Raw genomic sequence first — 57671 nt, forward strand, 5'->3', positions numbered from 1 at the left:
ATGAGCGAATGGGATTATAAAATTTTTTGGGATGAAGCTGTTAATCAGTTTAAGGAAGAGTTACCCCTTTCTATATTTTCTATGTGGTTTCTGCCGTCTAAGTATGAAAAATCTACGGAAAATTCCGTATATCTGAGTGTTCCGTCGAAATTTTTTAGAGATCAGATGGTTCATAATTATAAGAACAGTATCGAAAAAAAATTATTTGAGCTTTCAGGTAAAAATTTATTTATAGATTTTATCATTAAAGCAAAGACTTCTGAAGATATTTCTAAAGAAGAAGATGAGGAAGCGGCCGATAAAAAAGCAGATGCCGAAAAGCCGTCATCAACGGAGCCTAAGAAAAAATCTTTAAAAGCTGAGGGCGGAAGGGGGCAGCATCCCGATTTGAGGCCTGAGTATAATTTTGAGGACTTTGTTGTAGGGCCGAATAATAACTTTGGAGTAAATGCCGCTATAGCAGTTTCTACCAATCCCGGAAGCGCTTATAATCCGTTTTTGATTTACGGAGGGGTTGGTTTGGGCAAAACCCACCTTATGCAGGCTATAGGAAATAAAATATGGAACACGACAAAGCTTAAGGTTATTTATGTTACGGCAGAGAACTTTACAAACGAATTTGTAGAATGTGTTCAAAAAAAGATGATGCCTGCATTTAAGAGTAAGTACCGAAAGGCTGATGTCCTTCTCATAGACGATATCCACTTCTTTCAAGGAAAGGTGGAAACTCAAGAAGAGCTTTTTCACACCTTTAATGAGCTCTATGAAAAAAATAAGCAAATTGTCTTTACCTGCGACCGTCCGCCTGCAGAGCTTAAAAACCTTTCACAGCGTTTAAAATCGAGGTTTGAAAGGGGATTAAATGTAGACTTGCAAACACCGGCTTACGAGATACGCTATGCGATTCTTTTAAAGAAAATGGAAAAACACAGCACAAAGATTCCGAATGAAGTTATCGACATGGTTGCAAAAAATATTTCTTCAAATGTCCGTGATTTGGAAGCAGCCTTAACAAAACTCATCGCCTATACCGAGCTTACAAAGAAAACTATGGACGAGGCTACGGCAAAGAATCTTTTAAGGGATATTTTCGGTTCTACTCGTCAAAGGAATGTTACTATCGACCTAATTCAAAAAACGGTAGCCGATTATTTTAGCATTTCGATTTCGGATATTAAAAGCAAAAAACGCACGAAGAGCTTTTCATTCCCGCGTCAAATTGCGATGTTCCTTTGTAGGGAAATGACCGAGTGTTCTACAACCGAACTGGGCAACGAATTCGGAGGCCGGGATCATACGACCATCTTGCACGGCTGTAACAAGATTGAAGAACAAATTGCAGCCGATCCGAGCTTAGAAAAAATCATCCATGATCTTAGAAACACGATAAAAGAAAATACGAATAAATAGCCGGAAACCCAAAATAATTATATTTTTTTGTATTTATACCATGTTTTTATATACTTTTGCAGTATTATGCTTTATAATTATAGTAGAGTATCATATTTAATTGGGATCCGGCGATAGGGCATAAAAATTTGACATTCGGTTTCTGAAAATGGAGAGGTAACAAAATGCGGAAAAAGTTATTTTTACTTGTAGGAATTTTATTTGTTATATTGGCCGGCTGTGATCAGTTTTTGAGAGATATTGAAAAAGATTTTGAATATTGGGCATCTACAATTATCGTTACGGATACGGCAATCCCCTATGCGGGAATAGATAGCGAAGGCTATCCCTGCCTTTCGAGCGAAAACGATAAACTCATAACAATAAAAATAGTAAATGCGTTAAAATATGAATTTAAAATGCCTACGGATCCGGGAGCTCCTGCCGACATAATAACTTTTGGAAGCGGAGTAATCGGCTCAGGTGCCGGTACCCCCCCCCCCCGAGTACAACACGGATTATACCCTTATTCAAAATGGTGCCGGCCAACTTAATCTGACATTAAAAAAAGCTTTTTTACAAAAAAACGAATGGGGTAAGGCAGACCTAAACCCTTCAATTACCATTTACAGCAAAGAAGGCAGAAAATTTTTAACTCACAGCTTTAAGCTGAGGGTAAACACTCCTCCTCCCAATCTCGAGAAAATAGACTTAGTAAAAACAACCGGAAGTCCGTCATACTATGTTTTATGCTTTAAGGCTGAAGGCATTGGTACAAAAGTAAACGGCTTATTTTTACACGGTGACGGTTATGAAGGTTCCAACAATAAATTAAAACTATTAATACGCAAAGGGAATGAGCCCGAGCAACCGCATGAGCTCGCCTTAACTTCTTCGGGCGTTGGTACTAATAGTACTTTTATAGGGAACGGTGGTTTATCAACATTGGACGGTACTTCTATACCTCCTGGTTCTGACGTATCCAACCTTTGGACAATCCGGTATAAAACCGATGTTGTAGTAGATACAGGTGCCGCAGTAAACTATACAATCCGATTAAAGGATAAAAAAGGTCTTGAATCCAATACAGTAACATCAGGGACACAGCTGCCCCATCCTACAATTAAGTTTACCTATGTACATGAGCCTGACAATTATATAACCTCAGGTATTTACTCGACCGGAAGCGATATAATTGCAAAGATAAATGAGACAAATTCCACCGCGTTAAACCCGATAAAAATTTATACGGCATACAACGATATGGTAACATTGGAGGCTTTCGGCACTTATGGCCCCGGAGTTGTAATAAGGGCCGAGCTGAACGGCATTCCGGTGCAATATGCTTCGGATATAGAGCTTACTGCAAATGAGTCCGGAGCGGATTATAAACTTGAACTTTGGGCAGAAGGCGGCGGCTTTACTCCAAGTAAAAAAATAACCTACTATTACAAGGTTTTTAACACAATAAAAGCAACAAATCCCAATATACCTGTATGGGGAATTCTTAAAAAAGCTGTAAACAAACGGGATTCAATAACCATCGATGGTACAATAAAGGCTTCAGATAGTCCCGATAATAACAAGGGAGAAATTATCATACAGTCTGGATCTGCATCTAGAACGGTAAGCATAAAAGGCATAAATAATGCAGCTATTGATGCAGACCGTAAAAACCGCATTTTTTATATGTCAAGCTGGCGGCTGACTCTTAACCTAAAAGATATAACACTTACAAACGGAAAAGCTGACAGAGGAGGAGCTATAAACTGCGGCCAAGGTCCTATAAATTTTAAAGGAGGATGTATAATCAGCAATAATACGGCCACCGTAGAAGGCGGTGCTATACATGGCCGCTCTAGTACCATAAATTTTGAAGGAGGATGTAAGATAAGCAATAATACATCACCTAAAGGCAAAGACATATATTTATACGACAACAGTAAATTGTACATAAAAGACAGAATGACGGTTGATTCCGGTAATCAAATATATATAAAGCCGAGTTCTACCGATTCCTATTCAAAGTTTTATATAACCGGAGAACAGGATATCACTAATCCTATAAACATAAAAATAGATGCTGCTGGTATAGACGAGCTTAAAAATAAGCCGATTATTGAAGGCAGTGGTTATACTCTCAAAGAGGAAGATATAGAAAAATTCGAACTTTACAACAACGGATATATCATCAACCTTGACCATGAGGTTGATGTTGCCGTATTGAGTAAGATATATAATTCCTCATCAATTACTAATTGGGCTCAGCTTCAAAACGCTATCACGAATGCTCCGTCAGGTGCTGTAATTAAATTAGGCCCCGGTACTATAACAGCCGGATCAGATAGTAGTGAACTGACTGTTTCTGGTCCTAATAAAACCCTAACAATAATCGGCAGCAGCAGCGGTACTACCATAGGCGCAGATAATAAGCATCGTGTTTTCGTTATGGAAAAGTCCAACATTAAGCTCAAATTGAAAAACTTAACCATCACAAAAGGTAAACATAATGATGTAGACGGAAAAGGTGGAGCTGGTATATATGTTAAAGCTTACACTACAGGCAGCTTGACATTGGTAAATACGAAAGTAGACTATAACACGGTTAATGCTGCTGCCGGGCCTGTACAACACATGGGAGCCGGTATTATGATAGAAAATGCATCTGTAAAGGTTTTTATAATCGGAGGCTCAATAAGCAATAATAAAATAGATTGCAGCACAACAACATCCACAGCCACGACTGAGCTTCAGGGCTGCGGTTTATATCTTGGGAATAGCTCGACTACGGTTATAAAAGGAAATACTCAGATTAAAAATAACTCTTATACAAAAAGAAATGATAATAAAACTGTAACTTGTTACGGTGCAGGTATATATCTTACCGGCAGTTCAAAACTTACCATAGGGGAAAACGGTGCAGACGATGGCGTTAGTCCTACAATATCAGGTCATAGTCAAGTTTCCGGTACTACCTGTCATGGAACGGCCATAGCTATTGCCGGTGGACGAGTAGACTGGCTAAGCGGCCGAATAATAAATAACGGCGGAAGTACTCAAGCAGTGTACAACAGTGGAGGTACATTTAATGCTAACGGTCACACAGCAAATTAGTTTGGGAATTCGATCCGCGGATTTGATAGCTGAAGACTAAGGCAGAGCCTTCAGCAAAGAGTCAAAGAGCCTTAATTTTTATTTTGATTGACAGCTTGGCCTGTTTTTCTTTTCTCCAAGCCTTGCAAAAAAGGGGCTTTTGTGGTAGTCTTAAAGCCTTATGGCTGTCGATTTTGTTCATCTTCATGTTCATTCGGATTTTTCTCTTTTGGACGGAGCCGCTTCGGTTAAAGGGCTTGCGGCAAAGGCCGAGCAGCTGGGGCAGACTGCCCTTGCTTTGACCGATCACGGCAATATGTTCGGCGTTATAAATTTTTATAATGCCTGTAAAGAAAAAAATATAAAGCCCATAATCGGCTGCGAGTTCTATGTTGCTCCCGAAAGCCGATTTGAAAAAAAAGAAACTCCGGGCGGAAAAAAATACTATCACCTGATTTTATTGGCAAAGAACGAAACCGGTTACCGCAACTTAATGTTTCTTTGTTCCAGAGGATATACCGAGGGCATGTATTATAAGCCCCGCATAGACGATGAAATTTTGGCACAGCACTCCGAAGGGCTTATATGCTTGTCGGCCTGTCTTGCAGGAGAGCTTCCTGTTCTTTTACTAAACGGAGAAAAGGAAAAGGCCGAGTCCCATGTACGCAAATACCGTGAAATTTTCGGTGCCGAAAACTATTTTATAGAGCTTCAAGACCATGGGCTAAAGGAAGAAAAAAAGGCTTCCAAGCTTTTAATTGAAATGGCCCGCAAGGTCGGCGTTCCCTTGGTTCTAACCAACGACATTCACTATATAGAACAAAAAGATTATATAGCTCAAGATATCTTGATGTGTATCGGAATGAAAAAACTCAGAACCGATACCAACCGCATGCAGTTTGAGGGAAGCGAATTTTATTTTAAGTCGGGAGAAGAAATGGCTAAGCTCTTCCCCGAATATCCCGAAGCAATTTTGAACACTGTCCGCATTGCCGAAATGTGCAATCTGGAAATTCCCCAGCCCGGTCCCATTCTTCCGATATACAAAATCCCTGAAGACTTCAGCTCAAAAGAAGACTATATCCGGCACTTGGCTGAAGAAGGCTTAAAAAAGCGTTATCCGGTTATTACCGATGAAATCAAGGAAAGGCTTAACTACGAGCTCGATATAGTTATAAAGATGGACTTTGTCGGCTATTTTTTAATTGTTTGGGATTTTATAAATTGGGCAAAAAATAACGGCGTCCCTGTAGGTCCGGGGCGCGGCTCCGGAGCGGGCTCAATCCTTGCATACTCTTTGAGGATTACCGATATAGATCCCCTAAAGTACAACCTCCTTTTTGAGCGCTTTTTAAATCCCGAAAGGGTTTCAATGCCCGACTTCGATGTAGACTTTTGCTTCGAAAGACGGCAGGAGGTAATAGAGTATGTTCGTCAAAAATACGGAGATGAAAACGTTGGTCAAATCATTACCTTCGGAACCTTAAAGCCCAAGGCCGTAGTAAAAGATGTCGGCCGCGTTTTAAACATTCCGCTTGCCGATGTAAACGCCATTACAAAGCTCATACCGCCCAAACCCTTAACTGACGGTGTAAAAGAGGTTACCTTAAAATATGCTGTTGATGTAGTTCCCGAATTAAAAGAAATGGCAGAAGACCCGCAATACAAGGAGCTTTTTGAAATAAGCATTGCTCTTGAAGGGCGTAACAGAAACTCCAGCCTTCATGCGGCAGGCATAGTTATAGGTAAAACGGTCTTAACCGATTATGTTCCGCTTTATAAGGACTCAAAGACGGGAAAGGTTGCGACACAGTTTACAATGGACTTAATTGAAAACTGCGGTCTTGTAAAGATGGACTTCTTAGGCTTAAAAACCTTAACCCTTATAAAACATACCGAAGACCTTATCCATAAAAGAGGAAAAGAGTGGGAAAAATTCTCTGTCGCCGATATAGACTATTCCGATAAGGAAACTTTTAAAATGCTTAGTGATGGATTGGCTGCTGCAGTATTTCAGTTTGAAAGTCAGGGTATGCAAAATATTTTAAAGCGGGCAAAGCCTTCAAAAATGGAAGACTTAATCGCTTTAAACGCCTTGTACCGTCCCGGGCCTATGGATTATATCAATCAGTTTATCGAATCAAAATTCGATAATTCAAAAATAAAATATCCTGACCCATGCCTTGAAGACATCCTAGCCGAAACCTACGGCGTTATCGTTTATCAGGAACAGGTTATGCAGGTTGCCCAAAGAATAGCTGGCTACTCCCTCGGCCAAGCCGATATTCTCCGCCGTGCTATGGGAAAGAAAAAAATCGAGGTTATGAAAACCGAAAAAGAGAAATTTATTAAGGGTGCAGAAGCGAAAGGTTTTAGTAAGGAAGATGCAGATAGAATCTTTGAAATCCTTATTCCCTTTGCAGGCTATGGTTTTAATAAGAGTCATGCAGCAGCCTATTCGGTTTTAGCCTTTCAGACGGCTTATTTAAAGGCTCATTTTCCTGCAGAATTTATGGCTGCTAACTTAACCAACGAAATTACCTCGACCGATAAACTTCCCGAATATATTGCCGAAGCCGAAAAGATGGGGCTTAAAATTCTTCCGCCCCATGTCAATTCTTCCGATCCTTATTTTAGCGTTTCACCCGACGGGAATATTATTTTCGGTCTTTTGGGTATAAAGGGTGTCGGAATGCAGGCTGCCCATGAGCTTGCAGAAGAGCGCGAAAAAAACGGAAGGTATAAGTCCCTTATCGATTTTTTGGAGAGGAACGATCTTCATACTCAAAACAAGCGTAACCTTGAAGTTATGATTAAAACCGGCTGCTTTGACGGTTTGGGGCAGGAGCGCTCTACCTTGATGGTAAACTTAGACGGTGCAGTTGCCTATGTTTCTCAAAAGAAGGAAAACATGAGCACGGGACAGGGCAGCCTTTTTGAAGGCTCCGGCATAAAAGAGTTTTCGGACTTTGTTTTTGAAAAAATCGAAGAGTTCCCCAAAAAGGAAAAACTCCGGCTCGAAAAAGAATTGATGGGCTTTTATATTTCAGGGCACCCCTTGGATGAGTACCGCAAGGTGATAGATAATTCGGCCACTTTGGATATTTCGCATCTTGCCCGCGCTACCTCAAAAAAGAGATATGTTCTTGTGGGTATGCTTACAGGTGTCAGGCAGCATCAAACAAAAAAAGGCGCAATGATGGGCTTCGGCGCTTTTGAAGACTTAAACGGAACAATCGATTTAGTCTTCTTTCCGAAAACTTGGGAAAAGTACAGAGCTGTCCTTTTGCCTGAAACCGTATGCGGTTTTGCAGGGTCTATCGACAACAGTGACGGAGAATCCCATTCCTTCTTGGTGGACGATGTTTTGGAAATTGATAAATTACAGCAAAAGGCTTTAAGCGAGGTTCATATTGAGCTTGATGAAAATATAACGTCGGCAAAGGAATTGACCGGCTTAAAGGATTTTTTGTATGAGCGCTCAGGGAATTGCGATGTTTATATTCACGCAAAAGATGAGGATAAGGCTTATATAATTAAGGCATCGCCTCAAATTAGAATTCCTTCAACTCCTGAATTTATTGAAGAGTTAAGCATGCAGTTTGGGGTTGAGCAAATTTGGCTTGAATAAAAAAAGGATTAAATTTAAAATATATAGGTAGAGAGGTTTATATGATAGCATCACTTTTTAACACATTGGGTTTTGTAGTAAAGATTTATTCTTATCTTTGTATTATTTATATTTTTCTTTCATGGTTCGGTTCCCATTCAAGAGGCGGCTTTCTTTATGAAATTTGTAATCCTTATTTAAGCCGGTTTAGAAGATTTAAATTTACTCAAATCGGAATGGTGGATTTTTCTCCTATTTTGGCTATCGGTATTTTGTCTCTTTTTGCTAATATACTTTTTCAGATTGCAGATACAAGAACTTTTTCTGTATTAAGGATTGTACTAAACCTTGTGGGTATAGTTTGGTCGTTTTTTTCTTTCTTGCTCAATTTCTTTATTATCATATTGATAATCAGGCTGGTTCTTGATTTTTCCGAAAACTACCGCCAAGGTAATTTTGCTGATATGCTCGATAGGTTTTTGTCCCCTGTTTTTGTTAGAGTTCATAAATTATCCGGCGGAAAATTTATGAGTCTGAGAAAACAGATTATCGTATGTTTAATAGTTTTAATTCTTGTGCGCTTTTTACTGGGAGCCTTCATAGGATCCTTGGGTGTAATGTTTACCTACTTTAGGTTTGTATAACTTATCTGGCTTCGGCCTCAAGCTTTTCCGCTAAGGAGAGGAGGTTTATGCTTGTATGTATTTGTTCCTTTACGGCAGCAACTTCCTCGCGGAAACGGCTATTGTTAACTCCGGCTATCACTGCCCAGTTAGTAATAGTTGCGTATAAGCTTGTTTTTCCGCCCCCAAGGATTCCCGTTAAAATCAGTTCAATCGATTTTAGAGCGTCAATACTGGAGGTTATAAGCTGCTTTGCTTCAGACTCTACCGTATGCATCAAGCCCTCAATTTGATTTTTATTTTTTAAAGTTGCAGTTTTTTCTGCACGTATTTTTGCAAATGTTGAACCTATGTCTCCTGTAGGCGATAGGCGGTTTTCAAACTTTTCAAATTCTCCCTTGCGGTGTTCAAGTACATTGTATGAGGTTGTGTACTCGTTTAAATTTTCATGCCGGTAAAAGTTGCCTTCTACCAGGATTGTTTTTAGGGTTTCAGATAGTCTTTCGTTATAAAAGGCATAAAAAAATGTTTTTAAGAATAAAAAAGGAAGTTCTTTTTTGAACTTACATTCTACCCATAAGTTCCGCCATGGACAAAACTTCATGGATTCTAAGTCTCCTACTTTTAAGAGGTTAATCATCTGCACTTTAATGTTAAACTTTTTTTGTTCATATGACCAAGTTGACCATTTTTGATTGAAGCGCTCATACCAAGCCTGCTTAAAGTAAATAAACCAATCTTCTCCGCCTGTCAGTTTATACGGCATCCAATTGATATCCTTTTTGATGTAGCGGGTAATGTCGAGAAGAGGGACTTGTTTTAAAAATATTCTTATTGCACCGAGGGCTTCAATTGCATCTTTTATAAATTCGTCAGCTTCTCTTACCATCCTGCTGTCATCATCTATTATTGTTTCCTGAGCATGCATTAAAAATAAGGCTTGCAGAAGATTATGAGGTATATTTTTTTTGGAATAAAGAATCGATGAAAGGACCTCCATTTCGGGCTGTATTGTAAGGGCCTGGCAGGTAGCGTTTGAATCCGAGATTACATTAAACCTTAACAGGGTCTTATCCAAGGCCAGAGAACAAAAGGACTTCATCCATTCTATGGCCTGCGCACATTGGTACATTTCACTTTTTTCTTCATCGGTTAAATTTGAAAAAACCGAATCTATTTTTCTTAAAAAGCCTGTTCTTATGTTTGAGGAAACTTCCGAGCCTATCTTAATTGAAAAAGGATTTGTTTCTTTCATAAGTCTCTCATATGTTGCGGGAGCAACAAAGGAGCTTACCAGCATATAGAAAGAGCCCTTCCCAGAGTCATATGCGGAAAGAAGAGAGGTAAAAAACAATTGTGTTTTTCGTAAATTTTTTAATTCCGTGTAAAATACGCCTGTATAGATATTTTGATGTATATTAATATATGCGCCGGCCGATCTTTTAAGGTTTTTTGCCATTCTCTTTAAAAGTTCTTCACTATATATTACTTTTAAAGGGATGGAGCGTAAGAAGGATCTTATGGAAAGCCATAAACGTATCAAAAAGGGCTCGCTTGATATGCCTGCACTTTGGTGTTCTCTTATTCTCTCCGAAAGGCTGTCCCTTTCTTCCGGTTGTGCTTCACCGCTGAATTCTTCCATACTGCGCTGAATGCTTTCGAGTAAACTTTGCGTTTCTTCTGTGGATAATGATTTTACTAATTGATCAAATGTTGACAGACTTCTTTCCATATCTTTATATATTATCGTAAATTTTTAAAAATTCTATAGGGTATTGGCAAGACTTATAAGATATTTTTATACGGTTAAATCGGTCCCTACGGGAATCGAACCCGTCTTTTAAGATTGAGAATCTCATGTCCTAACCGATAGACGAAGGGACCAAATATGATATAGAAAAATTCCCCAGGGAGGATTCGAACCCCCACAAGCAGAACCAGAATCTGCGGTGCTACCATTACACAACCGGGGAATGACAGGACAAGAATATATCACCAAATCAAAAAAATGTCAATAAGGCTTTTTGGACTAAATTGTCTAAACCTTAAATTTTAGAAGCTCTCCGACAGCCGTTTCATTCATGCTGTCCGTTATAATGCGGGTAAGCCCGTCAAGTTTTTCAACTTTTGTATAGCATAAATTTTTTTTTTGTGTTAAAATGAGCGGTTAGGAATTAGAGTATGCAAAATTTAAAAAGACTTCTATCATATGCAAAAGGACAAAGCCGGCTTTATGTGCTTGCCCTTATTTTTACGCTTTTTTCACAAGTAATTGTTGCTATGCAGCCACAGTTAATCCGAATTACAATAGACTCGGTAATAGGCGGCGCTCCCCTGCCTTCAGGCTTAATATCCCGATTGGTTGCCTTGTTTAAAGATCACTTAAACGGAACAAGCGGGCTAGTTGCAATGGCCTCACTGGTAGTTACCTTTTCTCTGGTTAGAGGGCTTTTTACGTTCGGCCGAATAAATATAGCCAGTATCGCAACCGAACGTTCAATAAAGACTCTTAGAAACAGGCTGTACAATCATATCCAGCTTCTTCCTTATTCTTATCATTCAAAGGCGGAAACGGGAGACTTGATTCAGCGCTGTACCTCCGATGTCGAAACCATCCGTTTGGCCCTGTATTCCCAGATAATGGACACTATAAGTGCCGTGTTTTTGATAATTTATACTATTTACCTGATGGCCCAATTAAACACAAAGCTGATGCTTATCTCTTTTTGCATTATGCCTTTAACATTTTTTTCGTCGGTTATATTCTTTAAAAGAATTCAAAGACAGTTTAAAAAGGCGACAGAGTATGAAGCCTCGATGACTACAGCCGTGCAAGAAAATTTAACGGGCATCCGTGTCGTAAAGGCTTTTACCCGCCATCAATACGAAATAGAAAAATTCATTAAGCGTAGTGAAAGATACCGAAATCAAAATTTAAAGATAAACAACAGCTTTGCCGCCTTTTGGGCTTTTTCCGATTTTCTTTCGATAGCCCAAGTTTTCGGAATAATCATTTATGGAAGTATGCTTGCCTACCGTAATGAGATAACGGCCGGCGATCTAGTCGCATTCATCTCTTATACGGGAATGTTAATCTGGCCTGTCCGCCGCTTAGGCCGAATCATAAGCAATATAGGAAAATCCTTTGTTTCGGCAAACCGTATTGAAACTATTTTAAATGAAAAGGCTGAAGATATTTTTCCGACAAACGAAAAACCCGAAATTAAGGGAAACATAGTTTTTGATTCCGTTTCGTTTTCATATCCTGAAACACAAAACCAAAAGATACTCGACAATGTTTCTTTTAGTGTCAAAAGCGGGCAGACCCTTGCTATTCTGGGACCGACAGGCTCGGGAAAAAGCTCCCTTGTGCATTTGCTTGCCCGGCTTTATGAGTATGATTCGGGTTCCATCAAAATGGACGGAAGAGAATTAAACACTATCGACAAGGGCTGGATAAGGTCGCAGGTAGGGCTGATATTACAGGAGCCTTTTTTGTACGGCAGAACTATTATGGAAAACCTTAAATTGGCAGTACCCGATGTTTCCGATTCTTCTGCCCGTCACTACTCAAAGGTAGCTTCATTGGACGATGAAATAAATAAGTTTGAAAAAGGCTATGAAACCTTGGTCGGCGAGCGGGGCGTTTCCTTATCGGGAGGCCAAAAACAAAGGCTTGCAATAGCCAGAACCCTCATCAAAGATTCTCCCGTGCTCATCTTTGATGATTCTCTTTCGGCTGTAGATACCCAAACGGACATAAGCATCCGTTCCGCATTAAAAGAAGAAAAGGGAAATAAAACTATGATTATAATTTCGCATAGAATTTCAACTATTTGCGATGCAGACAATATAATAGTTTTAGAAGACGGAAAGATAAGCCAAGAAGGAACCCATGAACAGCTGATAGCCCAAGAAGGTTTATACAAGAGAATTTACGATATTCAAAGTGCGGTAGTACGATAAGGAAGTAAAATTTATGGAAGATTTTGATATAGATAAAAATAACGAAAAATTTAAAAGCGGAGTTTGGAAGAAGGTCGTAAAAGAATTTGGTTATTTTAAGGAACTGCTGGTGCCGGGTGTTCTTTTGGGCGGTTTTATAGGGGCCTTGGATGTTGTACAGCCCAAGATGACTAAATATGTAATAGACACCTTTGTAAAGGGGCGGGATTTAAGTAATTTTAATGCCGTAATTATTTTTACGGGAGTATTCTTGTTGATTTCGGCGGCTGCTACCTTTTTATTTATAAAATTTGTAGGCCATTTGGAAATAAAAATGTGTCACCGCCTTAGAACAAAGTGTTTTACAAAATTGCAGTCCCTTTCCCTTTCATTTTACGATAAAAATGCCGTCGGCTGGCTTATGTCGAGAATGTCTTCCGATATAAACAAATTGTCAGGCATTGTTGCATGGGGAGTAACCGATCTCTTTTGGGGCTTTTGTATGATGATGACTGTGATAGTTGTGATGTTTGGCGACAGCCCGAGTCTCGCCCTCATAGGCTTAATGACCCTCCCCATAATCGTCATTTTCAGTATCTATCTGCGGGGAAAAATTTTAAAAGCCCAAAGACGGGTGCGTAAGATAAATTCTCAGTTGACGGCCTCCTACAATGAAGATATCCAAGGTGCTAAAACAACCAAGACCCTTGTGAGAGAAGAATTAAATGCAAAGGAGTTTGTGTCTAAAACCGAAGAGATGAAAACCGCCTCTATCAGGGGTATCTTAATTTCTTCTGTTCTTATGCCGACCGTTCAACTAATCGGTGCTGTAGGCACAGCCCTCATGGTCATTTATGGAGGAATGTCTGTTGTTTCGGGTGCCATCACAATAGGCTTACTCGTTGCATTTTTTTCTTATGTTACGCAGTTTAACGCTCCCTTGGCGGAAGCAGCCGACCTCTTTGCAGAATTTATTTCGGCTCAGGCAGCCGCCGAACGCATCTTCGGGCTTCTTGAAGAGGAGTCCGAGATTAAGGACAAGGAAGAAGTGATCAAAAAATACGGCACCGCCCTTTGTCCCACAGACGAAAAAAGGCCTTCTATTAACGGAAGTGTAAAATTTGAGGATGTTTCTTTTTGGTATAAGGAGGGAGAACCGGTGTTAAGCGGTTTTGACCTAAAGGTTGAAGAGGGGCAGACCATAGCCTTGGTCGGAGCTACGGGAGCCGGAAAATCCACCATCGTCAATCTTTTTTGCCGGTTTTATGAGCCTAAGAGCGGCCGTATCCTTGTGGACGGCATAGACTATACCGATATGCCGGAAAGCTGGATTCACGAAAACCTAGGCTATGTGCTTCAGTCTCCCCATCTTTTTTCGGGAACGATTGCAGAAAATATCAGGTACGGAAAATTGGATGCAAGCGATGAAGAAATTATCGAAGCCGCAAAACTTGTCGATGCCCATGATTTTATAGTAAAAATGGAAAAGGGTTATGACACGGAGGTCGGCGAGGGCGGAAGCCTTCTTTCCACGGGCCAAAAGCAGCTTATTTCTTTTGCCCGCACCTTGGTAAGAAATCCTCGCCTCTTCGTTTTGGATGAAGCTACTTCTTCTATCGATACCGAAACCGAGCAAAAAATTCAAAAGGCCATCACAACCGTTTTATCGGGGCGTACCTCCTTTGTTGTTGCCCATAGATTATCGACAATAAGAAATGCAGATAAGATAATAGTTGTTGAGGACGGAAAGATGATTGAATGCGGCAGCCACGATGAGCTGATGGAGAAAAAAGGCCATTATTACGAGCTTTATACCCATCAGTTTATCAATGAAGAGCAAAGGTCGCTCAATATAAAGAGCTAAAATTATCGGATCTTGTAGTTGTCTTTTTACAATTATCAGTGTATAATAGACAAAGGAGGAATTGAAAATGCAAAAACTCTACTCGAAAATATTTATCGCAATTTTATGCACGGCTCTTGTGTTAGGCTGTAAATCGACTCCGAAACAGGCTTCTGATGCTCCGTCAGGGCCCGGACAGATATCCGTTAATTCGGTTACATGGATGATAGAAAGATTGGATACTTCAATATGGAACGGAACGCTTAAAGATAACGGTGAGATGTTTATAAGCTTTTTTATCAATTATGAAGGATCTTTTAATACAAGTGATGTGCAAAAACTATTGGTTGAATCCCCTGTAGATATGTGGGTATTAAACTCTTCTCAACTTGAAAAGATAACCGAAATTGATGACAAGGCTAAGATAGCTTCTGTAAAACGCCTTCAATGCGGGGAAGGAGCCGGTTCCGTTGCTCTAGGAAAGTGGAAATTCACTCTTACGGATAGAAACGGCAATAAGTATGAGCAGGTTCTGGATATCACCGGTTTTGAAAAAAAAGCTCAAGATAAGATTATCGAAGCTAAAGATGAAGAAGGCAGCGTAGCTGACGTTGAAGCAACGAAAGAAGAGATAAAAATGATAGTTCCTCAATCTTCATCAAAAAATGAGATAGCCGCTCTTTCGGTCCCTGTAATCAAATCGGTTTCAAAGGATGAAGAGTCAATAGAAATTTTCTTTTCGGTAAATGATGAACGTATAAAAAACGGCTATTTTTGGTTCGATGTGCCTGGCGAAAAATACTATAAGGATTCAGGTTCTATGATAGATGCATCGGGAAATCCTGTAAACGGATGCAGGGCTTTTTCAAAAGACGGAAAAGAATGCCGCTATATCTTACGCAAGGATGATTCCAACTCGGAATGGTTTGATAAGATAATTGCCTGTTTCTTTGTTGTGTCCGATACAAACAGGGTGTCTTCACCTTGGGAAGAGAGGAATAGAACCGTAAGTGCCAAGGCTGAAGTCAAATAAATTTATGATGGTTAAGAGGAAAAGATGAAAAAGAGATTATACAAATCATCACGGGATAAAAAAATTTTGGGAGTTTGTGCAGGGCTTGCCGAGTATCTGGGTGTTGATCCTGTTTTAATAAGACTCCTATGGATTCTATTTGCCTTATTTGTGGGCTCCGGAGTTATTGTTTATATAATAGCAGCTGTCATCATGCCCTATGATACGGAAGTTAAGGATGATGATGAAACATATGAATATGCTCCGCGTGATTGATTGGTCCGATAACGATTAAAGTAAAAAGCTGCCTTTATAGGCAGCTTTTTTTATTCTAAATTACGTGAATCATAACTTGGATAGTCTTCGTGCTCTCTATCTTTTTCGGTATAAAGCTGTTCCTTGATATCTTGAAAAAGAGCGTCATTTATTTGAAAATTTTTTAAACTTTCTTTTTTACCTTTTAAAAATGCATCGAACCATAACACCGAAAGGCGGGCATAAAGTTGAAATGCTTCTTCATCATATCCTCCTGACAGCGGGGTCTTATAAATGTCCAGGGCTGCGTTATGCTTTATATTTTTAAATGAAAGAAAACATGCAGGGACTTTTTTATTTAAGTTTTTAAAAAACTTGTAGGTTTTTTCGGGATAAGCCGTCCTATCAACTTCCGAGGTTAAGAATAAAACGGCGCTTTTAATTTTTGGGAATTCGTCGCCCAATTCTTCATTGGAGCTTCCCAAAATTTCGACAAACGGAGATGCTCCATTGTAAGGATGAATTGCGCTTATAGCTTTGACATCGGGCATAAGGCTCGCATAATAAAAAGATGCAGGGCCGCTCATTGAATGGGCTACGATACCTATGTTTTTTATATCGATTGAATTGAATAAACCGTGGGCCGGGTCTTCATTTTTTTCCTTCATCAAGTTTTGTACAGCAGTATAGGTTGGAAGCCAATCCTTTGGGTGTGTTTTTTTCTTTGAAGTAAAAAGGGCTGCAGCATATCCATATGATGCAATGTAGTGCCCGATAGGCAAAAAGCCGTATTTATAATTAGCCCAGCCATGACTGACCAAAATAAGAGGATATTTTCCTTTCTTTTTAGGTATATAGACTGTAACTTCGCCTCTTATATTTTCCGCATTTGAAAGGCTCTTGTCCTCTTTGTTGTCATCCAAGGTTTTTTTATAAACTCGGTTAAAACCTATCATATTTTTGTCATTATAGGCTTTTATGTCGTAGGGACCTTCAAAGGTTTTATGTTCGTTTTTTAAGTAAGAATTCATAATAAATTAAAAGAATTTTTTATGATCTTCTGCTGCCATTACAAGGCCGTCTACCAGCCCCGGCTCCACACTGGAGTGCCCTCCGAATAGGACTATGTTCAAATTCGATTTAGGTAATTTTTTATGTAGTTTATAAGCGGAAAATGGAGGACAGTCCATATCGTACCTTCCTTGCACGATAGTAGAGGGGATGTCTTTAATCTTATCGCAGTTGTTTAGGATGTAGTTGTCGTCTTTAAAAAAGCACTTGTGTAAAAAGTAATGACATTCTGCCTTGGCCATAGCCAGGGCTTCTTCATCGCTCATATCATAGACACCGGGGAAGAGGCGAACTAGGGCCGACTCCCAGCGGCTCCACCTATGGGCGGCTTCAAGTGCAAGTTTTTTATCTTCGCCGAATAGGCGTTTTGAATAAGCCCTTACCAATGAGCTTCTTTCTTCCTGCGGTATAAAATGTTGGTAGGCTTCAAAATCTTCAGGGAAGAATTTGGATGCTCCGCCTTCTTCATATATCCAGTCTATTTCTTGTTGTGTTCCTAAAAAGATGCCTCGTAAAATTAAGGAGACTACCTTATCGGGATGGGCAATTGCGTAGATTAGGGCAAGGGTGCTTCCCCAGCTTCCTCCGAAGACCATCCATTTGTCAATAGCTAAGTGTCCGCGAAGTTTTTCTATATCCTCAACCAGATTTTCGGATTTATTTTCTTTCATCTCGCAAGGCGGTAAACTTTTTCCTGCTCCCCTCTGGTCAAATAAGACTATTCGGTAAAATTCGGGATCAAAGTATTGGCTTGCAACAGGAATGCAGCCGCCTCCAGGCCCTCCGTGTAAAAAAACTACGGGTCTTCCCTTGGGGTTGCCGTATTGTGCATAATAAATACTGTGTATATCCGAGACTTTTAAAAAGCCTTCATCAAAAAGCGGTGTTTTTTCGTATAATATTTTCATAGATTACCTCATTGCATTTATAATAGACCTTTTGCTGCGGAATTTCGAGATGATGAGTTTTATGCTAACATCCTTATCTCCCTATCATTTTATTTTACCAAATAGTCTTTACTTCATACAAAGGAATTTTTAAATCTCTTGTTATTATAGTTAGGTTATTTTCCATAGCTTGTGCAATAAGCAGTCTATCAAACGGATCTTTATGAATATCAGGTAACTTTTTTATTCGTTCCACATCATATTCCGTAGGATTAAGATAAATAAATTCCTCATTCTCCAGAACAGTTTTTAATTGAGAAATATTAATTTCAAAATCAAGAGTTCCTTTTGCTTGTTTTATCGCGATTTCCCATAACGATACGAAACTGAAAAAACATCTTTTTGCTTCCATCAAATTTCTTACAGTAATAGAAAGCTCATTGCTTCCTATTACATACCAAATTATTGCATGAGTATCCAATAAATACATCACATATACTCCGCGAATTCTTCAATAGGCTCATCAAAATCTGGAGACATTTTGCAAGGAATATCTTTTAAGCAGCCAAAACCTTTTTTTTGACTTTTTGATCCGGAATTTTTTTCTAATGTAGTAAATTTAAATAAAATATAATCCACATAAGAAGAAATTTCTTCAAGAGCTGTTTGCGGAAGCAACTTTAATTTTTTTTCAAGACTACTGTATAACACAATATTTCCCCTATTTTTTATTAGTATATCATAAATTTCAATTTTTTTCTATGTGTATGAAATAGTTATATTATTAAAAAATGTAATTTCAGATAAATTTGATTAATTTTTTTCTCTGCCTTGAATAATTTTTACTTTTATATTACACTGGTTGGCAATGCCGAAAAAAACTTTTTTAAATTTACCTCAAGAAAAACAGCAAAGAATCCTCGAAACTTGCAAAAGAGAGTTTGAAGAAAAACCTCTTTTTCAGGCAAGCGTTTCTGATATTGTAAATACTCTGGGCATAGCAAGGGGCAGTTTTTATCAGTATTTTGAAAATTTGGAAGAATGTTTTTTTACGATTTTAAGCTCCGAAAATATGGATGTTCATGCTCTTTTTCAAGGTGCCTTGAGAGAAAACGATAACGATTTTTTTAATGCCCTTTTAAGATACGGCGAGATTCTTTCAAAGGAGCTTTATAAGCCGTCAAAGCGGAATTTATACAGGAACCGCTTTCTTTATTGGACTCCCGACTTGGATAAGGCTTGGCTTGAATACAGGAAGGAAAACCTCCAAACCGAAAAAGTTGCCGAGATGGAAAAGATATATTTTTCAAATCTTAAAAAGACATCTCTTTCCCTTTCGACCCATGAAGATATAAAGGAACTTATAGAATTCACCAAGGCCATTGTTCATAACCTTATATCCCGCTCCTTTATCGAAAACTGGGAAGCGGAAGAATTTATGAAGCTCTTTCAAAAACAAATAATGTGGATGAAAAACGGGCTTAAAGGCGGGGAGTGATTAGATTGATAATATTTGCTAAAGATATAAATTAAATTTTAGGAGAAATATTTATGAAACAAAAATTTAAATTTGCTGCTATTTTAATGCTTGCAGTTTTCGGCTTTCAGTTATGGGCCGGAGGAAACCGTGAAAACTCAGGCACAGAGGTCTTTGCAAAAGTTACCGATCATCGAGTCCGTAAGGTTCTGATACAAAAAAAGCCCTCTCGTCTTGTTACTCCTTTTTATATTTTAAGTAACACAGCTCTTGCAATAGGCTGTAGGGATATCATCGTTTCAGGCGACGGCGGTAAGGGCGGGGTAAGACCCTTTATAAAAGAATTTGCCCCCGAATTAGCGGAAAAACCTGTTTGCGGTTCTGCAAAGGCTTTGAACCTTGAAGCTCTTGCTTCGGTAAATCCCGATCTCATCCTTGTGCCGTTTAAGGCGGCTGATCAATTGCCTCAAATAGAAGTATTGGGCGTGCCTGCCTTGGTTGTCGAACCTGAAACTATGGAAAACTTTTTCAGCTATGTAGAAATGCTGGGCAAAGCAACAGGTAAAAATATCGAAGCCGATAAACTTCTTAAATTTTATAATGAAATTTTAAATGATGTAGCAGGTTTTATAAAAGGTGAAGCCCCTGTTTCCGTTTATATGAACAGCCGCTCCGATGCTTTAAATGCGTTAAGCCCTAAAATGTTTCAAGCTGAGCTTATCAAAGCAGCAGGCGGTAAATTGGTTACGGAAGATATAAGGGACACCTACTGGACAAAGGTTTCTCTTGAGCAAGTACATAAATATGCACCTCAAGTTGTTGTTATGGCCGCCGGTGCAAAAAAAGCAGTGGCGCTGACTTCTAAAACTGAATGGAAGGGAATCCCTGCTGTGGACGCAGGAAAAATCTACACTTTTCCTTCATCAGTTGATGAGTGGGATTCTCCTATTCCGAGTTCGTGCTTAGGTATCATTTGGCTTGCAGATAAATTGCATCCCGGTAAGATACCTGAAAATTATCTTGAAACAAAGGTAAAAGCATTTTATAAGGAATTTTTCGGTAAAGAAAAAGATTTAAAATCCTTGAATGTAGAGTGAAACAAAAATATAAGATATTTTTAATTATTATTCCGATTGCTGCGGTATTCTTTTCGCTTAGTTGGGGGAGGTATTTTATTTCGTTTTCAGAAATATTTAAAATACTTATCCCGTTAGGCGGAAAGTATTCTAATTCTGCCTATAATGTTTTTATAAATATACGGCTTCCCAGAACTATATTTGTATTTATTGCAGGAGGAGCTTTGGCTTTAAGCGGTACAAGTTTGCAAAGCCTTTTTAGAAATCCTCTTGCCTCTCCCGATATTATAGGTGTTTCTTCCGGTGCGTCGCTTGGTGCTGCCCTTGCAATAGTTGTTTTTCATGCAAGTCCTTTTATTGTTCAAACATTTGCCTTTGCAGGAGGCATAATTGCAGTTATTTTGGTTTTACAAATTTCCCATATAGGAGGAGAACATTCTCTTATAAGGCTTATTCTTGCAGGTATTATTATAAATGCAATAGCAGGTTCTTGTGTTTCGATTATTAAATATACGGCTGACCCGATGAATGAATTGCCCGCTCTTGAGTTTTGGCTGATGGGCTGTTTTAATATTATTACATGGCGGAATTTTATTGTGTTTTTGCCGATTGTATTTTTAGGATGCGGCTTTATTTTTTTATACCGAAGACAGTTAAATATTCTATCCTTGGGAGATGAAGAAGCTGCAAGCCTCGGCGTATCGGTAAAAAAAATGCGGCTGCTTTTTATAGGGGCTGCTACCTTATTGGTTGCCGTTGTTGTTTCTGCTGCCGGAATAATAAGTTGGATAGGCTTAATCGCTCCTCATATCGTAAGACTTCTTTTTGGGAATAATAACGATAAGCTTGTTCCTTTTTCGTTTATATGCGGAGCATCTCTTTTGCTTGCTGCAGATACCTTTGCCCGTTCCATTACAGGAGGCGAAATTCCTATAAGCATTATAACGGCATTTATTGGAGCTGTTGGGCTTGCAAGTTTTATGTCGGCTAAAAAAAGGGTAGGCTATGAATACGGCTTTTGAGCTTAATAATGTTTTTGCCTCAAGAGGAAAAACTCAAGTCCTTAAAAACATATCTCAAAAAATTCCGCAGCATAAGATTATAAGTTTGATAGGAGCAAACGGTGCGGGAAAAACCACCCTTTTACGATTATTAGCCGGTTTGGAAAAACCTGTAAGCGGAACACTGTCGGTATTGCAAAAAGATTCAAAATCATTAACACGGAAAGAATTTGCACGCTATGTTTCGTATATTCCGCAAGAGCACCGTCCTGTCTTTGCTTACACTGTAAGAGATTTTGCGGTGATGGGAAGAAACCCTTATCAATCGGAAATAAAAGCTCCTTCAAAAGAAGATTGGGAATTTACGGACTATGTGCTTGAAAAATTACGATTAAAAGATTTTGCAGATCGGCCTTATACCCATTTAAGTTCGGGTGAAGCCCGTCTGATCTTGCTTGCTCGCGGTATAATTCAAAATGCTCCTATCATGCTCTTAGATGAGCCTACGTCAAATCTTGATTTTTATAATGAGCATAAACTCATGGAAATTATATGTAAACTATGCAAGGAAGAAAAAAAGACCATAATCATTTCTATTCATAATCCGGCTCTTGCAATTCAATATTCCGATATTGTTTACTGTATTCATCAAAATACAATTTTTGAGGTAATAGAACGGGCCGATAGTTCTTTTGACGAGAAAATAACAAGAGTGCTCAATCTCATTTATAAAAAAAATGAGGCTTCACAAATCCATTTAAAATATGTAGATGATAAACCCTTTGTCTATATAAAGCCTCATTTTTTAAGATAGTTTTGTAATCTCTTCAATAATTCTTTCGGGTGTTGCTGGGTAGTCGGTAATGTTTGTTCCCAATGCATGATTTATTGCATTCATTGCTGCCGGCCCCGGTGCAACGGCCGAAATTTCGCCTACGCTTTTTAGACCATAGGGAGCTTTTTCGTCTTCGCTCTCAATGAGAAGCGTTTTTACGTTCGGCATATCCTGAACATTTAAAACATGGTATTTTGAAAGAGTGCTGTTTTTTATATAGCCTTCCTTGTTTCTTATAATTTCTTCCGAAAGGGCCATGCCTAAAATAAATTGACAGCCGCCGTGAATCTGCCCTTCTGCCAATAAGGGGTTTATGGCTTTTCCTATGTCGTGAATTGCGAGCAAATCTGTTATTTCTACGAGACCCGTTTTTTTGTCGACCTTAACTTCGGCAAAGCAGGCAGCAAAGGCTGCAGGGTTTGTTTTTTGTTCGTGGTGCACATAAACAGAAGTTTGATCGGATAATTTTTTTTCGCGCATCGTTGCAATTTCGCCGTAAGTGTAGCTTTTCTCTGAGTTTTTAATTTTTACGATACCGGAATCAGTGTACATATCTTCAAGGGGAATGTTTTCTACCTTATTTAAAGTATCGAAAAGTTTTGCCTTTAATAATTCTCCGGCTTCAATTAGGGCTCCGCCTGCAACAAAGGTTACGCGGCTTGCCTGTGTTCCTGCTGCATCATAAGGAGTTATTGAGGTGTCCGCTTCAGGCATTGTAATTGCAGACGGATCGATATCAAGGGCTTCTGCCGCTATAAGCTTCAAGGAGTCGATTGTTCCGCAGCCCTGCTCGTGTACCGCAATTTTTACAAAAACGGAACCGTCGGGGTTTAATATCATTTCGGTATTTATAAAATCGGGGAATGCACCCAGATAGCCGTTTCCGTGTGTGGCACAGGCAACTCCTACTCCGTAAGCATAACGCTCGGTATTTTGTTTGTGTATGTTGTTGTATTTATTTTTCCAATCAAAGGCTTCCATTCCTTTAATGATACATTCTTTGACGGCTGCCTTTCCTAAATTCGGTCCTCCTACAGGGTCATCATCATATGGATCAACCAAATTTTTAAGGCGAAATTCGCAAGGATCCATTCCCAATTTTTTTGCGGTATTTGTTATATTGATTTCTGAAACGGCATGGGATTGCGGCCCCCCGTAAGCGCGGCAAGCTCCTCCGGGGATTCCGTTTGTATAATATGCTCTGCCGTGGAATTCCTGATTATAAATTTTATAAAGCCTAAAAAGTTTTTTTGCATAGGCATTTGTTATGCTTGTATTATTTGTGTCATAGGCTCCGCCGTCGATTAGGGTTTCAACCTTTCTACCCAATATAGTGCCGTCTTTTTTTACGGCTGTTCTGATTTTTACCTGAGTAGGATTCCGCGAAAATGTTCCTATTATGCTTTGTTCTCTGTCCATGTAGACAAGCACGGGGCGTTTACAAATCCATGCTGCTGCTCCCGCCGTAAATTCCAATAGGGGCTGTTGTTTTCCGCCGAAAGAGCCTCCCATGTTTGTCTTAATTACCCTTATCTTAGAATAAGGAATTTGTAAGATACGGGCCATGTGCATTTGTACTGCAAAAACGATTTGACCCGGACTGTGTATTATCAAATTTCCGAAGTCGTCAAATTCTGCCAAGGCGATGTGAGGTTCTATTGCAAGGTGGTGAGTGCGGGGTGTAGAACCGATGTCTTCTACTATGTAATCAGCTTCAGCTGCTGCCTTTTCAAAATCACCGCAGGATATTTTCTTTTCGTAGGCCAGGTTGGATTCTCTTTTAAGGATTATTTTGTCTTGAGCGGCTTCTTCAATGCTTGTTATAACCGGCAGTTCCTTATAGTGTACGGCTACTTTTTTTACGGCTTCTTCAACAGATCTTTTGGTTTCGCCTAAAACTAAGGCTATTCTGTCGCCTACAAAGCGGGCCTTGTCATTTAAAATATATTCGTCACGGTGTGCAGCTATTCCTGTAAACCATTCCATACAGTTATAAGGAACTTTCGGAATATCTTTGTAAGTAAGAATTCGATAAATTCCTTTTACCTTTAATGCTTCATCAAAATCAAAACTTATTTCTGCATGAGGTTTTTCGCTTAGGATTAATTTACCGTAAAGCATATTATAGCGTTTTATATCCGCTAAAAATTTTGTTGTGCCTGTTACCCTTTCAAGGCTGTCTTCCCGCTGAAATCTTTTACCGATGTATTTATATTTATTCATAACAAACCTCATCTTCTTTTAAACTTTTAATCAGGTCTTCAATCAATCCTTCGACCGCCGTCTTTTTGTAAAATCTTGAAGAGCGGGTAGGGATTGCATTTTCTATTTCGTTATGTGCAATATTTTGTAATTCTTGAAGATTAATATTTGAAATATTTTTTCCTTCAAGGTATGTTTCAATGTTAACGGCTTCTACGGGTTTTATTCCTACAGCTCCTAAGTAGGCTCTTACATTTGTCAGTAAATCAATATCGGGTGTGTATTCTACTGCACAGCTCACCTTAGAAATCGTGACGGCTTTCCGTGCCCCGACTTTTTTAAACGCACTCACTCTGTTTTTTTGAGGAATTAGAATTTCGGTAACAACCTCATTTTTTGTTAGAATTGTTTTTTCTCTTCCTATTATAAATTTATCGATGGGAATTATTCTTTCTTCTCCGCTGCAATGAAGAATTTTTACGGAAGCTCCATAACAGAACAGTGCTAAACTGCAATCTGCTGATTGGGAGGCGTTACAAATATTTCCGCCTAGTGTTGCACGGTTTCTAATTATGGTGGAGCCTAATTCATAAGCAGCCTGATATAGGGCCTTACATTTTTCTTTTATCATAGTGTTTTCACAAATTTCGCTCATGGTTAAAAGAGCTCCGATATGTAAGAAGTACTTTGTTTCATAAACAGTTTTAAATTCTTTTATCTTTGTTATATCGATAATGCTGTAATCTGTAATCTTATTGTTTTTTAAGTGAATGACCAAGTCGGTTCCGCCTGCAATTATAAAAGTGGAATCGTCTATATTTTTTAAAATGTTTAACAATTCTTTTTCTTCTTTAGGAGAATAGAACATTAGTTTGCCTCCTTTATTGCCGCTTCTATGGCTTCAATAATTTTAATATAGCCGGTACATCGGCAGATGTTTCCTTCTATGGCTCGTTTTATTTCATGGAGGCTTGGATTTTTATTATTCATCATAAGAGCTTTTGCACTCATGATAAAACCCGGAGTGCAAAATCCGCATTGTACGGCACCGTATTCAATAAATTTTTTTTGTAGAATATCAAGTTCTCCGTTTTGTGCAAGGCCTTCAATAGTTAAGATTTCACAGCCGTCAATTTGTCCGGCTAAAACGGTACAGGATGTAACGGCTCTTTTATCCATAATTACGGTGCAGGCACCGCATTCTCCTTCAGAGCAGCCTTCTTTTGTTCCGGTTAGATTTACCTCATCCCGTAAAAAATCGATGAGCCTCATTTTTTCATCTACCTCTGCCTCAATAGGACGGCCGTTAATAATTGTGTTTATCTTCATTTAAAACCTCACCTTCCATTATACACTAATTTTTAAATTATTATAATATCTTAAAAAATCCGTAAAATCTGAAATTTATTAAAGCCTCATTTTAATAATTTTTTCATAAGTTTCCATATCATCAATATCAAAGCCTTCGATTGTGTTTTCAACTATTAAGAATTTTGAATTATCCTCATTTATTAAAGAAGCTCCTCCCTTATCTTTTTCAAGTTTTAATAAGTCTTGCCTGTATTTTGAAGGGATGATTACCGGAGAGCCCCTGTCATCTCCGTACTTAGAGTAGATAATGTACTCCTTGTTTTTGCTGTATAGTTCTAAAAGATTTTTTATTGTAGAAACTTTTAAAAAAGGCTGGTCTGCCGTAAAGAACATATAAGCCTCTGCTTTTCCCGAATTTTCAACTCCTTTTTTTATGGCTGCGGATTTGCCTTCCTCCGCTCTTGCATTCGGAACAGCTAAAATATTTTTTTGTGAAGCATAAAATGAAATTTCGGCATCATTGGTTATAACCATTTTTTGTGTAAATTCAATTTGAGAAATGCTGTCTACTATGTATTGGAATATTTGTTTTCCGTTTATGGGCAGTTTTAATTTATTTTGCGGCATTCTTTTTGAAAATCCGCTTGCCAATATTATTGCAGAAATTTTCATTGTATCGTTCTCCCGATTTTGTGAGCTTGTTAAAACAAAATTTTATTTGTTATTCCTGTAGCTTTGAATTATTTCGCCTGCAATGCTGACTGCAATTTCTTCAGGAGTCAAGGCTGAAATTTTTATACCGACAGGCAGGTGAACTTTTTCGTTGTAGATATTTTCCAAAGAGGTATTTGCAAAATGCTCTTTATAAGAAACTGCCTTATATTTGTTTCCGACAACGCCTATATAATAAGGCTCTTTTTTTAAGACGCTTTCCAATACCGTGATATCATGTTGATGGCCCCGTGTCATTATACAAACATAGTCGCTCTTTCTTATATCGATGCAGTCAACTTCGGAAAAGTCCATAATAATTTTTTTTATGCCGGGAAAATCTTTTTCGCTTATAAAGTCTTTTCTGTCATCGATAACCGTTACATCAAGGTTTAAAAATTTAAACAAATTTGCAGCCGCTTTTGCTATGTGGCCTCCGCCGAAAACAAAAACCTTCATCGGATTTTTTATTTTGATTTTAAATAAGTCTTCTTCTTTGTATGTATCATTTACGCCGGTAAAAGGATATAGCTTTCCGTTTATTTCTATCGAAATTCCTAAATCCTCTTTTAGATTGTATACCAGATATACATCATTATCTTCAACCGATTCAATTATTTTATCTAAGTATTCAAGTATTTTTTTATTGTTTACATCAATGTATTGATAATGAATGGTGTTATAGCCTCCGCATACCATTCCAAGATTTGCAGCTGTCATTTTTGAAACTTCATACTTGACATTTTCCGATTTTTTATTTTTTAATAACTCAACCGCATGATTTGAAACCTCATACTCTTGACTTCCTCCGCCTATTGTTCCTGCATATCTGCCGTCTTCGGTAACGAGCATTGTAGCTCCGACTTCTCTGGGGGCTGAACCGTGTTTAAAAATTATTGTTGCCGCTATAAAAGGAATATTTTTTAGAACCAAACTGCGGGCTTCTTCTATTATCTTTATCATATGAAAAAGCGGGTCATTAAAGACCCGCTGATTATCTTATTCTACGATTTTGTCCACAAAGAACATCTTGATTGCCGATATTACCTGTAGAATGAAAATGAATAATACGACAAAACCGCCTGCTGCCGCTAAAGACTTAACGCCTGCAACACCTTGTTCGCCACCGCCGAAGGCTGCCATAACTATGGCAACGACACCGATGATAACACCCCAAAGAACCTTTAAGTATCTGGGAGCTTCGGAACCGATAGGGATATTTTTGATACACATAGATGCAACATTGTTTGCTGTTGCATCGGCTGCTGTTACAAACGATATCAAAATTACAAAGAGGTTTACCGGAACAAGTATGGCTGCAAGAGGAATGTTCTTTATAAATTCAAATAATCCCATAACCGCATTTGAATTTTGAATTACGCCTACCAAGTCAACCTGACCTGTTAACTGCATATTTAAGGCTGTGCTTCCCCATACTCCGAACCAAACAATACCGAATACTGCGGGAAGAACAAGGTTTACAATTAAACATTCTCTGATAGTTCTTCCGTAAGAAATCTGTCCTAAGAAGATTCCCGTTACCGGTGCATAAGCTACCCAGAATGCAAAGTCAAAAAGAGTCCAAGATCGTGTAAGAGGTGCTCCTCCGATATCGATAGGATCCAAGCCCCATCTCCAGAAGTTGTGGAGCCATTCTGCCATACCTGCTGTAGTATTCCGCAAAATGTAAAGGGTCGGGCCTGTTACAAGTAAGAGGATGAGCAAGCCGTAATAGAAGTATGCGTTAATGCCGGCAAGTTTCTTTAATCCCTTATCAAGACCTACATAGGAAGAAAGTGTAAACATTGCAACAATTAAAACTCCTACTACTATGAACATTGTCAAACTGTTTGATACGCCGTATGAAGCATTTAGACCGGTTATTATCAATGTTATACACATTGTAAGAGCCGTACAAAGACCGATTGCGATTGCAAGCATTGAAAGGGTATCGATTATGCTTGATGCAACTCCTTTTTTAATTTTGTCTCCGAACAAGGGCTGTAAGGTTGAGGTTACGTTTAATTGTTCTTTTTTGTTAAAATATATGTAAGCTACAACAACACCAGCAAGGGCATAAATAGCATAGGGTATAAAGGTCCAGTTATAAAAACATCTTCCCATTGCAAAGCGGGCTGCTTCTGCGGTTCCCGGCTGAATACCTATTGCATCTAGTTCTCCCCATACATTTCCCAAATAGATAATGGGCTCGTTTACACCCCATGTTACGATTCCTGTTGCAACACCTCCCGTAAGGGTCATAGCAAACCATGTGCCGAAAGAATATTTCGGTTTTGCATCTTTACCGCCGATTCTGACGCTTCCGAGTTTTGAAAACATTATTACACAGGTAATGATAAATACGGCCATTACCGTAATTTGATATAACCAGCCGAAACTTTCCAGAGACCATGCAAAGAATTTATTTGAAAGGCTGGTAAGTGCTTCATTGTTTACTATACCGATAATAGCGGCAATGAGTACAAACGAAAATGCCGGAATAAAAACCGACCATCTTATTTCTTTTTTTGCGTTATCATTCATAAAATGCTCCTTAGATATTTAATAGTTTTTTTGATTTTATAAACTCGTACATTGTTTCGATGTCACGGCTTATATTTCTGTCTTCATTGTAGAAGGGTAAGACTTCTCGTATAAGAGAATATGCTTTTTTTGTTCCTTCGCCCAACTTTTTATTTCCTCGCAAGTCGATTGCCTGTGCTGCATGCATAGCTTCAATTCCGATAATATAACGTATATTATCAAGCATTTGAAATATTTTATAACATGCCAAGGGTAAATTACTTGCGTGGTCTTCAATGGTTCCTGCCAGAGAATAAAAATCCATCGATGACGGATTTGCCAAACCTCTGTTTTGTGTGTCCAACATTGTAAAGGTTTTTTGAATTGTACCGAAAGCAATAGTTTTTACATCTTGAGGTGTTAAAAACCTGTTTAGTTTGGTAAAATTCGGATCTGCAAGCTTTATCATTCTGTAACAAGAAGTCTTGGATAAGTGACTTAAAGCTGTGGCAAGCATTTCGACTCCGATTGCTAGGGATGTGATCTCAAAGTTTGCACTTACAAAGGAGGAATGTTCATCGATTATTATACATGGATTATCGTCTGTTGTGTTCATTGTAGTAAGTAATTGTTCTTTGACATAATCCATTGCATCATACATTGTTCCGTTGACCGAATGAGCACACCTAAAGCTCAAGGGGTCTTGTAAGGCTCTTTCAGGATCGGGATCATGTAAAAAACTGCCCTTTAAAAAGTCTCTGCACATTTTGGCTGCTTTTATTTGCCCCTTGATTCCTCTGACGGCATTTACATCTTCTCTTAATGATTGAACAACTCCGTTAAGTCCTTCAAGGCTTAAACAAAATATCAGGTTGGACATATAAACCAAATCTTCTATTTCTTTTAAGACAATGGCGGTCATTGCTTCACCTTGTGCATTGCAGGAGACTATGCTCAAACCGTCCTTGGGGCCTAGTTTTGCGGGCGTAAGTCCTACTTTTTCCATTGCAATCTTGGAATTCATTATTTCTCCGTTAAAAGAAACATCTTCCTCCCCGATAAAGGCAAGGCCTATGTGGGAGAGGGTCGTTATATCTCCTTCCCCGATTGAAGACCTCATGGGGATTCTCGGATGAATTCCAAAATTCAGAAAATCTCTGTAATGGTGTAAAAGCTCTGCCGAAATTCCTGTGTGTCCTGTTAGTGCTTTGTTTAATCTTAATAGCAAGATAGCTCTTACCTGTTCATCAGGGTGATAGGGTTTTACTCCTAAACAATGGCTGTTTAAAAGGTTGCGGTTATAGGCAGCAAAAAAATCCTCATCAAATTCTTTATCCTTGTTCCAGCCTACTCCTCGGTTAAGACCGTATACGGGCTTTCCCTCAGCTGCCATATCAAATAAGATTTGGCGGGCTTTTTTTACCCTGTCTTCCGCATCATCGGAAATTTTTACCTGCCGCTTATTGTAAGCGACAGAGTATACATCTTCCAAGGATAATGGGCTGCCTGTTAAAATTAAAGCATCCATAAATCAAACCTCCTTAAATTCACCTAAATAATTACCGGATTGGTTCCGCATTTGTCTATGAGTAAAAGACAAATCAATCTTTTTTTATCTATTGGGTACTCTAAGATTATATACTAGAAATTCCGATATTGCAAGAAAATGTATGAAATTTTACTAAAAAAGTTCCTTAATACAGAGCCAATTCTATAAGCTCATTGTTTTCCATGATAAAAGGTTTTGCCGTAGTTTCGTCATGGTAGTGTTTATATTTTAAAAACAAATAATTATAGCAATCTTCCTTTGTACTGAATTTTATTGCTTGAAAAGGTTCATCAAAAGAAAGTTTTTCTACAAACAAAAATTTGCCCTTGTTTTTGACTAATACACCTGCATGGCCTATAAAAAGAAAATCACCGTCAAAATTATCGTGCAGGACAACCGAAAGCATTTTTGCATTTTTATCGAATTTTATATTTGAAAAATGCTCTTTCATCTTTTGAGCATGAATGCGGATATCCTTAGTGTTTTCGGTTTTTACCTTTGAAAAAAGTCTTTTAAATTTTTGAGTGTCTTGATCATTAAAGATTTTTCCTGTACTGACGGCATCTTTGTCCATAAACAGTAAAGAGTCATCAATTTTTCCTTCTCTGATTTCAATATTGCTTTTTAAAAGCATAAAGGTATTTATTCTGCAATTTGTGCCTATAAAGTCTCCTTTTTTTGCCGGCCACAATTCATAGATTTTTTCCAGATCATACTCCGGCTTGTCTTTTTCAAATTTGCCTCTTAAACTAACTTTTTCTATGGTTTCGTTATAGTCGATAACTCCATTTATAAAGGCTTCTACATTTTTGCTGTCCAAATTTGCATTTAAAGCGGTTTTTACTTCTTCTAAACTTTCCTCATCGCTCATGTTTGAAAATAAGGGTTTATTTTTTTGACACGATATAAATACAATAAAAATGGTCAAAACCAATGCTAATATTTTTTTCATTTTTGCCTCCGATTTTTTAATCCAATATAAATTCATATTCCCGATATATGAGATTATCTTTAAAATCAAAAATATCGATAGATATGGTTCCTTTGTCATTTATTAAACAGGCAGCTATGCGGTTGCCCGAGTTAGAAATTTTCATGTCCTTGCAGGTAAATTTTATATCCGTATTTTTATAGGCATTTTTTATAAACTGCATATATTCATCAGTCCCTTTAATATTCTGGGATCCGTTATTGAATAACTGCCATACAACTTCAGGATGTAAAAATTTTTTATATGCTGCCCAGTCCCGCTTATTTTCCGCCTCAAAAAAATTTTGTAAAATTTGCTGTGTTTCCATTTAAGCTTTCCTTCTGTACGAAATTTTAAACAAAATTTCGCACATTTTTCAAAACCATTTTTGGTTTATTATATCTACAAGTATATAATATTTTTAGTTTTTAGTATATTGCCTTAATATTTTTCAAAATAAATTCAAAAACCTCTTGACAAAATGACGGTTTGTCATTATATTGTTTATAAATAATGACAGTGTGTCATCAAGGAGTTTTTATGTACATTGTTGAATCTGTTTTTGATTTGAGCTATTTGGCTCTGGTTATGGCTCTAAGCATAAAGCTTTTGTTACAAAAGGATAGAACAGCAAAGCTGTTTGGGCTTATGGCTCTTCTTTTAGGTGCCGGGGATTCATTTCACCTTCTTCCCCGTGTAATTTCTATGTGGCACAAGGGCGGTTTTGAGGCAAATGCCTTCTACCTCTCAATCGGAGTTTTAATAACCTCCATTACAATGACTATTTTTTATCTTATGTTCTATCATTATTATAAGATAAAAACCAATACAAGCAGCAGGACAAAGGATATGCTTATATACGGTTTGGCACTCATAAGGTTGATACTCACCCTTATGCCTCAAAATGAGTGGGGTATGGCCGATGCAAGCTATACTTGGAGCATAATCCGTAATATCCCCTTTGCTGCTCTCGGTGCTGTTTTGATTTATTTCTTTTACCAAGCTAGAAAAACCCCCGGCTTGGAGCACATGGCCTTATTAACTGCCTTGAGTTTTTTATTCTATTTACCGGTTGTATTGTTTTCAAAAACCGTGCCTGTTGTCGGCTCTCTTATGATGCCCAAGACTGTGGCCTATGTGGGAATTGTATATGTAGGATTTAAGCATTTTATACCCAAATTCAACCTAAGAAGTATCTTGGAGAATTCTTTTGTGTACTTGATTTTAGGTTTGGCCGCCGGTTTTTTTTTTAGGGAATTTACAAAATTCAATGCCTTTGACGGTATAACTTATCTAAGCTTGATGCATGCCCATGTTTTGGTTTTAGGGGTTGTACTTTCCTTGGCTGCCTACCTTGCATTTAAACAGGTTCCGGCTCTTGACGAAAAAAAACTTGCCTGTGTCACAAGGGCTAATTATTTTTGGAATACGGGGCTTCTTATTACTGTAGTCCTCATGCTTTTGAGAGGTATTATTACCGTTTTAGGAAATAATTATACCTCAAAGGCCCAAGATGCAGCCCTTTCAGGCATAGCCGGAATAGGCCACATCCTTTTGGCTTTCGGCCTCATATATACATTTTTGATTATTCTTAAAACAAGAGAGGATTAAAAGATTTTTTTATCATGGTTTAAGAAGGTCTCTAAAATCTAGTAGATTTTAGAGACCTTTATTTTATGGTCAAATTAGAGTTGTTCTATTTCTTTAACTGAAAGGCCTGTTGCTTTTGCAATATTATTGTGCGATAATCCCATCTCAAGTAAATTTTTTGCTGTTTCAAGGGCTTTTTGATGAGAACCCTCAGCCAAACCTGTTGTCCGGCCCTCAGCTAATCCCTCTCTTCTGGCTTCATTCCTTTCACATTCGACATACATCTCGTATTTTTCGTTAGAGAGTTCTATTGCCATTCGCCTCTCTTCATCCGTTACCCTAAAGAGTGTCGCTTCTGCCATTTTTATACCCTCCTCTAATCTGCATAATTCTTCCAACATCCCGCTTTTTTTATCTTCTTCATAGTTGGCTAAAAACCTTATCCAAAAATCTTTTAAATTATACTCTTCAAGCTTCTTTTTCATAGTATAAACTATTAGCTCGTTTAATTCAACATAAAGATATTGAATTACCGAAACTTCAGGCATCCTGACAAGCTCAGCGTTTTTGGGAACATCGCAGCCAAAGACCGAAAGGCTTATGGCGTACAAAAAGTCGTCTTCTTTAGGCTCAGTCTTTAAAAAGCGCGAAGCTAACCGCATAAGATACATTTGACTCCGCCTTGGATAGTTGGTTTTCCAAAATTGCTGCATTTCAAGGTCTACAAGAAGGCCTGTGTCGGTTTTAATTAAAAAGTCTAGGCGGTAGGTTTCAGCCGATGGTCTGTCGCGGATGAGCTCGGTATTTAGGATTTCGGCCTTTTTGATTTTACCGTAAGAATCTTCTAAAAAAGCATTGAGAAAACTTATAAGAGCCTTGTTTCCTTCCTCGCCTTTTGAAAACATCAGCTTAAATACCCAATCGGTCTTGGGGTTTAAAATAGTTTTTTCATTGTTCATACAAACTCCTTTGAAGGCGTTATTTTCTTCCCTGCCTTCACATAATTATAGGATTCTAGGTTGAATAAATAGTAAAATTTGAAAAGTTAGAATGTCAAATGACAAAGGTCGAACGAGGGAAAGTTCGAATGTCAAACGGTAGGAAGTACGAATGCCAAACTTCGCACCTCGTCCTTCGTCCTTTCCACTTCGTCATTCTCACTTTGTTCTTTAGCCGTAAGCCCTTTTTTTCCTAAACCTGCCTTAAAAACAAGCCGAAAATTTAATGAAGTAACAATAGAAGAAACACATAGGAGGTTCATATGCAAGCACTTGATGTTCGTATGCAGGCTTTGCCGGTAAAAGAGCCGGAAAGAGAAGAACCTGGGGACATTAAAAGAGCTGATACGGAACCTGTAAGAAACGGAGATTCATTCCTGGCAATGATCAAAAAGATGATTGCCGCCGCCAAGGATGGAAGCAAGGAGATTGATGAAGCCCGATTTGAAGATGCCCGCCTTAGGGAAGATAAAATGAGGGATTCATCGCTTCAAAAGGAAGCAGGAAGGCAAGATACGGAATTCTCGGCTAAAGACTCGGCCCGTAACGCCAAGAGTTTGAATGCTGCCGAAACCGATAATCTGCCTAATTCCAAAGAAGCTTATTTAAAAGAGCCCAAGGATTTACTAAAAAAGCCTACGAACGGAATTCAAAAGCTGAACTCGGAACACTTGCAGGCTGAAAAGACACAAAAAGATATGCCTGAATTAAATCTTAAAATTCTCAATGAAGATTTTAAGGGTGAAATTAAGGACTTTTTGCCTCAAGATGTAAAAGAAGATGAAAATCTTACTCTTCTTTCCGATGAAGCTTTAAAAAAGTTGGACAAGGCGGGAAAGAAAAAAGCTCAGTGCCTTGACGAAGAAAAGGCTGAACAGGCAGGAAAGTTGGTATCCTTATCCAAGGCCGATAAAAAAGATTTATCAAAAAAGATAGCTCCTCAAAGTGAGGCTGTGAAGGAAAGCTTAAACAAAAAGCCGGTTTCCAAGTCTAGACCTAAGATTTCTGTAGAAGACTTACGCTCGATGCCTTCAGTTCAATCGGATGCTGCTATTCATACGGCAGGTTCCGAATCGAGGGTGGAAACCGATAATTCCGTCGATATGGTAATCGATTTTAGCGGTAAGCCTCAAAATACGGCTCAGGGCGGCGATCTTCAAAACACTCAAAATGGAAGCGAGGCTCAAAAGACTCCCCAAACTTTTTCAGCTATGCTGAGTCAGGAAATAAGAGAGTCGGCAGCAGACTTTGTACAAGCCGGAAAAATAGTTCTTCGAGACAATAATGCAGGAGAAATAAGGCTGCATCTAAGGCCTGAAAATCTGGGAGCCGTAAAAATCAATTTGGAGCTGAGTGAGGGGAAAAGGGTTACCGGAACAGTAACTGTTGCCTCTAAAGAAGCCTACGAAGCCTTTGAAAAAAATTTGGATAATTTGGCTAAAGAATTTAAAGAAAACGGCTTTGAATTTGCCGAATTTAATTTAGATTGGTCGGGAGCTTCGGGTCAAGAAGGCTTTGCCGAAGGTTTTGAATCCTTTTCGGGCTTTGCCTATAAAAATCCGGAACAAGATTTAAGGCAGCTTGAAAAAACGGCCGATAATCTGAGTACCTACAGTTACGTTTATGGTTCAACTGTAGATCTTTTGGCTTAAAGGGGAATCTTATGCAAGTAAATAATATTAATAGAAGCGTTGTGAACACCGCTCTTGAACAAGCGGAAATGATGAAGGATTTTAAATCCGAGATGAGTCCTGAGGAAAAGGCTCTTTTAAGCCTTCAGGTTGACACCTTAAATAAGCAAAATTTTGCAGAAACGAGGGTTCCTAAGCAGCAGCTTGGAAAAGACGAATTTCTTCAGCTTTTAATTGCTCAGTTGACCCATCAGGACCCTACATCTCCGATGGAAGACACTCAATTTATCGGGCAAATGGCTCAATTTTCATCCCTTGAGCAGATGACCAATATGAATAAAAACTTTGCCGCCTTAAACGAGCTTATGACAGGCTCATCGGCTGTAAACGCCGTCGGCAAAAAAGTCGACCTTGATTTAGGTTCTTCTAAAGTTTCAGGATATATTTCGGCCGCAACACGCGGTATAAATCCTGAAGTTATGGTAAACGGAAACTGGTACAACTGGTCTGCCGTTAAAACGGTTTATGCAGAAAACAATTAGGAGGCAATAATTATGATGAGATCATTATTTTCGGGTGTTACCGGAATGCAAAACCACCAAACAAGAATGGACGTTATCGGAAATAACGTAGCTAACGTAAATACAACAGGTTTTAAAAGAGGAAGAGTAAACTTCCAAGATTTAATTTCACAGCAATTAAGCGGCGCAGCCCGTCCTACCGAGGAACTTGGAGGTGTAAACCCTAAAGAAGTCGGCTTGGGTATGATGGTTGCAAGTATCGACACAATCTTTACACAGGGAGCCTTGCAGACAACAGGTGTTAACACCGACCTTGCAATCCAGGGAAACGGCTTTTTTATTCTTAAAGACGGAGAAAAATCTTTTTATACAAGAGCCGGTGCTTTCGGTTTAGACAGAGAAGGAACCTTGGTAAACCCTGCAAACGGAATGAGAGTGCAAGGTTGGATGGCAGAGGAAACCGATGGTTTTAGGCTTATCAACACTTCAGGTCAAACCGAAGATCTTATTATTCCTATAGGCCAAAAAATAGATGCAAAGGCAACTACAAGCGTAGATTATGCTTGTAACCTTGATAAGCGATTGCCGGAATTGCCGGAAGGAGCAAACAGAGCACAGATTTTGGAATCTACATGGTCTACCGAATTTAAAGTTTATGATAGCTTCGGTGAAGCCCATGAGCTTCAAATCGATTTTGCAAGAGTTCCCGGAGAGGTCAACGCTTGGCAGGCGACCGTAAATGTTGATCCGACAAATGCAGAAGCTACAGCAACAAGAGCCGGAATGGGAACAACCGATGGTGTTGAAAACAGCTTTATAGTCCGTTTTGATAATAACGGACATCTGGCTTCCGTTACAGATACGGCCGGAAATGTAAGCGGTCCGGCAGGTAAGGTTTCCGTGCAAGTTTCTTTCAATGTTGTGGGAGCAAACCCTGAAGAAGGCGGTGCTCCGACAAGACAGACCTTGGATGTAAATTTGGGGGAAATAGGAACTTCAATAAATACCATAACACAGTTTTCTCAGCAGAGCAGTACAAAGGCTTACCAGCAGGATGGTTACGGTATGGGCTACCTTGAAAACTTTAGAATTGACCAAAGTGGTGTGATAACCGGCGTTTATTCAAACGGTGTAAGACAGGAGCTGGGGCAAATTGCTATGGCAAGTTTTACCAATCAGGGCGGTCTCGAAAAAGCCGGTCAGAATACCTATGTTCAATCCAATAACTCGGGCGTTGCCAATATTTCTACATCGGGCACTGTCGGAAAGGGTTATCTGATAGGCGGAACCCTCGAAATGAGTAATGTAGACCTAACCGACCAATTTGTAGATATGATCGTAACTCAAAAAGGTTTTCAAGCAGGTGCTAAAACAATACAAACTTCAGATACAATGCTTGAAACAGTCTTGAACTTGAAACGATAGTATGGTATAATCTAGGGTATTATTTATGGTACAGGTAACGCGGCTAAACGGAACAAAGTATTGGATAAATCCTCATCAAATCGAAACGATAGAGTGTAATCCCGATGTTACTTTGCAAATGCTTTCAGGAAAGTACTATGTAATTAAGGAAAGTCCTGAAGAAATTTTGGAAGCTATAGTCGCGTACCGCCGTAAAATCGGCGTATTTAAAAATGAGTTGTAGCAGAAGCAAAAAGGGGAATATATGGATATAGCGTCGTTTATAGGAATATTCGGAGGTATAGCAGTTGTAGCATTCGGTGCCATCCTCGGCGGTTCGGCCGGAGGTCTTATTCACCCGGCTTCAATGTTCATTACGATGGGCGGCTCCTACATGTGTCTTTTTTTAACCTATCCTTTATCTTATACAATAGGAATTTTCAAGGTTGTTGCAAGGGTTTTTAAGGTAACCGATTACGGAGAAAAAGCCTTAGTACAGCGCTTTGTCGCTCTTTCCGAAAAAAGCCGCCGTGCAGGCCTTCTTGCTTTGGAAGAAGAAATTGAAGACTTTGAAGATCCCTTTATGCGTTCGGGTTTACGGAACGTAGTTGACGGTATTGACGGTGAAGCTATCCGCTCTCTTATGGAAAACGAGCTTAACCAAATGGAAGAACGTCATAATACATGGATTTCGCTGGTAAACGCTTGGGCTACGCTTGCGCCCGGTTTCGGTATGTTGGGAACGGTTATAGGTCTTATAGGTATGTTGTTGAACTTGGATGATAAGAGCGCCCTAGGTCCTAACATGGCTACGGCTCTTGTTACTACCTTTTACGGTTCTCTTATGCAAAACTGGTTATTGGTTCCTATAGCAACAAAACTTATGTACCAAAACAATATGGAAGTAAAATCAAAAGAGATGATTATAGAAGGGGTTTTGGGAATTCAAGCCGGAGATAACCCTAGAATTTTGGCTCAAAGGCTTGTTACATATTTGACGCCTTCCGACAGAAAGGCAATAGAAGCTGAAGTCTTAAAGGATTAAAATGGCAAGGAAAAAGAAACACGGAGCGGCTGCCGCAGGAAGCGGATGGCTTACCACTTATGCAGATATGGTTACCCTCATGCTTTGCTTCTTCGTAATGCTTTTTGAGCCGTCCGAGGTTGATGTAACTCAGCTATTGGCTCTTTCTGCATCAATAAGCGGCGATCCTACGGGAGGAGGTAAGTCGGTTTCTGCAGGCCGGCTTTCAGACCTCGGTAACACCATAAGCTCCATGCCTTCAATGGAAAAAGGAAAGATGCTCGCAAGTGCCTTAAAAAAGGCTGTTTCTCTTTTTGCTCCCGAAATAAAAACAAATAAGATTGCAGTTACAAGCGATGAGAGGGGAATAGTAATAAGCCTGGCATCGGACGTTTTCTTTTACCCCGGAAGTGCAGATCTAAATATTGCCGAATCCAGAGATACTCTTTTAAACCTTGCTCAATTTTTATCTTCTCAAGATTTGGCTTCCTATAGGTTTAGGGTTGAGGGGCATACCGATTCCGGAGTAACGGATCCTACCGTATGGAAAAGCAATTGGGAGCTTTCATCTGCAAGAGCAATAAATATTTTGCACAGCCTTACAGACTTTGGAGCTCAAGAATCCAGATTTTCGGTAGCAGGTTATGCAGATACCCGCCCTATCTTTTCAAATGATACGGCAGAAGGAAGGGCCTACAATAGGCGGGTTGATATAATTATTCTTGATGATGCACACTTTTAGTAAAAATAAAATTGTGCCGATTATAATAGTAAGGAGAAAATTATGGCTGATAATGACTTAATGGATGACGATGATATTCAGGAAAACATGACTTCATCAGTAGATACCAAAAAAAGAGGTGCAGGTCTTATACCCATGCTGATAAAGTGGGTTGCTATTGTATTGGTTGCTCTAATTTTCATTGTTACCGTTGTAGTTATTACAATGAACATAAGGGATAAACGAGGCTCCTCGCATTCAATATCTCCTGTTTCTGAAGAATACCGTGAAACAAGGGATGTACTACAATGGTATCAGGCAATAGGTATTTTGAAAGTACATACGGCAGATAGAATTCCTGCAACATTGATAGTTGATGTCGCCTTGGGCTATACCAACAACGATAAGTCGACACCTCAGGAGCTTTCTGCAAGAAAGGTTGAAATAATAGACTTTTTACGCTCTTACTTTAAAAGCAAGACTACAGCTGAATTAAGGCAGGAAGAAAAAATAAAGATTGAAATAAAACACGAAATAAACGATAATGTACTTACAAAAAATAAAATAAAGGATGTTCGATTTACGCAATACGATATTGTTGAACAATAAAGGATAGGAGAGCCATGACAGAAGTTCTTTCGCAGGATGAAATAGATCAGCTTCTCACCGCAATAAGCTCAGGAGATACGGATACAGAAGATTTTCGTGCCGTTAACGATACCCGTAAAATAAAAATTTACGACTTTAAACGTCCCGACAAATTTTCTAAGGAGCAGATGAGGACGGTACAGATGATGCATGAAACCTTTGCCCGTCTTACAACCACCTCTCTTTCGGCTCAGCTGCGAAGCATGGCTCATGTTCACGTAGCAACTGTAGAACAGCTTACATATGAAGAATTTATAAGATCAATACCTACGCCGACAACCTTGGCGATTATCAACATGGATCCTTTAAGGGCAAGTGCTCTTTTGGAGATAGACCCCTCGGTTACCTTTTCGATTATAGACCGCTTGTTCGGCGGTAAGGGACAGGGTTCAAAGGTTCAAAGAGAATTGACCGAAATCGAAAGCTCTGTTATGGAGGGCGTTATCGTCCGTATTCTTGCAAATATGAGGGAAGCATGGACTACCGTAGTCGATTTACGTCCCCGCTTGGGAAACATAGATACCAATCCTCAGTTTGTTCAGATTGTAACCCCCTCGGAAATGGTTCTTTTGGTAACCTTGGAAACAAAGGTAGGAGAGGAAGAAGGAATGATGAATATCTGTCTTCCTTATATTACCCTTGAACCGATTATCTCAAAACTATCGACGCAGTTTTGGTTTTCTTCGGTTAGGAGGGCATCGACAGGTCAGTATGCGGCCGCTATTAAGGATAAACTCTCATCGGTTGAAGTTGACATGGTTGCAGAGGTAGGCTCTTTAGATGTTTCAATCAGGGACGTTCTTAATTTGAGAGCCGGAGACGTTGTACGCTTACCCAACGTAAGGGTAGGGGATCCCTTTAAACTCACAGTAGGAAGCAGGCCTAAATTCTCCTGCCAGCCCGGTGTAAAGGGTAAAAAATTAGCAGTTCAGATTTTGGAAAAAATAGAAGATATTAGCGGTGATGAATTCGAAGAATTAACATCGGAAGGAGATGAGTTGTATGAGTGATGGTTCAATTTCTCAAGATGAAATAGATGCCTTGTTATCGGGAGTAGGCGGAGGCGGAATTGCGCCGGCCCCTGCTGCAGGTGCGGGCGATGATTTGGCTAGTTTTAAAAAAACGGCATTGCTTCAATTTATAAAAGAAAATATTCCGGGGCTATCTTCTAATTTGGAGTCTATGACCGGTAAAAATGTCACAATTTCGGAGCCGATTGTAGAGCTCTCAGATAGAGAGACCTTTTTAAGAAGGGTTTCCGAAATGACGGTTGCTACCCTTATTGATTTTTCAGGATCTATGGCGGGCGATCATGCCTTTATGATGAGTCCTGAGCTTGCAAAAAAAATAGTCAGCTTGGTAAACCATGAAGACAGCGTAGAAATAGACGATATGGCCCTTTCGGTTATAAGCGAGACAATAGCGCAATATGTCGGTACGGAGTTGAGCTACCTTGAGCGTGCCGGGCTTACCGGGGTTTCATCTGCTCCGGCAGAATCTTCACATGTTCCTAAGGCTATGATGAGATTGCCTCAGCGCAGCTTTATAAGTGTCACTTATAATGTACAGCTTGATGACTCAGCATACCAATTATGGGAGATTCTTCCTGAAGATGTTGTCGATAAAATAGCCTCGACAATTGCAGGTCCTGATCCTTCAATGCAAGAAATGGGCGGCGATGCCGGAATGCAGGGCATGGCCGCAATGGGAGGTATGCAAAATATGGGAGCAATGCAAAACGGAATGATGGGCGGTATGCAAATGGGAGCTATGCAAGCGGGAGGTCCTGCACAGCAAATGTTTGGTTCAGGTATGGCCCAAGGATCGCCTCAGCAAGGAGGAAGTATGCAGGCTATGAATAATATGGGCATGATGCCTCAAATGGGAATGGGCGCTAATGTTCAGCCTGTTCAATTTCCGCCCCTTCAGGGTTTTGTAAGTCAGGAAGAGCAGGGTAATATCGGTCTTATCATGGACGTCTACATGGAAATGACCGTAGAATTAGGGCGCACAAAGCGAATGATTAAAGAAATCCTCGGAATGGGTGAGGGGCACATTATTGAGCTTGATAAGCTTGCCGGTGAACCTGTCGATGTTCTTGTAAACCACAAACCTATAGCCAAGGGCGAGGTTGTAGTTATAGAAGAAAGTTTCGGTGTCCGTATTACCGAAATTTTATCTCCGGCAGAGCGTATTTCGGATATATAGAATTAAAATCGGGTGGGGGCCTTTAATGAGCTTGGGGAAAAAGCTGTTTTTTGTTCTTTTTTTTCTATTTTCGATAGCCTTGTTTGCAGAAACAGACGGAGCTTCTAAAGAAGATTCTTCTTTGCCTCCGGAGTCGGGTATTTTATTGGATGCAGGCACAAAAGGGAATATTGATACGAATGAGGGTAACTCTGCATCTGCCGGAAATGAAAATACCTTTGATTTAAATGTTGCAGAAAGAGCTCAATCCCCTGTTTCAAACCTGTTGAGAGTACTTATATCCTTAGTTATAGTATGTATTTTGGCCTATGTTGTGCTGAAATTTTTAAAAAAGTCTTCACTATCTTTTTCTTCTGATAGTCCTTATCTAAAAAGTGTCGCCTCAATTAATCTTGCCCAAGGAAAAAGTATTCATGTAGTTACCTTGGGCGAAAAAGCCTACCTTGTAGGTGTTACGGATTCTTCAATAAATATGATAGGAGAGGTGGAAGATAAGACCCTTGTCGATACTATGAATTTGGACGCCGAGAGGCGAAGTTCTTCTCCCAAACAAGACTTTGCTTCTATGCTGTCGTCGGTTTTTAAGGGTACGAAAAACAACAGTATTGACGCAAACTTTTTTGAAGCACAAAGAGAAAGGCTGAACAAGGCTGCACAAACTCAGATGCCGGAGGAAAGAGAATGAAAAGAAATCTTTTAATTCTAATCTTTTTCGGCATGATTCTTTTTATTCCGGTTCAAGTATTCTCGCAAGGGAATTTTCCCGGCGGTACTACAGCGGGAAGGACTGATGCCGATCCTAACAGGCAGGCAGGGCGAATTCCCTTTATCGATTTTTCTATAAGGGAGCCTTCGACAAATAAGGATGTGGCCTTCTCCGTTCAGCTTTTGATTTTTATTACCCTTATTTCGATAGCTCCAAGCATCTTGTTATTGATGACGAGCTTTTTGCGTTTAAGCATTGTTTTAGACTTTGTTAAAAGGGCCTTATCTTTGCAGCAAGTACCGCCTACTCAGGTTTTAAACGGAATAGCCTTCTTTTTGACCATGTTTATAATGTGGCCGACCTTTACCCAGATCTACAATAATTCCTATAAGCCTATGAGTGAGGGACAAATCGGAATTGAAGAAGCCTATAAAGAGGCGGAAAAACCTATGCGGTATTTTATGTACAAACAAATGCAAAAAAATCCTACCCATATCCGTACCTTTATGGCCATGTCTAAGCTGCCGAAACCGAATACCCTTGCAGATGTTCCGACACATATTTTGATTGCAGCCTTTATCCTGCATGAACTTACAATCGCTTTTCAGATAGGTATATTTTTGTACCTGCCCTTTATTATAATAGATATGATTGTGGCAAGCATACTCATGTCTATGGGTATGATAATGCTGCCTCCTATTCAGATTTCTATGCCGTTTAAATTGATTCTCTTTGTTATGGTTGACGGCTGGGGACTCCTCTTCGGTAAACTATTTGAATCTTTTTTATAGGGTTTTAAACGTCTTATATCATCTTGCTGTTCTATTTTACCCGCTGGAAGAATCATCTGAAATTTGTTATAGTGTAATCTGAGGTTTAAATGAAGACTATAAAAATTATTTTTCTTGCAGCGCTGGTGCTGCTTTTTTTTGCCTGCGGGGGAAATAAAAATATTGGGGGGCCTAAAGTTGTTACGGCCTCATTGGGTGCAGAACCGAGTATTTTGGATGCTGCAAAGGCTTCGGATAGGTACTCTTTTGTAGTACTGGACTACATAAACGAAAACCTTACCGATATCTTAACCGAAGATAATGGGGAAAGAAAGATCCTTCCTGCTCTTGCCGAGTCTTGGACGCATAATGACGATTATACCGAATGGACCTTCAAATTGCGTGAAGCTTATTGGTCTGACGGCGTAAAGATAAGGGCTGAAGATTTTGTGTACAGTATTCGCCGTATCATCAATGCCGAATCTGCCTCTCCCATGGCAATGTACTACGACTATATTAAAAATGCTCAAGCAATTTTAAAAGGAAAACTGGATTATTCCGAAATAGGCATCAAGGCGCTTGACGAAAAAACTCTTCAAATTGTAACTGAAAATCCCATAAAAAACCTTCATGAATTTGCTGCAAAAATTCCTCCCCAGAGGGAAGATATTATAAACCAATTCGGATTATCCTACGGCAGTGAGGCCGAAAAAATAATTTGCAGCGGGGCCTTTAAGGTAAAAAGCTGGGTGCACAACAGCAAGATAGAGCTTGTTAAAAACGAAAAATTTTGGAATGCCGAAAGGGTAAAAATAGATGCTCTTACATTTAAAATAATAAATGAAGAAAATGCCGGCCTCGGCGAACTTTTAAACGGAAGCATCGATATTGCAAATGCTTATTCCATAAGCTGGATAAACAAGCTAAAGAAAGAAAACCGCTTTGCCGAAATACACGGAGTTGACAGCCGCGTTCAATATATTTTTATGAACCAAAAGGATAAGTTATTTTCAAATAAAAAAATTCGTCAAGCTCTTTCGGCAAGTCTTGAGCGCAAAGAAATTTGCACGGACTTGTTTGACGATATCTATAAGCCAGCTTACGGCTTTGTCTCGATTGCAACCGAGCTTGAAGGTAAAAATTACCGAAGTCTTGCAGGCGAGCCTATTCAAGAATTGATAAAAAAAGTACCTGATCCTAAAGCTCATTTTATTGAAGGTTTAAAAGAGCTGGGGCTTGGGGATGATCCTTCAAAGATAACGATTTCGATAATGTTCCCATCACATGAAAGTTCTAAATTCAATGAATATCTGCAAAACCGTCTTTCAAGCGTACTTGGAGTAAATGTAGAGCTTGATAAAATCGAGGGAACGGTTTTTAAAAAACGGAATAAGAGCTTGGACTATCAAGTCGGCTTTAAATCGTGGGGAGGCGGCATTGATACACCTGCCAGATATTTGGACCTTTTTTTACCCGGAAACAAAATTGTTCCGATAGGCTGGGAAAATAAGGAGTATGTTGATTTGGTGCAAAGGGCAAAAAAAAGCTCCGATTTTGATGAACAGTTGGAATGTTTTAAAAAAGCGGAAATGATTTTATTGACTGAAGAATGCGGAATTGCTCCTTATGCAAACCAGACCTACAATATCTTTATGCAAAAAAAATTAAAAGGAGTTAAACAGTTCTATCCCGGAACTTACAACCTAAAGTACGCCTTTGTTGAAGAATAAAACTAAGTCTTAGATATAAAATAAACCGCTTACAAGGTCTTATCTTGTAAGCGCTCTTCAATTTTTAGCCGCTTGATTATAACGCGACCTTATTATTCTAAAATTTATTCGTAAAACTACAAACTTTAAACTAGACAAAAGCTATAAAATGAGCTAACATATTGGTATATAATCAACACATGGAGGCTTATGTTGAAAACGAAGTATATCGATTTGCCTACAATGGCAAAGTATCTTAAATCTGTCGGTGCCGAAACTGTTATTAAGAGGCTTGTTCCTTATTTGGAAGAAGATTATAAAAGATGGAACGATTTTGATAAGGTTCCAAGGATGGCTCATCACAGTCCTATCGGAGTTATTGAACTCATGCCCATAGGGGATTCCAAAACCTATTCTTTTAAGTACGTAAATGGTCATCCGGAAAATCCTAAGCACAATTTTTTAACCGTTATGGCTATAGGAGTTTTAGCTGAAGTTTGTACAGGATTTCCCCTTCTTTTGAGCGAATTGACTTTAACAACGGCAGTCAGAACTGCCGCGACCTCGGTAATGGCTGCAAAGTATCTTGCAAAACCTAATCCGAAAAAAATGGCCCTTATAGGAAACGGATGTCAAAGTGAATTCCAGGCTCTAGGTTTTCATCATATTTTGGGAGTAGAAGAAATTTATTGCTATGATGTTGATCCTGCTGCAACCGATAAGCTCATGGACAATCTTAAAAATGTAAAAGGCTTAAAGCTCATTAAGTGTAAGAGCACACGGGAAGCCTGTAAGGGAGTAGATATTATCACGACGGTTACAGCCGATAAGAAGAATGCCATTATTATTACTCCCGATATGGTTGAGCCCGGTATGCACATAAACGGTGTAGGCGGGGACTGTCCGGGTAAAACCGAGCTTGACTCAAAGGTTCTATCTATGGGAGACGTTTATGTAGAATTTGAACCTCAAAGCCGAATTGAGGGTGAAATTCAGCACATGGACGAAAGCTTTAAGGTTACCGAAATTTGGAATGTAATCAAAACAGGTAAACCCATTAACCGCAAACCGGACGAAATTACCATTTTTGACTCTGTAGGTTTTGCCCTTGAAGACTTTTCAATTCTCCGTCTGATGTATGATATAGCTAAGGATGAAAATGTAGGCGTTCCTCAGGAGCTCGTTCCTGTTTTGGAAAATCCGAAAAATTTGTATGGTATGTTAAGATAATCTTCATTCCATTATAGTTTTTAACAAAGGGCTTAAGACCTTTATAAGGTTTAAGCCCTTTTCTTATCTAATTTGGTCTAAAACCATATTTTTTTCTGCCGATATACTGAATATGGATATCATAACTTATTCGGATGCGGTGCATCATAACAATAAATATAGGCAAGAAAAAAAAAGGAAACCGGCTTTTTCTCATGCAGAGACGGTTAGAATCTACTCTGCCGTTAATCCGCAAAAAATTTTATTCGGTTTATCCGAAAATGAGGTTAAGGCAAAGAAAGTTAAGCTTAGTTCTAGAGAAGAGTCTTTGATTGTCTTTGTTCTCTTAGCCATGCTTGCAGCAGGTCTTATCTTTTTTTATTTTCCGATTTTAAAATTGAATTGGGGCCTTTCATCGATAAGATCTATCTCATTTTGGGAAGAGCCTTCATCTGTAAATGCAATGCGTCAATATGCCATGCCTTCTTCCGATTTATCAAAGGGAGGGGGGGGGACTCATCAAGAAACTGCAGAAGACTCTTCTTTTTCCCCTGCGGATGTGCAGGATTTTATTAGTGCAGTCGATTTTGAAGAATATATGGTTTCAAAAGGGGATACGGTAAGCGGTATTATTCAAAAATTCGGCCTTAAAAATTTGGGAACCCTTCTTTCCGTAAACGGAATAAGCAGCGCAAAAAGGTTAAGGATAGGGCAAAAACTGATTATTCCTTCGATTGACGGACTTATTTATACGGCCGTAAAAGGCGATTCCTTAAGTTCTATTGCCGGTAAATTTAACCTGCCTATCAATGTAATCTTGGATGCAAATGATCTTGAAAATCAGACGGTAAGCATAGGTCAAAAGCTCTTTATTCCGGGTGCAACGATGAGTTCCTTTGAGCTTAAAAAGGCCTTGGGAGAGCTTTTTATTTATCCGATAACAGGAAGGCTTACTTCGCCGTTCGGCTATAGAAGAGATCCTTTTACCGGAAGAAAGAGTTTTCACACAGGTATCGATATTGCGGCTCCTACGGGCACACCTATTAAACTGACCCTTGACGGTAAGGTTTCTTATACAGGCTATTCTGCCGTTTATGGTAATTATGTCATTGTAACCCATTCGGGCGGCTATCAGTCAATGTACGGACATATGCATACGATAAAGGTAAGGCGGGGCCAAATTTTAAATCAGGGCGGAATTATCGGAACTGTAGGAAATACGGGAAGATCTACAGGTCCCCATGTTCATTTTTCCGTATATAAAAACGGGAAGTTAATTAACCCTTTAACCGTATTAAGGTAATCAATTTTGCATAAAAAAAGCAGGACGTGTCCTCTCACGTCCTGCTAGATTGTATTTAGGCTTAACCTAAATACCAATCGGCTTAAGATACCTGACTTAAAAAAAGAAGGCCGGTCAGGGTTAAGACCATTTTGACAGGTCTGCTCCTTCAATGTCGAATACAAACTCTTCGCCGTCTCCGACCATCAAGCATGGGATGCCGATCTTCCCCTCCTTTTTGAGCTGAGCAAATTCAGCCCGTTCATCCCGATATTTTAACAAAAACTTTAGATAACCTAAGTCTTCAGTAATGTCAAAATAACGGAACTTTACTCCTTTTCTTTCTAAATATTCCTTTGCAGGCCCGCAATCGGGGCATAATTTACTGGCAAATAAAAATAATTGTTTTTTCATAGTTTAATACCCATCCGACATTTGGCGGTTTATATCTCTTTGGCAAAGCTCTTGATATACCAAGGCCCTGTCTTTGAGTTTTGCCTTAATTGAATCGGCAAAGGGCATGTATCGCCAAAATACTTCCCTAACTTCTTTATCTAATTTTTGGATGCCTTCACTTTCTTTAATCATCCAAGTTATATAATCCTGTATAAAGTATTCCTTTATATCGCCTTTTAGTTTTTGGTTTTGAAACCATTGGTAATAGTTTCCTGTTAAGCCTTCTTCCATCCAGTAGTATGAGGCTTTTTCTTTAGCAACCTGCCAGCGCAAGTCGGCTGTGGCCATTAGGAGCGACACCCTTAAGCTTTTCGGGTACATAGGAATTACGATTCTTCCTCGGCTTGTTACACGGTTATACCTATCAAAGGGCTCCCAGCAAAAGCCTATATCGCCATAGGTTGGAACCAAGATAACAAAGGGAGGTATCCGGTTTAATTGATTTTTATATTGACGGCAGTAAGCTTGAACATCTATGTCTTCAAGCCACTTCATTTCCCTTAAAATATTTTCACGGGTACCTAATTCTTTTGAAGAGCTCCTAAGATATTCACGGGATAAGATTGGAAAGTGATTGCCTTTTCTTCCGCATGTCATCTTAGCCATTTGCTTTACGGTATCAAATTCGCCTTCGGCCCCGGACATATTTGTCGTAATTCCGCCTGAAGCATCGGCCTTTTCCCTTAAGCTGCGTACATCTGCATCAGCCTCTTTATAGTCGGAAATACAGTTTTGCAGTTCTTTGTCAAAATTGAGGAGTTTTTTTAGCCTTTCATTTATTTGCAATATCTGCTGTTTTTGTGATTCGCTGTAAGGTGATTTAACATTTGAGAAGTTAGCCAGCATATCATGAGAGAACATATTATCGATTTGTTGTTTTATGGAGTCTTCAAATCTGCTGATTTCTTCGGATTTTGCTCTTAATAAATTGTCGGCCGTTTGCAGTTTTCCCTTGGCCTTTTCTAAAAGCTGGTTAAATCGTGAGTTATCGTCTCTTTTTGGAACCCTGACTTCATCTGTTGCTGAAGGATTGATTTTACCGCTTCCTATTTCTCTAAACCATTCATCCAAATAATAGACAGCTTCGCAATAGGGGTTTTCGTCTATTATTTTTGCAAACATATCTTTTTGTGCCGTTGTTAAAAGAGTGGGGAGAACAAGGCCGTATCTTATCGCGTATTGTTTTTCTTTTGAAGATTTTCCGGATGCAATTTTCATGACCATATCGGAAACAAGGTTCCAATAGGATGATTCAACCTGTTGTCTGAATACGCTTCTATCTTTAGGATCTGTAGCCGTCAAAAATTTGGTTAAAGATGCATGAAGACGTTGCGCGTTTTCTCCTTCGCTTTTTAACACTATCTTGTAAAATTCTGCTGTATCAAATAAGGTATGCGGTGTATCTGCAAAAAATTTTTCAACTTTTTCAAAATGAGTCAGAGTAAGATCCGGTTCACTGGGATCCCGTTTTGCTTCTCCTCTGGCTTCAGGCGCCATTGAAAGCATAGTCTCCCTGCTTAACCCTCCGGTCTTTATACTGGGAAAAGGATTAGGTTGATTTATATCAAAATCAAAACTACCGGGGGTTGGTGGTGCCTGTGCCGTGCTGCCTGAAGGCATTACTACATCTTTGAGAAGCTCATCAAGATCTATTTCAGTTGTCGAATCCACCGATTAGCCGCCTTATTAAATAAATATGTCAGAAATGTACCAACTTTTAGTATTGGAGATAAGGGGAATTGAACCCCTGACCTCTTGCATGCCATGCAAGCGCTCTACCAATTGAGCTATATCCCCATAAACATAAGAGGATTATATCAGTAAACCTAATACTGTGTCAAGTGTATTTTAATAATTATCTAAAAAATAATTTTGATTTATAAAAGTCATCTTGCCCAATTAGAATGGGCTATGATATAATACCATGAATTGATATGAATATAAAATATTTTTATATAAGCCTATTTTTTGTCTTCTTGATTTCAAGTTGTGCAGGTTTAAAAGAATGTCCTTTTCCTGAAACCTCTGCTGCTCCTTTAAAAACAGGGGATGCAAATAAAATTCAATACGAATTGCTGCGCTCAGGAAATAATGCAAAAAACGGAATAGATCAAGTTATAAGGGAACAAGGCCGATTGGATAATCTTTATGCAATTATCTACGGTAATCATGTTACGGTTCCTAAGATTGATTTTAGCCGTAAAGCAGTTGTAGTTATAACAAGCGGTCCTTTTAGGACAGGAGGGTATAGAATTGAAATTCTGTCGGCTATAAAAACGGGAAATTCCATTGAGCTTGTATGGGGACTAATAGGTCCGTCACCTAAGGATATTGTCACACAGGCAATAACAAGCCCTTATAGCATATTTGCCGTGTATGCCGAACCAAATGATACTATAGTATTAAGATGCAATGATAGCTTAAATATTAACGATAACTTAAACCGCTTATAATCGCCTCAAAAAAGGCTGTATATAAGAATAGTTTTTATTTAGGAGGGATATGATGTCACAAAAAGCAAAAAATGTGCGAATGTATGTAGTAACACTATGTAGTATTGTTACATTTGTTTTTATGCTTACCAGTTGTAAGCAGACAGCTTCAGGAGGATTTTTGAATGATACAAATTTTTATAATCCGGAACAAGAAAACTCTTCACTCAAATCGCTTAAAATAACCGAGACTCCCGGTTTTATCTTTGACGGAACCAAAACCGAGTATCACAATATTCCGGTTCCTTATGGAGAGGTTCATATTACGGCCGAAGCTTATACCGGTGCTGAGGTAAAAATTGACGGCAAAGTTAGTACTGATCCGGGCTACGGCACTGTTGCGATAAGTGCCGCAAAGCTTCAGGTACTTGTTGAAGTAATCAAGGGCGGTAATTCTAAGATCTACAGCCTTAACTTTGTTGAAGCCGGTGCTACCGTAACTGTTGAAGTCCTTGTAGTAGATTCTATAGGAGGTACAAAGGTATCGGGCACCACGCTTAAGGTCTTTGACCCGGCACAAGTGGCCGGGGCAGCGCCGGTTAAAACAGTTCAGGTTAACAACGGTATCGCCAATATAACAGGCCTTGAGCCGGATAAACGATATGACTTTAAACTTGAAGGTATCGAAAAAAAATGGGCCGGTTCCTTGATTGAAAACTACTATGTTTCTGCACTAAAAAACCAAAAACTTACTATGATTCAATTCCCGCATGGCGATCATACGCGAGGAGTTGAGCCGCCTAAGGTAGCTTCAATTATGAAAGCGGCTGCTGCAGGAGGGGGTGAAACACCCATAAACGACGGCTCGTCCATTGATAACAGCCTAAAAAGCATTAAGGTAAACTTTACTTCAAGTGTAGGTGCCGTCGAAGCGAAGGACGGGAACGGCTTTGGGGCTAAGGTAGGTATGGGAATGATTCCTAACGACCTTAGCGGAATTTATGGCAGTTATTTTGGCACCGAATTTTCTGCCGGAACTTTTACATCAAAATACGAATTTGAGTTAAAGCCGGGTACAGGAGACTTTATCTTCCCCAACGGAAATTTCGATCTAATAGTTGTAGGTTACGATATTGCAAATAACCGTGTCGAAAAACACATAAGCATTAAGTCGGAAAATTCCGCAAGCGGAGCCCCCTTGGATAATGCCGTATTTAAGAATATTCTTATAATTGTGGAGCGTATCCCATATTCGGCAAATATTTATTCGAATGACGGAGGGGATATTACACATATAAATTTAATGGGCGGTTCCGTTAACGGCAATATAATTCCATTGGCCCTTGATCCCATAGGAGGACATAGTTCTTCATATACGTCGATCATACAGTTCAATCTTGCGGGTACCGGCGGAAAGTCTGTTCCCATTATCGGCTTTGATTTTTACCGAAAAAAAGCCGGTACAGAAGATAAATTTGAACGAGTAAGCCGCACAATTTACGGCAAGCCTATGGTTGAAACATTCCCCGGTGCGAACTTGCATCAAGGTTTTGATACTGATTCGCGCTTGGAAGAAAATGTAGAATATGAGTATAAGGTTATAGCCTATAATGCAAGCCATACCGTAGAGTCTCCCGTATTAAAGATGAAGGTAATGGAAGCCTTTACCTATGAACTTACGGCTCCTGCCAACCGTGTTCTGATTTCAAAGGCAGATGCCCAAAACATGAGCTATACCTGCAAGATAAGTAATCCTAAGCTCCTTAAAAAGGACGAAGCAGACTGCTTTGATTCGGGGCTTTTAGTAGTTGACGGGCGTGGAAAGGTTCTTTTCGGTTCCAAATTCCAATATTATTACAATAGAACGTACAAGGATGGAAATAGCGGTCCTGACCTTCTTATAGATCTCGTACAAAACGGTAGTGTATACCGAAAGGTTTCATATCAGGATATTTTGAAAGGGCAATTGGCGCAACCGAATATTGGTGTTAACAGTCTTGAAGACCTTATTAAGGTAAATTCTTCAACAAGAGAGATTACCCTTACTCCTAAATTTACTCAAATAGGTTTCTTTAATGTTGAAGAATACTCAGCGGGCCAGCCTCTTACATACACGGCAGGCACAACCTACCAATGGGATATACAGGATTGGGGTGATGATGCTTATGATTTAAATGATGACTCACCGCTTATGGTCATCAAAGATCATACTTATGTAAACCTCGACGGTACTATAGGCATGGTTCAAATCCAAACTTTTGGTAATACCTATTCTAACGGTGCTAATGCTGTTAATGGAAGATTTACCTTTACGGTAACAGAATAAGGATATGGAGGATTATAATGAAACAATTTTTTTGTTTATTGACGGTCTTAGCCGTTACACTGGTTTCATGTTCTTTCGGAATTAAAAATCCCGAAAGTTTAAAGCATGAAAAAATTGAGGAAAATTTAAATTCAGGCCTTCCTGTCTTTACTGAAGAAGGACTTGAAAATATTGTAGAAGGTTCTTTTATCGTAAAGACCTCATCAAACTTTGATAAGACCCTTTTTGAAAAAGAAGGCTTTGAGGTTAGAGGTTTTGTTTCTCTTCGAGGGGAGGGTCTCCGCTATTGGAACCTTTACAAGGAAGGAAATGCAAAAAAGAATCTTTCAAAGGTGCTTTTTATTAATGGCGTTCTTTCGGCCGAGTACGATTACAAGGTTGAAGTTCCTAAATATACTAAAAAACCAATATTACAAGGTAAACCTATTATAGAGGCTAGAGGCCTTACCGATGGAAACTACCTTAACGACCCCATAGCAAATGCTTCGGATTACGGGCTTAAAATAACCGAAGCCTTAAAAGCCTATAAAGACTTGGGTTACGGTCCAAAAGATGTAGTTGTAGGCATTATCGATACCGGCATTAATATGGAGCACCAGGATTTTAAAGATGGCACAAATTCTATCGTCCTTTATGCAAAATCTGCCGCAACCGACATTACAGGAGCAAATTATATAGGAAACGGAAAGCCCTTTACCGAAATACCTATAGGCCAAAACTGGGATAAAGAAGCTCATGGTACACACTGTTCAGGCTCCATAGCAGCCCGCGGCGATAACGGAGTGGGCATTGCAGGTGTTGCATGGAAAAATACCAAAATTATCTCTTATCAAAGTTTAGGTATTACAGGAGGGGGCAGCGATTGGGCTATTTACGGCGCAATGGCCGACCTGGTAGAAACTGTAGAAATTTTGCGTAAATCTAAGGCTGAGCGCTCTGATGAAGAAAAGAATAAGCTCCCTTCGTATCTTAGAGATACCGACTACCAAATTACCCAAACAACGGTTCCCGTAAATATGAGTTTGGGCGGTTCATACGGTACCGAATTTGAATTTTCAGTTTTAATCTATGCTATAAAAAACAATATTCTTCCGGTAATAGCTATGGGAAATGAGGGCCGCTATACGGCGGCCTTCCCTGCCGCCGTCCCCGGTGTGCTTGCAGTAGGGGCTACCACAGCACAAGATAAGCAAAAAGACTTTAGCAATAAAGGGGCTTGGATAAGCATTTCCGCCCCCGGTGACGGTGTTATGTCTTGTACCGTATATGGAGATGATTCTTATCAGAGTATGAGCGGAACCTCAATGGCGACACCCTTTATTACTGGAACAATAGGCTATCTTTTGTCCTTCGGTAATGCCCATAATTTGACACCCTATCAGATTAAGACCTTACTCGAAAAAAACGCCGACAAGATTGATGGAATGGCTGATTTTGATGAACGCTACGGCTATGGTAGGGTTAATGTTTACAAGGCAGCCAAGGCTGTAACTGACGGCGTTGCTGCAATCCCTGCTCCAAACGATATCTACAGCGAGGCCGAAATAACCGTTAAGGTAACCAATAAGGGACAAGCGGTATTTGGGAATAAAATTACTTTAATTGATGAGGTTACCAAGGCTCCTTTGGCCTTTGTTGCAGATTTTGGAGGTGAGCCTGTTGTCTTTAAAGGTCTTATCAAAGGCAGAAGCTATTCTGTTTATACCAATTTTGCCGGGGAAGCTAAAAAAGAAAACTTTACGGTAACGGGAAATAATCAAGAGATTACTATTGCTTTCAATATTTAGCTGCCGTAACAGGATTTAAGCTCTTAGTGCTTTTACCCCCGTAAGACAAATGCCTTAAAAGGCTCTTACGGGGGCTTTTTTGTAATTTCTGCCTAGGGAGTGCATATGGAGACAAGTTTTCTTTTTAAACCTTCAAGTCCCTTTCCTGTTTTAACCGAAATTTCGACAGCTTCAGGATAGCGTTCCTTTAATCTTAAAATTTCACCCTCATCAAAGACTTCATCTATTTTGTTTATTGCAATTATGACCGGCTTTTCCTTGCATGAAAGTTCATCCAAGACTTGCCTTGTAACTTCAAGGCATTCCGTCATTGCAGGATGGGAGGCATCGCAGACTATTATTAAAAAGTCTGCAAGGGCGGCTTCTTCAAGAGTTGAACGGAAGGCATCAATCAGCTGGTGAGGCAGATTGCTTACAAAGCCTACGGTATCGGTTAACAGAACCTGAATATTTTTTTCATCCGTTTGTAAAAAAACTTTTCTGGTTTCGGCATCGAGGGTGGCAAAAAGCTTATCTTCGGTAAAAATTTCGGTTCCCGAAAGTTTTTTTAAAAGAGAGGATTTTCCGGCGTTTGTGTAGCCTACAATCGCCCCTATTTTTTTGTCTCCCTGTAAGCGGGTCTTCCTCTGTTCCTTTCTTTGAAGCCTTACCCTTTCTACCTCTTTTTTGAGCTTTGCAATTCCGGTTTTTAAGGTTCTTCTGTCAAGCTCCAGTTTTTTTTCGCCTGCACCTCTGGAAGCTCCCCTTGTTCCCTTTGCTCCGCCCCTTTGCTGGGCTAAGCTGGTCCATCTTCTGGTAAGGCGCGGCATAGAGTACTCCAAGCGGGCAAGATCCGCCTGCAATACCGCTTCCCGCGTTTGAGCCCTGTCCGCAAATATTTGAATGATAACCTCGGAGCGGTCTATAACGCAGGTATTTAAAGCGGCTTCAAGGTTCCGCTGAATGCGGGGGCTTATAGCACTGTTAAAGACAACAAGATCGGCTCCTTCATCTTCTATAGCTTGAGCAATTTTTTCAAGCTGTCCCGAACCTACAAGAGTCGCAGGATTTTCCTTTGCCACTCTAAAGCGGAGAGAAGATAGGGGCTTTAAAAAAATGGTCTTAACAAGGCTTTCGAGTTCTTTTTCTTCTATTTCTTTTAGAGCCTCTCCACTCTTTTCATGTAAAGACGAGCGGCTTATATTCGTTTTTACCGGACTTGATAAGATATCCGTAAAAATAAGCAAGGCCTTTTTTGTTTCATTATCGGTTATGTACACGCCGTGAAGCTCCTTGTAAGTTATCGGTTACAGCCTGCTCAACAGCCTGTTGAATAAATTGATTTAATGATATTCCTTGAATAATAGCTTGCCGTTTCGCTTTTTTGTGTATTGTAGGAGATATTCTTACATTAAAGCTCCCTTTGTATGATTTTTCAGCCGGTTTTCCTGCTTCTTTGCATAGCTCAATATAATCTTCAACAGCTTCAATAAAGGCTGTTTTTAATTCGTTTACGGTATTACCTTCAAATGATATTAAATCATCAATACATTCTATTTTTCCATAAAATATCTCATCATCAGCATTAAAATGCACCGAACCTAAATAATCTTTATATTCCAAAAAATCTTTCATAGTACCCCCTTTAACTGCAATTCATAAATAATCTGTTCAATTTGGTATTGCTTCAATTCATTATTTGGATGCGGCTTATGAAGGCGGATAATATGCCCGTCAGATAAGTTGATAAATGCAACCCTCGATCCTGATGTTTTGCCGCTCTGTGTTTCTACATAGCCCAATGCCTTTAATAATCTTTTGAGTTCATTATATGTAAAATCCCTTGGTTTAGATAATAACCTTTTTATAAGTTTTTCATCCCGACTCATATCTTATCTTAATTATATTGTGTTTTTTATAAAAATGCAACTGTATAATAGTTGCATTTTTATAATTTTTGTATCATTATCAAGCATGGATTCCATTCATCCCACAGTGTAGGAAAAACTTCCAATTTTTTAAATCCTTGTTTTTTATAAAAGGCTATTGTTTGGTCATATTCTTTATAATGCCCCTCATCTACCGTTTTTACCTGTATATAATCATATTTGGTTGAAGCAAATTTTTTAAGCTCGTTAAATAATAGGGTTCCGATTCCCTGATTGTGATACATTTTTTTTACTCCCATACAATGCACATCAGCACATTCGGAGCTTGATTCGGTTAAGGTTATAAACCCGATAATTTCATCATCTTTCTTTGCTGCCCATAAATCCAATTCTTTTGAATCATTGATATACTCTTTTGTGCTTTCTGGTAAACCGAACCATTCGGGTAAATCTATCAAGACTTCTTCAACAATTTTTGCTTTTTCATCCTTGTTTTCTATTTTTAGAATTTTTACCAAATTTAATCTCCTCTTGTTCTTTAAATCGACTATATCCTAAGCCTTTTAAAAGGTGAGGGCTTACCCGATTTTGGGTAAGCCCTTTTTTTAGAGTTTTGAATCGTCTATCGAATTGAGCCATTTTTCGCATTCGGGGGTTACCGAAGCGATGCAGCCTTCTTCAAAGGGATTCTTTAGGTTTGCAAGTTTTAAAAGCTCCAAGAAGGGGAGGCTTCCGCCGGCCTTGCAGAGGCGTAAATAATCTTCCCAAGCCGTTTTGCGGTCGGCATTGGCCTTTACCCAAAACTGTAGGGCGCAAACTTGGGCCAAGGTGTAGTCTATGTAATAGAAAGGAGAAGAAAAAATGTGTCCCTGCTTTATCCAAAAGCCGCCTCGGTTAAGGTATTCGTTATCGGCATAATCGATTGAAGGATTGTATTTTAATTCTATCTTATGCCATTCCGCCTTTCTTTCGGCAGGGCTTGCTTCGGGGTTTTCATA

The 57671-nt window shown here is 39.2% G+C and carries 54 protein-coding genes and 3 tRNA genes (1 of these 57 running past the window's edge); 31 read left to right on the top strand and 26 right to left on the bottom strand.

Annotated features, from left to right (window positions below):
- The 5 genes from dnaA (at position 1) to E4O07_RS00025 (ending at position 8736) form a co-directional block, all read left to right on the top strand.
- Positions 1–1410 (top strand): chromosomal replication initiator protein DnaA, encoded by a 1410-nt coding sequence (gene dnaA, locus E4O07_RS00005; protein WP_253686629.1) that lies wholly within the window; start codon positions 1–3, stop codon positions 1408–1410.
- 164 nt (positions 1411–1574) lie between these two features.
- A complete protein-coding gene (locus E4O07_RS00010) occupies positions 1575–1943 on the top strand; it encodes a hypothetical protein (protein WP_253686631.1) in 369 nt (122 codons plus the stop codon).
- Positions 1873–4503, top strand: a complete 2631-nt coding sequence (locus E4O07_RS00015; RefSeq protein ID WP_253686633.1) for a right-handed parallel beta-helix repeat-containing protein — start codon at positions 1873–1875, stop codon at positions 4501–4503. Before E4O07_RS00010 ends, E4O07_RS00015 begins: the two co-directional genes overlap by 71 nt.
- Positions 4504–4663: 160 nt before the next feature.
- Positions 4664–8113, top strand: a complete 3450-nt coding sequence (gene dnaE / locus E4O07_RS00020) for a DNA polymerase III subunit alpha (protein WP_253686635.1) — start codon at positions 4664–4666, stop codon at positions 8111–8113.
- Positions 8114–8154: 41 nt separating this feature from the next.
- Positions 8155–8736, top strand: a complete 582-nt coding sequence (locus E4O07_RS00025; RefSeq protein WP_253686637.1) for a YggT family protein — start codon at positions 8155–8157, stop codon at positions 8734–8736.
- Between the two features lies 1 nt (position 8737).
- Here E4O07_RS00025 and E4O07_RS00030 read toward each other — a convergent pair whose 3' ends face one another.
- From E4O07_RS00030 to E4O07_RS00040, 3 genes are all read right to left on the bottom strand, one after another.
- Complete coding sequence (locus E4O07_RS00030; protein ID WP_253686639.1) at positions 8738–10447, bottom strand: DUF5312 domain-containing protein; 1710 nt, start codon at positions 10445–10447, stop codon at positions 8738–8740.
- A gap of 80 nt (positions 10448–10527) precedes the next feature.
- Positions 10528–10599, bottom strand: a tRNA-Glu gene (locus E4O07_RS00035).
- 18 nt (positions 10600–10617) lie between these two features.
- Positions 10618–10688: transfer RNA gene (locus tag E4O07_RS00040), tRNA-Gln, on the bottom strand.
- 208 nt (positions 10689–10896) lie between these two features.
- Between E4O07_RS00040 and E4O07_RS00045 the strand changes: the two genes are divergently transcribed.
- From E4O07_RS00045 to E4O07_RS00060, 4 genes are all read left to right on the top strand, one after another.
- A complete protein-coding gene (locus E4O07_RS00045) occupies positions 10897–12681 on the top strand; it encodes an ABC transporter ATP-binding protein (protein ID WP_253686641.1) in 1785 nt (594 codons plus the stop codon).
- Positions 12682–12694: 13 nt separating this feature from the next.
- A complete protein-coding gene (locus E4O07_RS00050) occupies positions 12695–14524 on the top strand; it encodes an ABC transporter ATP-binding protein (protein WP_253686643.1) in 1830 nt (609 codons plus the stop codon).
- Positions 14525–14591: 67 nt separating this feature from the next.
- On the top strand, positions 14592–15536 hold the full coding sequence (locus tag E4O07_RS00055; RefSeq protein ID WP_253686645.1) for a hypothetical protein: 945 nt from the start codon (positions 14592–14594) through the stop codon (positions 15534–15536).
- Positions 15537–15560: 24 nt separating this feature from the next.
- The gene (locus tag E4O07_RS00060; protein ID WP_253686647.1) at positions 15561–15791 is read left to right on the top strand and encodes a PspC domain-containing protein; all 231 of its coding nucleotides are present in this window, start codon (positions 15561–15563) and stop codon (positions 15789–15791) included.
- A 50-nt stretch (positions 15792–15841) separates the two neighbouring features.
- Here the strand turns inward: E4O07_RS00060 and E4O07_RS00065 are convergent, their stop codons facing one another.
- The 4 genes from E4O07_RS00065 to E4O07_RS00080 form a co-directional block, all read right to left on the bottom strand.
- Complete coding sequence (locus E4O07_RS00065) at positions 15842–16801, bottom strand: dienelactone hydrolase family protein (RefSeq protein ID WP_253686648.1); 960 nt, start codon at positions 16799–16801, stop codon at positions 15842–15844.
- 6 nt (positions 16802–16807) lie between these two features.
- Positions 16808–17749, bottom strand: a complete 942-nt coding sequence (gene pip / locus E4O07_RS00070) for a prolyl aminopeptidase (RefSeq protein ID WP_253686650.1) — start codon at positions 17747–17749, stop codon at positions 16808–16810.
- Positions 17750–17843: 94 nt separating this feature from the next.
- Positions 17844–18218 (bottom strand): type II toxin-antitoxin system VapC family toxin, encoded by a 375-nt coding sequence (locus E4O07_RS00075; RefSeq protein WP_253686652.1) that lies wholly within the window; start codon positions 18216–18218, stop codon positions 17844–17846.
- Positions 18218–18439, bottom strand: coding sequence for a DUF2281 domain-containing protein (locus E4O07_RS00080; RefSeq protein WP_253686654.1), 222 nt, complete (start codon positions 18437–18439; stop codon positions 18218–18220). The genes E4O07_RS00075 and E4O07_RS00080 overlap by 1 nt, the downstream gene beginning before the upstream one ends.
- 157 nt (positions 18440–18596) lie before the next feature.
- Here E4O07_RS00080 and E4O07_RS00085 point away from each other — a divergent pair, with 157 nt between their 5' ends.
- Genes E4O07_RS00085 through E4O07_RS00100 form a run of 4 tightly spaced genes read left to right on the top strand, consistent with a single transcriptional unit; the run spans position 18597 to position 22096 of the window.
- The gene (locus E4O07_RS00085) at positions 18597–19226 is read left to right on the top strand and encodes a TetR/AcrR family transcriptional regulator (protein ID WP_253686655.1); all 630 of its coding nucleotides are present in this window, start codon (positions 18597–18599) and stop codon (positions 19224–19226) included.
- Between the two features lie 53 nt (positions 19227–19279).
- Positions 19280–20302 (top strand): ABC transporter substrate-binding protein, encoded by a 1023-nt coding sequence (locus E4O07_RS00090; RefSeq protein ID WP_253686657.1) that lies wholly within the window; start codon positions 19280–19282, stop codon positions 20300–20302.
- Positions 20299–21303, top strand: a complete 1005-nt coding sequence (locus E4O07_RS00095; protein WP_253677962.1) for a FecCD family ABC transporter permease — start codon at positions 20299–20301, stop codon at positions 21301–21303. The genes E4O07_RS00090 and E4O07_RS00095 overlap by 4 nt, the downstream gene beginning before the upstream one ends.
- Complete coding sequence (locus E4O07_RS00100; RefSeq protein ID WP_253686659.1) at positions 21287–22096, top strand: ABC transporter ATP-binding protein; 810 nt, start codon at positions 21287–21289, stop codon at positions 22094–22096. The genes E4O07_RS00095 and E4O07_RS00100 overlap by 17 nt, the downstream gene beginning before the upstream one ends.
- Here E4O07_RS00100 and E4O07_RS00105 read toward each other — a convergent pair.
- From E4O07_RS00105 to E4O07_RS00145, 9 genes are all read right to left on the bottom strand, one after another.
- Positions 22088–24340 (bottom strand): xanthine dehydrogenase family protein molybdopterin-binding subunit, encoded by a 2253-nt coding sequence (locus E4O07_RS00105; protein WP_253686661.1) that lies wholly within the window; start codon positions 24338–24340, stop codon positions 22088–22090. The two genes, E4O07_RS00100 and E4O07_RS00105, sit on opposite strands and share 9 nt — an antisense overlap.
- Positions 24333–25187 (bottom strand): FAD binding domain-containing protein, encoded by an 855-nt coding sequence (locus E4O07_RS00110; protein ID WP_253677965.1) that lies wholly within the window; start codon positions 25185–25187, stop codon positions 24333–24335. Before E4O07_RS00110 ends, E4O07_RS00105 begins: the two co-directional genes overlap by 8 nt.
- On the bottom strand, positions 25187–25648 hold the full coding sequence (locus tag E4O07_RS00115) for a (2Fe-2S)-binding protein (protein WP_253677966.1): 462 nt from the start codon (positions 25646–25648) through the stop codon (positions 25187–25189). The genes E4O07_RS00110 and E4O07_RS00115 overlap by 1 nt, the downstream gene beginning before the upstream one ends.
- A gap of 78 nt (positions 25649–25726) precedes the next feature.
- Positions 25727–26302: an NTP transferase domain-containing protein gene (locus tag E4O07_RS00120; RefSeq protein WP_253686662.1), complete on the bottom strand. Its 576-nt coding sequence runs from the start codon at positions 26300–26302 to the stop codon at positions 25727–25729.
- 42 nt (positions 26303–26344) lie between these two features.
- A complete protein-coding gene (locus E4O07_RS00125) occupies positions 26345–27304 on the bottom strand; it encodes an XdhC family protein (protein ID WP_253686663.1) in 960 nt (319 codons plus the stop codon).
- Between the two features lie 36 nt (positions 27305–27340).
- The gene (locus E4O07_RS00130; RefSeq protein ID WP_253677970.1) at positions 27341–28885 is read right to left on the bottom strand and encodes a BCCT family transporter; all 1545 of its coding nucleotides are present in this window, start codon (positions 28883–28885) and stop codon (positions 27341–27343) included.
- Positions 28886–28895: 10 nt separating this feature from the next.
- Positions 28896–30392, bottom strand: a complete 1497-nt coding sequence (hutH, locus tag E4O07_RS00135) for an HAL/PAL/TAL family ammonia-lyase (RefSeq protein ID WP_253686664.1) — start codon at positions 30390–30392, stop codon at positions 28896–28898.
- 166 nt (positions 30393–30558) lie between these two features.
- Positions 30559–31365, bottom strand: coding sequence for a DUF4300 family protein (locus E4O07_RS00140; RefSeq protein WP_253686665.1), 807 nt, complete (start codon positions 31363–31365; stop codon positions 30559–30561).
- Between the two features lie 16 nt (positions 31366–31381).
- Positions 31382–31711 (bottom strand): nuclear transport factor 2 family protein, encoded by a 330-nt coding sequence (locus E4O07_RS00145; protein WP_253686666.1) that lies wholly within the window; start codon positions 31709–31711, stop codon positions 31382–31384.
- 212 nt (positions 31712–31923) lie between these two features.
- Between E4O07_RS00145 and E4O07_RS00150 the strand changes: the two genes are divergently transcribed.
- Entirely contained in the window at positions 31924–32994 is a 1071-nt protein-coding gene (locus E4O07_RS00150) for a DUF2871 family protein (RefSeq protein ID WP_253686667.1), read from the top strand.
- Between the two features lie 74 nt (positions 32995–33068).
- On the opposite strand, the gene E4O07_RS00155 is transcribed toward E4O07_RS00150, so the two are convergent.
- Positions 33069–33932 (bottom strand): Rpn family recombination-promoting nuclease/putative transposase, encoded by an 864-nt coding sequence (locus E4O07_RS00155; RefSeq protein ID WP_253686668.1) that lies wholly within the window; start codon positions 33930–33932, stop codon positions 33069–33071.
- 131 nt (positions 33933–34063) lie between these two features.
- The gene (locus E4O07_RS00160) at positions 34064–34234 is read right to left on the bottom strand and encodes a hypothetical protein (protein WP_253730567.1); all 171 of its coding nucleotides are present in this window, start codon (positions 34232–34234) and stop codon (positions 34064–34066) included.
- On the opposite strand from E4O07_RS00160, the gene E4O07_RS00165 reads away from it, so the two are divergent.
- From E4O07_RS00165 to E4O07_RS00230, 14 genes are all read left to right on the top strand, one after another.
- The gene (locus tag E4O07_RS00165) at positions 34235–35623 is read left to right on the top strand and encodes a flagellar hook-length control protein FliK (protein WP_253686669.1); all 1389 of its coding nucleotides are present in this window, start codon (positions 34235–34237) and stop codon (positions 35621–35623) included.
- Between the two features lie 11 nt (positions 35624–35634).
- Entirely contained in the window at positions 35635–36144 is a 510-nt protein-coding gene (gene flgD, locus E4O07_RS00170) for a flagellar hook assembly protein FlgD (RefSeq protein ID WP_253730568.1), read from the top strand.
- A gap of 12 nt (positions 36145–36156) precedes the next feature.
- The gene (gene flgE / locus E4O07_RS00175; protein WP_253686670.1) at positions 36157–37548 is read left to right on the top strand and encodes a flagellar hook protein FlgE; all 1392 of its coding nucleotides are present in this window, start codon (positions 36157–36159) and stop codon (positions 37546–37548) included.
- Between the two features lie 25 nt (positions 37549–37573).
- Positions 37574–37771 (top strand): flagellar FlbD family protein, encoded by a 198-nt coding sequence (locus E4O07_RS00180; RefSeq protein WP_253686671.1) that lies wholly within the window; start codon positions 37574–37576, stop codon positions 37769–37771.
- Positions 37772–37792: 21 nt separating this feature from the next.
- The gene (locus E4O07_RS00185; protein WP_253686672.1) at positions 37793–38572 is read left to right on the top strand and encodes a motility protein A; all 780 of its coding nucleotides are present in this window, start codon (positions 37793–37795) and stop codon (positions 38570–38572) included.
- Position 38573: 1 nt separating this feature from the next.
- On the top strand, positions 38574–39293 hold the full coding sequence (gene motB, locus E4O07_RS00190; protein ID WP_253686673.1) for a flagellar motor protein MotB: 720 nt from the start codon (positions 38574–38576) through the stop codon (positions 39291–39293).
- Between the two features lie 42 nt (positions 39294–39335).
- On the top strand, positions 39336–39881 hold the full coding sequence (locus E4O07_RS00195) for a flagellar basal body-associated FliL family protein (protein WP_253686674.1): 546 nt from the start codon (positions 39336–39338) through the stop codon (positions 39879–39881).
- Positions 39882–39895: 14 nt separating this feature from the next.
- On the top strand, positions 39896–40930 hold the full coding sequence (gene fliM, locus E4O07_RS00200; protein ID WP_253686675.1) for a flagellar motor switch protein FliM: 1035 nt from the start codon (positions 39896–39898) through the stop codon (positions 40928–40930).
- A complete protein-coding gene (fliN, locus tag E4O07_RS00205; RefSeq protein WP_253686676.1) occupies positions 40923–42128 on the top strand; it encodes a flagellar motor switch protein FliN in 1206 nt (401 codons plus the stop codon). The genes fliM and fliN overlap by 8 nt, the downstream gene beginning before the upstream one ends.
- Positions 42129–42153: 25 nt before the next feature.
- On the top strand, positions 42154–42813 hold the full coding sequence (gene fliO, locus E4O07_RS00210; RefSeq protein ID WP_253686677.1) for a flagellar biosynthetic protein FliO: 660 nt from the start codon (positions 42154–42156) through the stop codon (positions 42811–42813).
- Entirely contained in the window at positions 42810–43625 is an 816-nt protein-coding gene (fliP, locus tag E4O07_RS00215) for a flagellar type III secretion system pore protein FliP (protein WP_253686678.1), read from the top strand. The genes fliO and fliP overlap by 4 nt, the downstream gene beginning before the upstream one ends.
- Positions 43626–43714: 89 nt before the next feature.
- Positions 43715–45334: a peptide ABC transporter substrate-binding protein gene (locus tag E4O07_RS00220; RefSeq protein ID WP_253686679.1), complete on the top strand. Its 1620-nt coding sequence runs from the start codon at positions 43715–43717 to the stop codon at positions 45332–45334.
- Positions 45335–45523: 189 nt separating this feature from the next.
- Positions 45524–46543, top strand: coding sequence for an ornithine cyclodeaminase (locus E4O07_RS00225; protein WP_253686680.1), 1020 nt, complete (start codon positions 45524–45526; stop codon positions 46541–46543).
- A gap of 112 nt (positions 46544–46655) precedes the next feature.
- Positions 46656–47825 carry a peptidoglycan DD-metalloendopeptidase family protein gene (locus tag E4O07_RS00230; protein ID WP_253686681.1) on the top strand — a complete coding sequence of 390 codons (1170 nt, stop codon included), beginning with the start codon at positions 46656–46658 and terminating at the stop codon, positions 47823–47825.
- 120 nt (positions 47826–47945) lie between these two features.
- Here the strand turns inward: E4O07_RS00230 and E4O07_RS00235 are convergent, their stop codons facing one another.
- From E4O07_RS00235 to E4O07_RS00245, 3 genes are all read right to left on the bottom strand, one after another.
- On the bottom strand, positions 47946–48218 hold the full coding sequence (locus E4O07_RS00235) for a glutaredoxin domain-containing protein (RefSeq protein WP_253686682.1): 273 nt from the start codon (positions 48216–48218) through the stop codon (positions 47946–47948).
- A gap of 3 nt (positions 48219–48221) precedes the next feature.
- Complete coding sequence (locus tag E4O07_RS00240; RefSeq protein WP_253686683.1) at positions 48222–49931, bottom strand: hypothetical protein; 1710 nt, start codon at positions 49929–49931, stop codon at positions 48222–48224.
- 53 nt (positions 49932–49984) lie between these two features.
- Positions 49985–50057 (bottom strand) — tRNA-Ala (locus E4O07_RS00245).
- A 137-nt stretch (positions 50058–50194) separates the two neighbouring features.
- Here E4O07_RS00245 and prcB point away from each other — a divergent pair.
- From prcB to prtP, 3 genes are all read left to right on the top strand, one after another.
- Entirely contained in the window at positions 50195–50713 is a 519-nt protein-coding gene (gene prcB, locus E4O07_RS00250) for a dentilisin complex subunit PrcB (protein WP_253686684.1), read from the top strand.
- A gap of 160 nt (positions 50714–50873) precedes the next feature.
- Positions 50874–53018, top strand: a complete 2145-nt coding sequence (gene prcA, locus E4O07_RS00255; RefSeq protein ID WP_253686685.1) for a dentilisin complex subunit PrcA — start codon at positions 50874–50876, stop codon at positions 53016–53018.
- A 17-nt stretch (positions 53019–53035) separates the two neighbouring features.
- Positions 53036–54805, top strand: a complete 1770-nt coding sequence (gene prtP / locus E4O07_RS00260) for a dentilisin complex serine proteinase subunit PrtP (RefSeq protein ID WP_371921934.1) — start codon at positions 53036–53038, stop codon at positions 54803–54805.
- 92 nt (positions 54806–54897) lie between these two features.
- On the opposite strand, the gene hflX is transcribed toward prtP, so the two are convergent.
- From hflX to E4O07_RS00285, 5 genes are all read right to left on the bottom strand, one after another.
- Complete coding sequence (gene hflX / locus E4O07_RS00265) at positions 54898–56064, bottom strand: GTPase HflX (RefSeq protein ID WP_253686686.1); 1167 nt, start codon at positions 56062–56064, stop codon at positions 54898–54900.
- On the bottom strand, positions 56048–56419 hold the full coding sequence (locus E4O07_RS00270; protein WP_253686687.1) for a type II toxin-antitoxin system HicB family antitoxin: 372 nt from the start codon (positions 56417–56419) through the stop codon (positions 56048–56050). Before E4O07_RS00270 ends, hflX begins: the two co-directional genes overlap by 17 nt.
- A complete protein-coding gene (locus E4O07_RS00275) occupies positions 56416–56673 on the bottom strand; it encodes a type II toxin-antitoxin system HicA family toxin (RefSeq protein ID WP_253686688.1) in 258 nt (85 codons plus the stop codon). Before E4O07_RS00275 ends, E4O07_RS00270 begins: the two co-directional genes overlap by 4 nt.
- A gap of 59 nt (positions 56674–56732) precedes the next feature.
- The gene (locus E4O07_RS00280) at positions 56733–57191 is read right to left on the bottom strand and encodes a GNAT family N-acetyltransferase (RefSeq protein WP_253686689.1); all 459 of its coding nucleotides are present in this window, start codon (positions 57189–57191) and stop codon (positions 56733–56735) included.
- An 87-nt stretch (positions 57192–57278) separates the two neighbouring features.
- On the bottom strand, positions 57279–57671 hold the 3' end of the coding sequence (locus E4O07_RS00285) for a M3 family oligoendopeptidase (RefSeq protein WP_253686690.1). Its footprint extends 1338 nt past the window's final position; 393 of the gene's 1731 nt are visible here — the last part of the coding sequence; its start codon lies off the right edge, out of view; its stop codon occupies positions 57279–57281.

The organism is Treponema sp. OMZ 798, from assembly GCF_024181385.1.
In the GTDB taxonomy this organism is placed as follows: domain Bacteria; phylum Spirochaetota; class Spirochaetia; order Treponematales; family Treponemataceae; genus Treponema_B.

Bases quoted from the DNA above. Each gene is read 5' to 3' on its own strand.
- dnaA (WP_253686629.1), top strand. From the start codon at position 1: ATGAGCGAATGGGATTATAAAATTTTTTGGGATGAAGCTGTTAATCAG.
- E4O07_RS00010 (WP_253686631.1), top strand. From the start codon at position 1,575: ATGCGGAAAAAGTTATTTTTACTTGTAGGAATTTTATTTGTTATATTG.
- dnaE (WP_253686635.1), top strand. From the start codon at position 4,664: ATGGCTGTCGATTTTGTTCATCTTCATGTTCATTCGGATTTTTCTCTT.
- E4O07_RS00025 (WP_253686637.1), top strand. From the start codon at position 8,155: ATGATAGCATCACTTTTTAACACATTGGGTTTTGTAGTAAAGATTTAT.
- E4O07_RS00030 (WP_253686639.1), bottom strand. From the start codon at position 10,447: ATGGAAAGAAGTCTGTCAACATTTGATCAATTAGTAAAATCATTATCC.
- E4O07_RS00045 (WP_253686641.1), top strand. From the start codon at position 10,897: ATGCAAAATTTAAAAAGACTTCTATCATATGCAAAAGGACAAAGCCGG.
- E4O07_RS00050 (WP_253686643.1), top strand. From the start codon at position 12,695: ATGGAAGATTTTGATATAGATAAAAATAACGAAAAATTTAAAAGCGGA.
- E4O07_RS00055 (WP_253686645.1), top strand. From the start codon at position 14,592: ATGCAAAAACTCTACTCGAAAATATTTATCGCAATTTTATGCACGGCT.
- E4O07_RS00060 (WP_253686647.1), top strand. From the start codon at position 15,561: ATGAAAAAGAGATTATACAAATCATCACGGGATAAAAAAATTTTGGGA.
- E4O07_RS00065 (WP_253686648.1), bottom strand. From the start codon at position 16,801: ATGAATTCTTACTTAAAAAACGAACATAAAACCTTTGAAGGTCCCTAC.
- pip (WP_253686650.1), bottom strand. From the start codon at position 17,749: ATGAAAATATTATACGAAAAAACACCGCTTTTTGATGAAGGCTTTTTA.
- E4O07_RS00075 (WP_253686652.1), bottom strand. From the start codon at position 18,218: ATGTATTTATTGGATACTCATGCAATAATTTGGTATGTAATAGGAAGC.
- E4O07_RS00085 (WP_253686655.1), top strand. From the start codon at position 18,597: ATGCCGAAAAAAACTTTTTTAAATTTACCTCAAGAAAAACAGCAAAGA.
- E4O07_RS00090 (WP_253686657.1), top strand. From the start codon at position 19,280: ATGAAACAAAAATTTAAATTTGCTGCTATTTTAATGCTTGCAGTTTTC.
- E4O07_RS00100 (WP_253686659.1), top strand. From the start codon at position 21,287: ATGAATACGGCTTTTGAGCTTAATAATGTTTTTGCCTCAAGAGGAAAA.
- E4O07_RS00105 (WP_253686661.1), bottom strand. From the start codon at position 24,340: ATGAATAAATATAAATACATCGGTAAAAGATTTCAGCGGGAAGACAGC.
- E4O07_RS00110 (WP_253677965.1), bottom strand. From the start codon at position 25,187: ATGTTCTATTCTCCTAAAGAAGAAAAAGAATTGTTAAACATTTTAAAA.
- E4O07_RS00115 (WP_253677966.1), bottom strand. From the start codon at position 25,648: ATGAAGATAAACACAATTATTAACGGCCGTCCTATTGAGGCAGAGGTA.
- E4O07_RS00120 (WP_253686662.1), bottom strand. From the start codon at position 26,302: ATGAAAATTTCTGCAATAATATTGGCAAGCGGATTTTCAAAAAGAATG.
- E4O07_RS00125 (WP_253686663.1), bottom strand. From the start codon at position 27,304: ATGATAAAGATAATAGAAGAAGCCCGCAGTTTGGTTCTAAAAAATATT.
- E4O07_RS00130 (WP_253677970.1), bottom strand. From the start codon at position 28,885: ATGAATGATAACGCAAAAAAAGAAATAAGATGGTCGGTTTTTATTCCG.
- hutH (WP_253686664.1), bottom strand. From the start codon at position 30,392: ATGGATGCTTTAATTTTAACAGGCAGCCCATTATCCTTGGAAGATGTA.
- E4O07_RS00140 (WP_253686665.1), bottom strand. From the start codon at position 31,365: ATGAAAAAAATATTAGCATTGGTTTTGACCATTTTTATTGTATTTATA.
- E4O07_RS00145 (WP_253686666.1), bottom strand. From the start codon at position 31,711: ATGGAAACACAGCAAATTTTACAAAATTTTTTTGAGGCGGAAAATAAG.
- E4O07_RS00150 (WP_253686667.1), top strand. From the start codon at position 31,924: ATGTACATTGTTGAATCTGTTTTTGATTTGAGCTATTTGGCTCTGGTT.
- E4O07_RS00155 (WP_253686668.1), bottom strand. From the start codon at position 33,932: ATGAACAATGAAAAAACTATTTTAAACCCCAAGACCGATTGGGTATTT.
- E4O07_RS00160 (WP_253730567.1), bottom strand. From the start codon at position 34,234: ATGAACCTCCTATGTGTTTCTTCTATTGTTACTTCATTAAATTTTCGG.
- E4O07_RS00165 (WP_253686669.1), top strand. From the start codon at position 34,235: ATGCAAGCACTTGATGTTCGTATGCAGGCTTTGCCGGTAAAAGAGCCG.
- flgD (WP_253730568.1), top strand. From the start codon at position 35,635: ATGCAAGTAAATAATATTAATAGAAGCGTTGTGAACACCGCTCTTGAA.
- flgE (WP_253686670.1), top strand. From the start codon at position 36,157: ATGATGAGATCATTATTTTCGGGTGTTACCGGAATGCAAAACCACCAA.
- E4O07_RS00180 (WP_253686671.1), top strand. From the start codon at position 37,574: ATGGTACAGGTAACGCGGCTAAACGGAACAAAGTATTGGATAAATCCT.
- E4O07_RS00185 (WP_253686672.1), top strand. From the start codon at position 37,793: ATGGATATAGCGTCGTTTATAGGAATATTCGGAGGTATAGCAGTTGTA.
- motB (WP_253686673.1), top strand. From the start codon at position 38,574: ATGGCAAGGAAAAAGAAACACGGAGCGGCTGCCGCAGGAAGCGGATGG.
- E4O07_RS00195 (WP_253686674.1), top strand. From the start codon at position 39,336: ATGGCTGATAATGACTTAATGGATGACGATGATATTCAGGAAAACATG.
- fliM (WP_253686675.1), top strand. From the start codon at position 39,896: ATGACAGAAGTTCTTTCGCAGGATGAAATAGATCAGCTTCTCACCGCA.
- fliN (WP_253686676.1), top strand. From the start codon at position 40,923: ATGAGTGATGGTTCAATTTCTCAAGATGAAATAGATGCCTTGTTATCG.
- fliO (WP_253686677.1), top strand. From the start codon at position 42,154: ATGAGCTTGGGGAAAAAGCTGTTTTTTGTTCTTTTTTTTCTATTTTCG.
- fliP (WP_253686678.1), top strand. From the start codon at position 42,810: ATGAAAAGAAATCTTTTAATTCTAATCTTTTTCGGCATGATTCTTTTT.
- E4O07_RS00220 (WP_253686679.1), top strand. From the start codon at position 43,715: ATGAAGACTATAAAAATTATTTTTCTTGCAGCGCTGGTGCTGCTTTTT.
- E4O07_RS00225 (WP_253686680.1), top strand. From the start codon at position 45,524: ATGTTGAAAACGAAGTATATCGATTTGCCTACAATGGCAAAGTATCTT.
- E4O07_RS00230 (WP_253686681.1), top strand. From the start codon at position 46,656: ATGGATATCATAACTTATTCGGATGCGGTGCATCATAACAATAAATAT.
- E4O07_RS00235 (WP_253686682.1), bottom strand. From the start codon at position 48,218: ATGAAAAAACAATTATTTTTATTTGCCAGTAAATTATGCCCCGATTGC.
- prcB (WP_253686684.1), top strand. From the start codon at position 50,195: ATGAATATAAAATATTTTTATATAAGCCTATTTTTTGTCTTCTTGATT.
- prtP (WP_371921934.1), top strand. From the start codon at position 53,036: ATGAAACAATTTTTTTGTTTATTGACGGTCTTAGCCGTTACACTGGTT.
- E4O07_RS00270 (WP_253686687.1), bottom strand. From the start codon at position 56,419: ATGAAAGATTTTTTGGAATATAAAGATTATTTAGGTTCGGTGCATTTT.
- E4O07_RS00275 (WP_253686688.1), bottom strand. From the start codon at position 56,673: ATGAGTCGGGATGAAAAACTTATAAAAAGGTTATTATCTAAACCAAGG.